The sequence below is a fragment of the Psychrobacter sp. FME13 genome, assembly GCF_014861395.1.
Classification (GTDB): domain Bacteria; phylum Pseudomonadota; class Gammaproteobacteria; order Pseudomonadales; family Moraxellaceae; genus Psychrobacter.
The window spans coordinates 1-57,106 of record NZ_RRYV01000007.1 but is presented as its reverse complement, the minus strand read 5'-3'; the positions used below and the strand labels follow the sequence as shown (position 1 = coordinate 57,106).

The following is a 57,106-nucleotide window of genomic DNA, read 5'->3' as shown; positions in this document are numbered from 1 at the left end:
CAAACCCTAATCCCAAGTCTTAAAACCAAATGCGTGATTGTGATGGATAACGCCAAATTTCATAAGAGCAAACGCATTCAAAAGCTACTAAACAGGCACGGGCATCGTATTCTTTGGTTGCCGCCGTACAGCCCAGACCTAAACCCTATCGAAAAGAAATGGGCTCAGGTGAAGTTTCTACGCCAAGGCTGGATGGAAAACGACTTATCCAAATTGTTTTATGATGTTTGCCCTAACCATAACAATTTTATTTTGAGCTGACTATATATACGAAATATTACTGCCTTTGATTCAATATTAGAATATATCGAGTATATATAGTTTTTTTCAAACTTTCTTATTTGAAGAACTGAGGTATTTCGTATTTTCAACTCATATTTATTTAACCTATTTTGTCCAGTGAGAGTTCTTGAGTAATTATTAGGAATAATATTTATATCATCAGAAGAATAAGAATATAGAGAGCTGTTATTACGAAAAATATTGGTCAGGTTAATATTGTCAATGATTAAACTAATGATAATTTTTCTAGAATTTAGTTTTAACCCGCTGATAGTTAGAATCCTGCTAGAAATCCAAACTCGATCTTTTTTATCAGTGAATTCCAATTTAGAAAATTGAAACTGCTTATACATCTTACCACTTTGTAGACTAGATGCTATTTGCTCTTGTTGTTCATATAAAACTTTCTGCTCAGAATAGCTAATTTCCTTCTCAACATAGAACTCTAACTGCTTGTTCTCGTTAAATTTTAGCTCGCCACATAAATTATCATAGCAGATACTATCTTTATCATTATTTAATTGATAGATTTTGCCATTAGTTATCGGCCACACAAAATTATAATTTAAAATATCTCTTATTTCTCTTACAGTCAGCATGTTTTACCCTACCTATAAGCGCGCAGGGTGAGCTAGCGGATGCGTAACTCACCAAGTCTAAAATTAACACAATCAAAAAAGATGGGTTACCCTCTCAAATGCTTCTTAAACAAGTGATCAAATATAAACGGGCCAAATGGCAAGAAAGATCCAACTACACCTGCAGGCAGTGCCCGTAGGGGCATTTTTATTTTGCTCGCTGTGATGATCAGCACTATGATATAAGCAACGAATAGTATCCCATACAATGGGCCGACATAACTCACTGCTTCAGGCATACCCAGCATATATTTTAATGGCATGGCGATACCCAGCAACAGTAGAAAAGACGTGCCTTCTAAATAACACATAATGGTTAATTTCTTGAGAGCAAAATTTTGCTTTTCAGTTAGAGTATGCAAGGGAGGTGTCTGAGCTTGCGACACTTTGTAATCCTTTTGACGATCATTAATAAATATTAAACTTCAATGCTAACCTCGCGGATGATGCTCCGCATGCAATTTCTGCAATCTCGCTGTCGCCACGTGGGTATAGATTTGCGTGGTTGATAAATCACTGTGCCCAAGTAATAACTGTACGCTACGAAGATCAGCGCCATGATTTAGCAAATGCGTGGCAAAAGCGTGGCGTAGCGTATGCGGTGACAATTCTTTATCGATACTGGCGACTTTGGCGTATTTTTTAAGCAAATACCAAAAGTTTTGCCGCGTCATATAGCCACCTTGCGCCGTTAAAAACACCGCTTGGCAATTTCCTGATTTCAAATGAGCAATCAAGTCTCCACGAGCATGAGACAGATAATCTTCCAATGCATCCGCTGCATATTCGCCGAGGGGCACCAGTCGCGTTTTATTGCCTTTACCCGTGATTTGTAGCCAACCTGAGTTTAGATTCACTTGTTCTAATGAGAGATTAATCAATTCACTCACACGCAGACCGCAGGCATATAGCACCTCTAGCATGGCTTTATCACGGAGTCCTAGCGCAGTGCTAGTATCAGGCGAGGCAAGTAGATTATCGACATCCGCCTCAGCCAAATCTTTCGGTAGTGGTCGTCCGAGCTTTGGGCTTTTGACACGTTCGCAAGGGTTGTCTTCACGCAGATTACTGGCAATCATCCATAGATAAAACTGACGCAAGCTTGAGAGCATGCGTGCTTGGGTACGTGGGGTTTTGCCTTCTTGAGTAAGGCTTGATAAGCAGTGCAGCACGTCATCAGGCTGCCAGCGAGTCAAGGCAACAGGATTGGTCAGCTCGCAGGCACGCAGGTCGCGGACATATGCATTACGAGTACGTGTGGCAAGCCCTCGCGCCAGCATGGCTTGACGAAACTCTGTCATATAACTGGGTTCGTCATCTACTGCCAGCGCCTTAGGTTGGCGCTGTTGCACGGCACGATCACGGCTCATAATTCAATACTCGACGGTTGACTGTTAGATAAGCGTTAAACACCATAACGAGGTGACTTCAGCACTGCGCGCGACATGCAGAGGGTCGCTATCATCTTGACTACGACCATGCTTAGGTTGGGTGTCCAGACGATATTTTACTGACAATCCAGCATCGGCAAACAAGCTCAATAATTCATCACGAGTGCGCAGTTGCAGGTGCTCAGCTAAGTCCGACATGATCAACCATAGCTGTCCATGCTCAGCTAAGTGCTGTTTAGCACCTTGTAACACGCCGCGTAGCATCGCGCTCTTGGCATCATAGACAGCATACTCAAGAGATGAGCTTGGCTTAGCAGGTAACCAAGGCGGATTACAGACAATCAGATTGGCGAGTGGTGCGTCAGTCGGATACAGATCCGCTTGCTGTAACTGTACGGCAGTTAGTTCTAAGCGTGTAAAGTTCTCGTTGGCACAGGCCAAAGCACGTGGATTTAAATCTGTTGCGATTACTTGTGGAACACCGCGCTGCGCTAAGATGATCGCCAGTAAGCCCGTTCCAGTACCGATATCATAGGCGACATCACAGGTGTCTGGTAGCGCCGCATCGAGTAATAGCTGTACATACTCATGACGAGTTGGTGCAAAGACACCATAATGCGGAAAAATGGATAACCCTAAGCTGTCTATCGGGACGCCTTTTTCGCGCCATCCTGCTGCGCCAAGTGCGCCTTGCAAGTCACGAAACGACAGTACACAAGATGTGTCCATCGCTGTATCTAATGGGCCAAAAGCGGCTGTACAGGCGGCGCTGACATCAGGTGCGCGGCGTAGTTGGCTGACATAATTGGCATCGAGCTCTAGTAGCAGGCGGCTCAATATACGTGAGCGCTGGGCTTGCAGTTGGCGCTGCTGATGAAATAAGTTGGGAATGCCTTGAACACTTGCCGCATTAGGTTTATTTGCAGCTTTTTTCATTTTACGTAGCTCAGAGCGTTCGTTCGTACGATCTATACGGCGACCGAGCGCCTGTAATAACTGGCGTGCATTATGAAAGTCACCGCGCCATAGCAGTGATGTACCCTCGCAAGCTAAGCGGTAAGCATCATCTGCGGTCGTTGTATCATCGACCAACACAATGCGCGCAGGTGGCATATGATTGCTTTCAGACAACCAAACAGCATTATGTAGAGTCTCGTTTTCTTGCCACTGTACATACTGCTTTTCTGTTTGTAACACGTAATAGCCTACCTTTTGTGAAAGATACTTTGCTTAGAGTGCAAAGATATCTTTATATTGTTTATTGCGCTGTCAATGTTCTGCTGTGATCAATGCTTTACTGTGGTCAATCGAGTACATTTAAGCACTTTTTTTCTTAACCAGATAGCGATAAAGCGTCACACTCATAGGTGCGGTATTATCGCTATCAATGGTTATTTCATCAGGATCGACATTTAAATTCACATTTTCCGCGAGCGTTTCTTGAGTCAACAGTTCATGACCTAGATGACGACAGAAATTAGGGATATCGCGTGTCGTAGCAGGGTCGGTGGCTAGTATTTCGATCACCTCGCCACTGTCTGCTTTGCGTATGACTCGATGTAGCATCATCACAGGCTCAGGGCAAATAAGCCCTTGCGTGTCTAGATGATGGTTAATAGAGGTATCTGTTGTTGAAGTTGTCATAATTATACTTAATTAATCTAAAAATTTAATAATGGATAATTTGTTTACGCGCCTGTCAGGAGTCAGGACGTACTTTCTGAGTTTTCTACACTATCTGTCTCTAGCACTTCGTCTGTCTCTAGCGCTTCATCAGTATCAGGCAAGTCAGCCACTTCTAAAAAGTTAAAAAACCGCTTGAAACTCACTTTGAATAAAAAAGCCACACCCAACCAACAGGACAACCCCAACCATGCAGTGTCAGCGAATAATAACCCACCAATCAATATGATGGTCGATACACCGATACTCATAGCAATCATCGACGGCTGGTTTAAGCGATAGCGATAAACGACTAGAGCATCATACAGGGTAATAGGAATCGTGAGCGCAACCAAAGCATAGGGCAGGTTATAAAATAACTGATAAAGCAATTGATTGTCATGAAAGGCTTTAATACTAGCAATGGTGCCAAAGACCATAAACGCAAAGATAGCAGCATAAATGAGATAAATCGCTATTTGGTTTGCTCGTTGTGCGCCTTTGATGCGAGCGATGGCAAGCGGAGCAAAACCATGTTGCGATTTATTTTGCGTGGATTGGTCTGAAACAATAGTCATAATAATCAGTCATTTATCCGTTTAGATGATATAGTCAATCCACTATAAAAGAGTTACAGCGTTAACCTCACTTGAAGTATTATATATACATCTACGCTCGGTTTCCTTGTAACGCTTTCAAATTGGATTAACTATATAGCAGAAATGGGCAGTATTCGAGTAGCAAGCTGATTGCTTAGCCAAACTGATTGCTTAGCTAAACTGATAATTGTTAAGCTAATCGGCTTTGATTGCATCAATGGCGATACTGCTAGTTGGATCAGCAAAATACGTCGACATTAGGATACAGGCAGAGATATCATCAATCGGGTCGCGCTCATGTTGAATCCAGCCATTTTCCCACGCTATTTCACGCGCGGCAACTGAGGTTAAGCGCTCATCACAGAGTGTGACGACTACTGGCAGGTGCTGTTCCATGACTCTGTGCGCTAGACGACGGGCGAATTTGTGCGCGCGCTTAGACAACATTGAGCTGCTACCATCCATATTAAGTGGTAGACCGACGACCACTTTTGAGACCCCCCACACTTTGACAATACCCAGTAGATTGTCCCAATCTGGTTGACCATTATTCATCGCTAAAATATCAAAGGCACGCGCTGTCTCGGTAATGGTATTGCCAAGTGCCATGCCCATTTTTTTGACGCCATAGTCTAAGGCTAAAACAAGGTGCGGCTTAACGGTCGCTTCAGCAATGCCCGTCTCAGTCTCTATTGAATTGATGCTATCTGTTATAAGGGTGCTATCTGCCATAGTAACGGATGTATCCTATTTGGGTTTTTTATTTCTACGTTTATAGAATATATGAGGTTAAGCGTGACCGATATCACTGCTTAGGTAGTCAAAATTGATCCCGATTTTATCAGCGGCTATTTGCCAGCGCTCTTCAAATGGCGTATTGAATAATAAATTTAAGTCAGCAGGGCAAACCAACCAATCGCCATTATTCAATTCTTGCTCTAACTGCTTCTTACCCCAACTGGCATGACCCAAGCACAGCTGATAGTGACCGACGCCTTGACCTGCGGCGATACGTTTCAGAATATCTTGACTGGTAGTAATGCAGACGTTTTCTGATATCGCAAAAGAAGACGCCCATTCTGGCTGACCTGTATGCAAAACAAAGCCAACTTCCGGGTACATAGGTCCACCTTCTAACGCCACATCTTCCATCACTTGAGGGTTAGTGACTTCAATACTGAGGTCTTCCAACAGCTTACCCACTCGTGATTGTTCCAACGGACGATTGACCATCAGACCGAGTGCACCATGCTTATCATGACGACAAATATAGATTAGCGCCTGCTCAAACCTTGGGTCTGACAACTCTGGCGCTGCGATTAAGAAATGGTGAGTCAAATTGGCTTTAGACATAGAAACAAATGAAACCTAACGATAAAGGTGAAAGACCACTATATGGCGATAGCGAGCAAAAAATCAACTAAAGCAAATATTTAGCCATTATGAGACGTTAGTGAGTGATACTAATAATATTAGTGACGAGCCACCACCTGTTACTTCACATCTGTTAATAAGCTGCGGGCATGGTCACGGGTAACATCAGTGATGGTCACACCGCCCGACATACGTGCCAGCTCATCGACTTGGGCGTTGTCTGTCAAAATCAGCAGCTCACTTTGGGTTTGTTCATTATGATGCTTTTGTACCAATATATGTTGATGTGCTTGCGCGGCTACTTGTGCTTGATGGGTGATGGCCAATAACTGTTGCGTACGGCCCAGCTCGCGTAACAGCTCGCCAACCACTTGCGCGGTGCCACCACTGATACCGACATCGACTTCATCAAATACCAGCATTGGCTTGGCCGCGTTATTGTCCGCATTGGTGGCTTGTAGTACTTGCATGACCAGTGCCATCCGCGACAGCTCGCCACCTGACGCAATTTTGTGTAGCGGCTGCATCGGCATACCGACATTGGCGCTAAATAACAAGTCAATATCAAAGCAGCCTTGGGCATTATATTGGCTAGGATCTGATTTTTCGGTAAAGACAAACTCGCAGCGAGCATTGGGTAGCGCAAGCGGTTGTAGTTGTTTTATTAGCTGTTTAGTGATGACGGGCGCTGCTTTTGAGCGTTCTTTATTTAGCTTAGTGGCTAGCGTTAAATATTCTTGCCAAGCTTGCTCAATTTGGATAGCCATGACATCGCTGCTAGGTTCATTTTCTAACTGCTCCAATTGCGCTTGCCAGTCTTTTGCTTCATCGATTAAATCGCTAGCTGGGAGGCTATGCTTACGGGATAGGCGATGACCCAAGCTGATAAGACTGTCTAATGTCTGTAAGCGTTCAGGATCAGGTAGCTGCTGCTCAGCGTAGTCTGATAGTAATCCTGTCACTTCAGTGATTTGCTGTTGTGCTAAATGCAGCTGTTCAGACGCTTGTTCAAAGGTCTGGCTCACGCCCACTTGATTGTCGCAGAGTTTGATTGCTTGTCCTAATAAGGTCATGACATCCGGCTCATCGGTATCATTATCGAGTAGATGTAAGCCATGACTGGCCTCTTGCATCAACGATTCTATATTAGACAGTTCTTCGTGCTCTGCTTCAATTTCCGCGTAATCAACTTCTAATAACGGTGCGATATCGGCGAGTTGGCTTTGTAACAGCTCAATGCGATCTTGGCGCTGGGCTTCACGACTGGCTATGTCATCAGCACGGCGCTTGAGCGTTTGATAATGCTGATAGCTACTGGTAGTTTGTGCTGCTAATGGAGTGACTTGCGCCATTTCATCGAGCCATTGCACGACGAATTGTGGTTTGAGTAAGGCTTGCTGAGCATGTTGACTATGGATATTGACGAGTAACGCACCCAATGTCTTTAGCTCAGCCAGGCTGACTGGCGACCCATTTAACCATGCTTTTGAGCGACCGTTATTACTAAGCTGACGGCGAATCAATACTTCTGGCTCTTCTAGCGCTCTATCATTTTTAGCGAACCAATCAGCAATGACGGTATTGTTTACTACATCAAATTGCGCATAAATATCTGCATGTGCAGCACCATGTCTGACCATTGCGCTGTCGGCCCGCTCGCCTACGCATAACGATAATGCATCCAATAATAGCGACTTGCCCGCACCTGTCTCACCAGTGATGACATTGAAGCCCTCAGCCATACTTAGCTCGTGCTGAGCAATCAACGCAAACTGATGTAAAGTTAATGATACTAGCATCAACGCCTCTCATGATAGACAATAAAACTGACCTATAAAGCTGGACAGTTATATCTAAAATCGGATGAATAAGAAAAAACTATTTGGTTAATATTACCAAGGTGGTCGGCAAATATTATGGTGTTAAATGCAGCTAAATACAAATCTTAATGGTAGTGAATACAATAAATTTAGAAAGAGATATCATCATAAAATTTATAAAAACTAGTGGTTAATCTTCATCATAGCATGGCTAATATTAACCATAAATTGAATAAGTTAGCCAAATAGAAACCAGCCATTATCATCAAAAAATTAGCAGTCAAGAAGTTTAAAACTAGCTATCAGCCAAAATTTTCCTAATCGCTTTAACAAACTTTATAGATATAATGTGGTAGCATAATCTCACATAATGATAAACTCTTACTATTAAGTTTTATGCTTTATGTTACCTGACAATGAGTCACAATACCTTCAAATGAAGCAAGTATAGTGCTAGCGTCAGGCAGGTCGGTCATTAGGCCAATTCGTCTTTGTAAAGTCTGTTCCTATAGTTAGAGTATAGGTTCGAACTTCAAAAAGGTAGAAACTAGAGTGCATACTTCCAAGGATATACATTTTAGTTATACTTAACTCAGTTACTTATTTTTTAGTTTTGCAATAATTATTTGATAAGGAAGCCACTATGACAGCGGCGCAATTTACTAACGTAACAGTTAATGCCCAAGCAACGGTATCGTATGATGGTCGTTGTTCTAGCCATACTATTATGTTCGAAGATGGTCGACATAAGACATTGGGTGTGATTTTACCTTGTGATAATTTGGTCGAGCACTATCACTTTAGCACTAATACCTCCGAACGTATCGAAATCACTAGCGGCGAATGCGAAGTCAAAACCAATGGTGAAGAAGAGTTCAGCTACTACCGTGCAGGTCAATCATTTGTCGTTGAGGGTAATAGTGGTTTTAATTTACGAACAGAAGAAATTGTGCAATATGTTTGTCACTTAGAAGGCTAATTTGGTTGGTAAGACAGTTGGTTGAGCTTAGTGCTCTTAACACGCTATTTGCTAATCACCCAAAAGAAATAAACGATATCTGATGGGTATTGTTTATTTCTTTTTTTAATGCTTTAACCCTTTTAACCCCAATGCCTTGCTACAATTATATCTCTAATTGATTTTTTTTGTTTTATCGCATCAGGCGTTAACTATCTTATAAACAACCACTTAATAATCAGTAGGCCTATTATGGCAAAACCTATTTATTTCTATGGTATTCATGCGATTGATGCTTTGCTCGAATATCGCCCGCTCGATGGACTTAGCTTATTTGTACAGCAAGGGCGAGAGACTGACAGTCATGTACAAGCGATAATGGCAGCGGCAAAAGATAATGGTATCAGCATCCAACCGACGCAAAAAGACAAGCTGACGCAATTGTGTGGTAGTCCACAACACCAAGGCGTGGTACTAAATGCTCGTCCACTAGGCTTCGCTAGCGAAGGTTTGCTTGATACTATTGTTGGACGTGAGCAGTGCTTGTTATTAGTCTTAGATCAAATTACAGACGCACATAATTTTGGTGCTTGCTTGCGTACTGCCGTAGCGATGGGTGTGGATGCAGTGGTATGTCCAAAGCATCATGCTGCTAGCTTGACACCGACCGTGGCCAAAGTATCAGTAGGTGCTGCGGAGATGATGCCTATCATTAATGTCACCAATCTGGCACGCACGCTGTCACAAATCAAAAGCGCAGGTGTGTTCGTGTTTGGCACGGCTTTAAATGCAGATGCGAAACCGATACATGCTGCAGACCTAACTGGTAAGACGGCAGTCATTATGGGTTCAGAAGGAGAAGGGATGCGCCGCCTGACAATGGAGAGCTGTGATGAGCTGGTTTATATTCCAATGTCTGGCAACGAGCATGGCAACTTGCAAAGCCTAAATGTGAGTGTTGCTACTGGTATGGCGTTATACGAAGTCAATCGGCAGCGAACTTTAGCTGCTGGGCCAGTATAAGATACTCTTGATGTAAGGGCTCTAGCTGTGAATATAGAGCCGCAAGGTCACTTTCGTTTAACACCACATCATCAGCATGACGATTACGCTCTTCGCGGCTCAGTTGGTTAACCATAATGGCTTTAATTTTTTGTACACTTTGCTCATCACGCTGACTGGCACGTAACAGCTGTGTGTCTTCGGTAGCATCCATCACTAAAATGCGTTGGCATAGATTAGCGAGCCCTGCCTCGGCAGCTTCGATGAGTAGGGGTGCTGATAAAACCACATAAGGTGAGGTGCTAGCTGCCAACTGGGCTTTGGCTGTTTCACGTATCGCTGGATGAGTGATTGACTCTAACTCAATCAATGCTTCAGGATAGGTGAATACGTGCGTTCTTACGGCAGCTCGATCCATCGTTCCATCACCATTCAACACCCAGTCCCCGAACTTCTTTTGGATTTTTTGTAGGGTTGAGCTGCCTTTGGCAACAATGTCATGGGCAATTACATCGGCATCAATAATATCAATACCTTGTTCAGAAAACCAAGCGCTAGCAGCAGACTTGCCACTTCCGATACCACCCGTCAAACCAACTACTAAGGCCTTTCTGTTGGTTTTTTGGCTTTGTGGTAGGTGTGAATAAGATGAAGAGGCAATCGTGTGTGTGGACATAATAATGACTTATTTGGTTAATATAATAAAGATGGTTATAAATAGAAAACTGACGGTTTGTAGCAATAACTTAGTTAAGAGTACATGGTTAAGGATACATGCCTAGGTACCAGTTGACGATTTCTGAGCCATACAACAAAGCAATGATACCCGCAATCGCAATGTAAGGGCCAAAGGCGAAAGGCTTACTCTCACCCTGCTGTCTCATTAGGATAATCCCAACCACTGACCCTAGCAATGATGACAATAGAATAATCAATGGCAGCATCATGGGTCCAAGCCAAGCACCCAGTACAGCTAACAACTTAAAATCTCCCTGCCCCATACCGTGTTTCTTCGTAATAAGATAAAACACCTTCACCACTATCCATAATGATAAAAACCCAAGCAGCAGTCCCCAAATTGACTGTGTTGGCGAGACAAACCAGCTTTGTGAGTTCACTGCTAACCCCAAACCTGCTAGTGGAAACGTTAGGCGGTCGGGTAGTAGCTGAGTATCAAAATCAATGCCTGTTAACGCAATAAGCGTCCATACTAAAATCAACGCTGACAACCCAGCGGCATTAACTCCAAATTGATAAATGACGAGTATTGATAGTAGCGCAGTGACCAGTTCAACGATAGGATAACGTAGGCCAATAGCTGCTTTACAGTCTGAGCAACGTCCACGTAATACTAACCAACTTATTAGGGGTATGTTTTCATACCACTTTATTTTATGAGCACAATGAGGACAACGTGAGGCAGGTCGACTCAAAGTGATAGGCTGGTCAGCAGCGACGATAGTGGTTAAGGGCTGAGTATGTTCTTGCGGCATGTCTACTTGTTCAGACATAAACTGGCTACATTCTTGTCGCCAACTATAGATCATCATGAGTGGTGTACGGTGAATCACCACGTTTAAAAAGCTGCCAACACAAAGACCTAATAGCCCAAATACGACTAAAGCCATAGTCGTATTGTCTTGCAGTAACTGTATAAATTGCATGAAATAGCAGTCCTTGAATTCGCTTTTAACCTACCACAGCGCCCATTTGGAAAATTGGTAAGTACATGGCAATGACTAAACCACCAATTAATACTCCTAATACTGACATGATTAAGGGCTCCATTAAACTGGTCAGTCCATCTACAGCATTATCCACTTCGTTTTCATAATAAACAGCCACTTTGTCCAGCATATCTTCTAAGCTACCAGACTCTTCACCGATACCGACCATTTGAATGGCTAGACTTGGGAAAAGGTTGGTTGAGCGTATGGAGAATTGCAATTGCTGACCAGTGGAGACGTCATTTTTAATTTGTTGAGTGGCGTTATAAAACACAACATTGTTGGTAGCGCCAGCAGTAGAGTCAAGCGCATCAATAAGGGGTACACCAGCGGCAAAAGTAGTCGATAACGTACGAGCAAAACGAGCGATAATCGCTTGATAAGCAATATTGCCAAATATTGGTGCTTTCAATGTGGCGCGATCTAAAAAATCACGGAATTTTTTAGATTTTTTCTTAGCTTCTGAGAAACCAATGATGGCACCGCCAATAAGAATGATAAGTATAAACCACCATTCCTGCATCCATTCTGACATACCTACCACCATTTGGGTAAAGGCTGGTAGTTCTGCGCCAAAAGATTCAAATAATCCGGAAAACACAGGTACAACTTTAACCAAAAGAATAATGGTAACAATAATAGCGACTACAATTACCGCAATCGGATACTTCATGGCTTTTTTAATCTTAGCCTTTAACAGCTCACTTTTTTCTTTGTAAGTTGCCACCCTTTCAAGCATGGTTTCAAGAGAACCTGATTGCTCACCAGAATCGACAAGGGAGCAAAAAAGATCATCAAAGTAGCGTGGATGGTTGCGTAAGGCAGAAGCAAAGGTGCCACCTGCTTCGATATCTGATTTTATTTGCAAGACCAAGTCTTTCATACTAGGATTGTCAAGTGAATCGGCGACAATCTCAAAAGATTGTGTCAGCGGCACACCTGCTTTCATCATCGTTGCTAGCTGCCGAGCAAAAATAGCAATATCGATGGGTTTAATAGGTTTTTTGAAGGTGTAGAGGGGCTTGGGCTTTTTCTTAATGCCTTTGACAGAAATACCTTGTTTACGCAAAGTCGCTTTTGCTAGCTCTAAACTGCGACTGGTGGTTTCTCCTTTTACTTTTTGTCCGCGTCGGTTTACCCCGTCGTAGACAAAGTCTAACAGCATGTCGGTCTTCGCTTTTGCCATGTTACTACCCTCAAATATTGTCTAATATAGATCTTGCAAAGATGTATAACGATGCCTGACTCATTATTGCAAAGCGGCATACTTTATTTTAACGTAAAAAGCCAGTATATATCTGTTTTATATTTAAGTATATCTAGTACGAAATATTGCTGGTTTATAAAAATATAAATATTTAGTGAATAGCTATGAAAAATAACGGTGTTGGTACTCTTTTAAGAATGGTTACTCAGAGGTCACACGCATCATTTCTTGAATACTAGTGACGCCTTGTAACACCTTTAAAATACCAGAGCGGCGTAAGTCTCGGAAGCCATTCTTGATGGCTGCATCCTTGATATCTATCGCATTACCATCTTCCATAATAATTCGTGAAATATCTGGACTCACTTTCATTACTTCATAGACACCCACACGACCTTTGTAACCTTCACGGCATTCATTACAACCTACGGGCTCATAAATAACGTTGTCTGGATCATCTAAATCGACTTCAGTAAAGCCAAGTTCAAGTAGGCTTTGTCGAGGAATATTAATAGGTTTTTTACAGTTTTTACACAAACGACGTGCCAAACGTTGGGCAATGACTAAATTGACTGAGGTTGCGATGTTAAAAGAAGCCACACCCATATTACGTAAACGTGTCAGCGTTTCAGGGGCTGAATTGGTGTGTAAGGTTGACAGTACCATATGGCCTGTTTGTGCTGCCTTAATCGCAATTTCAGCAGTTTCAAGATCTCGAATCTCACCAACCATCACAATATCGGGATCTTGACGTAAAAAAGACTTAAGGGCATTGGCAAAGGTGAGGCCTACCTTGGGGTTAACATTGACCTGATTGATGCCTTCTAGGTTAATTTCGACCGGGTCTTCAGCGGTTGAAATATTGGTTTCTCCAGTATTTAAGATATTAATACCTGTATAGAGTGATACTGTTTTACCAGAACCAGTCGGTCCAGTAATCAGTAACATTCCTTGAGGTTTATGCAATGCTTCCAAGAACATTTCTTTCTGATCCGGTTCATAACCCAATGCTTCAATGCCAAGCATGGCTGATGAAGGATCCAAAATACGTAGGACGATTTTTTCACCAAATAAGGTTGGTAATGAGTTTACCCGAAAATCAATCGCTTTGTTTTTAGAGAGCTTAAGTTTAATACGTCCATCCTGCGGTATACGGCGTTCTGAAATGTCCATTTGTGACATGACTTTTAAGCGCGCAGCAATTTTCCCCGCTAGCTGTACTGGAGGACTGGCCATTTTTTGCATCACACCATCGACACGAAACCTTACTCGATACGTTTTTTCATACGGTTCAAAATGTAAGTCAGAAGCCCCCATGCGAATAGCATCAACCAACATTTTATTAACAAACTTTACAACGGGTGCTTCGTCAACGTTATCGGTTAGTTTGGTTTCACCATCACTGTCCTCATCTTCTTCACCCTCTTCAAACCCAATGTTCAAGTCGCCATCTGAGAAACTGTCAAAATCTTGCATCGCATCGGCATATAGGCTTTCAATACGTTTTTTTAGCTTATCTTCTTCGACGACGATGGTTTCAATAGATAGACGAGAATTAAAGGCAATGGCATCAATTGCATCGACACGAGTGGGGTCGCTGAGTGCAACAAATAAACGTTGCCCTCGTTTAAATAATGGCAAGGCATTAAATTTACGAACAATTTTTTCATCCACCAAGTCTTTTGGAACGACATCAGTATTTAAAACATCAAGATCAAAGAGAGGATCACCAAAAGCTTGTGACAGCATCTTAGCAAGATGATAGGCATCAGCCAATTTATTATCTACTAGGTAAGGTACTAAGCCTATTTGCTGCTGCTGTGACTCAGTCTGCGCGACTTTCATGTTCGCTTCGCTAACGATACCATCACTGATGAGCTGATGGGCTAAACCGCCATATTTGTTAGATGTGATAGACATTACGACCTCTCCTTAATACTAAGTATGCTTTATTTTTTTGAAAACTATATACTATTTATAGTCTTTAATAGACATATTTTATCAATCATCGATAGTCTTTGTGCTGTTACTAATGAAAGTATAGTCAGAGCACTGCTACAGCGATATCCATCCCTATCACTAAACGTACTACTTATAGGAATTATAGTCGGCGGCCTTGCACCCTTTTGGGGACGAGCCTTAGATTTCCTTTAACTATAAATAAAAAATGCCTTTACAGGAGGTTTAATAAATAGTTGCTTCTAATAGCCTATGTTACCGTTGATTTAGTGTGCTAGATTACTGACAATGTTTTAGGTGAAGACCTTATTATAGAGCTTTAGTTTAGGACATGTTGAACATTTGACCAGTAATACTGATAATGACTATCTATGAATGTTTAACACACTAGTTGCAAAAAGTTATATAGACCATTAAGTAGCCAACAGGTAAACAGTTACAGCTTATAATAATGTCAGTTGCCCTTGTATTTTAAAAGTCTATTTTTTGGTGGCGTTAGGATACTATAGCACTTGAGAATTATTTGTTATACTGCCACGCACATTAGCCGAATTGGCAGGAATACATGAGACAAGGTAGATGAGTATGCAAGCTTGGGTAATAGGTAATTGGAAACAGAATCCAGCAACAAGTCGCGATGTCGATACATTATTAGAGGATTTGTTGACGACGATATATGCTGATACAAAATTTTCAAGCAATTGCTGCAACTTAATGGTGGCACCAAGCGATATTCATTTGGCAGCAGTTAGTGCTCGTTTGAAAGATACGTCTGTGCTGTGTAGCGCACAAGATATTAGTGCTCATAGTGCAACTACCGGTGCATATACTGGTGATTGCTCCGCACAACAAGTGTTTGACGCTGGTGCAACATGGACGATACTTGGTCACTCTGAGCGCCGTCAGTATCATCAAGAATCTCAAGAATGCTTATTGCAAAAAATGACTCACGCATTCACACAAAACTTGGGTGTAGTATTTTGTATTGGTGAAACTCAGACACAGTATGATGCGAAACAAACGCTTGACGTCATTGATACTCAGCTATCAGTCATTAAAGATTTACTGGATCAACAACCAGATATTGCCGTTTCATTAGCAGAGCGTCTAATCATTGCTTATGAGCCCGTTTGGGCGATTGGTACTGGTAAAGTACCTACTGTGGATGAGGTTAGTAAAACCCATCAACATATAAAACAAACGGTTGCAGGCTTTGCTGACAACTTGGAAGAAATGACGGTTTTATATGGCGGTAGTGTCAATGCTGATAATGCGGATAGTTTTGCTTTAGACTCAATGATTGATGGTGCATTAGTTGGTGGCGCCTCATTAAAAGCAGAGAGTTTTATAGCGATTGCCAAAGCTTTTAGCTAAGCTAATACTGAGTTAAAAAAGTAGGTTTAACAGTACCCTTGCAATCGTGTACAATGCGCCTTATTTATATAATCGATTTAGCGTCATGACACGCTGATTGTTATTTTTATTAAACTTAAGATTTATTTTTCCGTTATCCGTCGTCATTACGCGGCAAAAGAGGCCACCATGTTTACGTTTATATTAGCCCTGCATATTATCGTGGCGATTGCTATGATCGGCTTGATTTTGATACAGCATGGCAAAGGGGCAGATGCTGGAGCTTCTTTTGGTGCTGGCTCATCAGGTACGGTGTTTGGTGCGGCAGGAACTGCCAACTTTTTAACGCGTGCGACCGCTGTTTTAACAGTGATATTTTTTATCACTAGTATGACGTTAGCTGTGCATGCACGTAAGCAAGCCGAAGATCAGTTTCGTTTAGATGCGCCAGTTTCAGCACCACAGACACCGCGCCCATTGACTCAAGATTCTCATTAAATATCTTTTGAGCGTGTAGCTCTTGCTATTTTGATACGTTAGATTTACAATGCTTTTCTGTTTTTACGAGTCTTTATCTATCGGTGCCTACCTTAAGCATCTATTACAGTAGATGAGATATTGAAAACACAGTAGTAAAAATGCGATTGTGGTGGAATTGGTAGACACGCCATCTTGAGGGGGTGGTGGCGCAAGCTGTGGGGGTTCAAGTCCCCCCAATCGCACCAATTTTTAATACGCAGCACAGCGTAAGGTTTTGTTTTATAGTTATCGATTGCTTTATTTGAATTTATTTTAAAATAAACATTGACACTTATATGAAACCTCTATAGAATGTGCGTTCTAGATTGATGCGGGGTGGAGCAGTCTGGTAGCTCGTCGGGCTCATAACCCGAAGGTCGTTGGTTCAAATCCAGCCCCCGCTACCACTTTTTATACTGATGTTTTGTACACTAAATTTGTCAGTAACTATTAGCCCACCATTATGCTTGTGGGTTTTTTTGTATCTGACTATCAGTGTTATCGCGCGCGCTATCCTACTTATGTTAAGCTCTAGTTCTATAGAGTACGCTGCCATTTATTGTAGCTTGTCGTTACTCAGCATTCATAGAGTGATGTTTCCTAAGCATACTATCTCTTATTCCTTATTCTTTTATTGATAGTACTGCTTTATGAATAATAAAAGCATTATCCGGCTGAGCTTGATATTTTTAAACTTATATAAATAAATGAGATACATAATAGTACACTTGTGATATTAAACAATATTATGATGGTGTCATCCACTACATGACGGTTTACACCAAATACAAATAAGAGATAACAGACAAATTCAATACGGTTTATTAAGTACGATAGATACGTGAATAGGAAGATATAAATAGATTATGAAGCTTTCGACCAAAGTTGCAGAACTGACTAATATTATTGCCCCTGCAGTCGCCGCTTGTGATGTGGCGCTATGGGGTATAGAATTTGCGCCACAGGGACGCCGTTCTTTGCTACGCATTTATATTGAAGCGTTGCCAGAAGAGCAAGCTCAAGATAAGCAGGTAACCATTGAAGACTGTGCTGCAGTAAATCATCAAGTAAGTGGCATTCTTGAAGTACATGATCCAATTGCTGGTGAGTATATTTTAGAAGTGTCTTCACCAGGGTTTGATCGTGCTTTCTTCTCAGATGAGCAGATGCATGGGTATGTCGGTCAGACAGTTAGCTTACGTTTGATACAAGCTATTGGTAATGGTGACCAAAAACGTCGTAAAGTGACAGGTACTCTAGACAGTATTAATGAAACTTCTTTACAGTTGACGGCCGCTGATAGTGAGCAGTTTGAGATTGCATTGAGTAACATAGATAAAGCTAATTTAATTTATGAAGATGCTTAACAGATTAGAACGTTTACTTTATAAATATGTTTAGTTTGATGTCACCGGCAGCTTATAACAAATCGAGATTTAAATATCCATACAGCGTAAATCTTACGGTGGACATATAATATTAATACTCAAATTATAAAATTTAAGTCAATTAAAAAATGATAGGACAGGTATAGCATGAGTCGTGAAATCTTAACGGTAGTAGAAACTGTCAGTAATGAAAAGGGCTTAAATCCTGAAGATATCTTTGAAGCCATAGAAGACGCTCTAGTGGTATCTACCAAGAAAAAAGTATACACCGAACAGCCAGAAGTGGCCGTACGGGTAGCTATTGATCGTGCAACTGGCGATTACGATACTTATCGTTACTGGACCGTGGTTGCAGATGAAGACCATGAGATGCCTGCTTGCCAGCTAGCGATTACTGATCTGGACCAAGAAGAGTGGTCAATTGGTGATGTAAAAGAAGAGCAGATCGAATCGATTGAGTTCGGTCGTATTGCTGCCACGCAAGCCAAACAGGTCATTATCCAAAAGATTCGTGAAGCTGAGCGAGCGCTTGTTGCTGATGCTTTTGAGCCACGCATTGGTGAAATGATGTATGGCGAAGTCAAAAAACAAACACGTGATGGTTATATTATCGATTTGGGTGACAATGCCGAAGGTTACTTGTCACGTGATCAAATGCTTCCGCGTGAGCAGCTACGTGCAAAGTCACGTATTAATGCCATCCTATATCATGTAAACCGTGAAAACCGCGGCGCCCAGTTACTACTCTCTCGTACTCATCCTGAAATGCTATCGGCATTGATGCAAAAAGAAGTACCTGAGATCGCTGAACAAATTATTGAGATTCGCAATGTCGCGCGCTTACCAGGTACTCGTGCTAAAATAGCAGTTAAGACCAATGATCATCGTATTGATCCAGTCGGTGCTTGTATCGGCATGCGTGGTACTCGTATCCAGGCAGTACAACAAGAGCTTGATGGTGAGCGTATCGATGTCGTGGTTTGGTCAGACGATCCAGCCCAATTTATCATCAGTTCTCTAGAGCCAGCTGACGTTAGTAGTATTATTTTAGATGAAGATACTCAGACTGCTGATATCATCTTTAGTACCAATGACCAATTAGCACGTGCTATTGGCTCACAAGGCCAGAACGTACGTTTAGCCTCTGAACTAACAGGCTACAAGCTTAATATGATGCTAGAAGAAGAGTATCAGCAGCGTCAACAAAACGAATCTAAAGCGTTTATTGAACTATTCTATGAACGTTTAGAGGTGGATAAAGACTTAGCTCAAGCGCTTGTCGATATTGGTTTCACCAGTATCGAAGAAGTGGCTTACGTACCAGTTGAAACTTTTTATGACATCGAAGGTCTAGACGATGAAGCGATTGAGATGATTCAAGAGCGTGCTAAAGAAGTAGTCATTGCTGATGAGCTAGTCAAACAACAGAACATGAAAGAGCCAAGTCAAGAGCTACAAGATCTTGAAGGTATGACAGTCAGCTGGGCTTATAAAATGGCACAGAAAGATATTATTACCGTTGATGATTTGGCAGAACAAGCAGTCTTCGATCTAGAAGATATCGAAGGTTTAGACTCTGAAACCGCAGGAAAACTCATCATGAAAGCTCGGGAATCTTGGTTCAATGAATAAGCGGTAACTGCATATCGCTGTCTTTTGGTGATATGCTATCGATATAAAGTGCTGGTATGAATGTAATACAAATACCAGCCTTAACCCAATCATTTGTAGCCAACAACTGAATTGAACATATAGCAAATAATAGACAGTAGGTGATAATAAATGGCAGATAAGACCGTCAAAGAACTGGCAGATATGGTAGGCAAAACTACAAGTGCTGTAAAACAGCAACTGGTAGATGCTGGACTACCTGCTCGTGCAGAGGATGACCTAGTCTCAGAAGTTGAGCAAGAGAAGTTGGTGACGTATTTAAAGCAAAGTCATGGTCAGCAAGAAAAGCGTCGTATTAGTCTTAAGTCTAAAACGACTAGCACTGCTCGTGTGACTGGCTCTTCAGGTAAATCTAAGAGCGTTAATGTTGAAGTACGTAAAAAGAAGGTCTTTGAAAAGCCTGATCCTGAAAAAATGGCTGAAGAATTGGCTGCGCGTGAGCAAGCGATGATTGAGTCGCAGGAACGTGCTGCTAAAGACGCTGAAGAGCGTGCTGCTACTAAGAAAAAGGCAGAAGAACGTCAAGCGGCGACCTTAGCTGCGATGCGTGCAAGTTTGGGTTCTGGCAAAAAATCAGACGATAGAAATGACGATATCTCAACGTCAGTCGTTGTGAAAAAAGGTGGCAAGGCAGCTGTTGAAGTCAAGCCTAAAGACCAACCGAAGAAAAAAGTCGCTGCAACCAAACCAAAAGTTGAAACGGCAACTGAGCGTAAAGCTCGTGAGGCTCGTGAAAAAGAAGAAGCTCGTCTACGCGAAATCGAGACTGAAACACGTCGTGTGCAGGCTGAAGAAGCACAGAAGCGTACACTTGAGCAAATGCGTAAAATGGCTGGTAAATATACAGATCGTGAGCCTGTTACTGAAGTTCGCAAAGATGAACCGTTGGCAGAAGGTTTGGTCGGTGATGCACTAGAAGAGTCATTCGAAAAAGAGCGTCGTGAAATCAAGCGTGGTGCAAACAGCACTGGTGCACGTGGTCGTCGTCGCAAGAACCAAGATGAGCGTGAATTTAAAAACCGTAAAAATGGATTGCGTTCAAGTCAATCAGGGCAGCATAAATTTGAAAAACCGGTTGAGAAAATCGTTTATGACGTTGAGATTAGTGAGCATATCACTGTAGCAGATCTTGCTCAGCGTATGGCAGTCAAAGCCCGAGAAGTGACTAAATTACTGATGAAAATGGGTGAGATAGCACGCGAGTCAGACACCATTGATCAAGCGACAGCAAGTTTGCTGGTTGAAGAAATGGGTCACAACCCAGTACCTGTCAGTGATACAAAAGTTGAAGATGACTTGCAAGATGCGGTCGATGAGCGCAGCAGCAATGTGCAAACACGTCCACCAGTCGTGACTATTATGGGTCACGTCGATCATGGTAAAACATCATTACTGGATAAAATTCGTGAAACAAAAGTAGCAACTGGTGAAGCGGGTGGTATTACTCAGCATATTGGTGCTTACCATGTTAAAACGGAACGTGGTGTCATTACATTCCTAGATACTCCAGGTCACGCAGCATTTAGCGCGATGCGTTCACGTGGCGCTCAGGCAACGGATATCGTTGTACTAGTAGTGGCAGCTGATGATGGTATGATGCCACAAACAGCAGAAGCGATTGATCATGCTCGCGCTGCTGGTACGCCAATTATCGTCGCTATCAACAAAATGGATAAGCCAAGTGCTGATCCTGACCGTGTTCTTAATGAGTTGACCACAAAAGAAGTGGTATCAGAAGAATGGGGTGGTGATACACCAATGGCACGTATCTCAGCCAAAACAGGCGAAGGTATTGATGAACTATTGGATTTTATTAGCTTACAAGCTGAGCTGATGGAATTAGAAGCACCATTAGACGGTGCTGCACAAGGTGTTGTCATTGAATCTAGACTAGAAAAAGGTCGTGGTCCAGTTGTCAGTGTCTTAGTGAAAAAAGGTACATTGAAGCAAGGTGATTTGATCTTAGCCGGTGAACATTATGGTAAGGTCCGTGCACTGACAGATGAGAATGGTCAGCGTATCAAATCAGCGGGTCCTTCTATCCCTGTAGAAATCTTAGGTTTACCTGAAACACCTGCCGCTGGTAGTGAGTTCTTAGTCGTAACTGATGAGAAAAAAGCACGTGAAGTGGCTGACTTTAGAGCCAACCGTGAGCGTGAGCGTCAACTTGAACGTCAAAATGCTATGCGTTTAGAGAGTATGTTCGATCAGATGGAACAAGGTGATGTGTCATTCTTGAACATCGTATTGAAAACGGATGTACGTGGTTCGCTTGAAGCATTACTTGCTGCTCTAAACGAGCTATCAACTGATGAAGTTAAAGTCAGAGTGATTAGTTCAGGTGTTGGTCCTATCTCTGAGTCTGATGTCACGCTTGCAGAGTCTAGTGAGGCAGTACTATTAGGCTTCAACGTTCGTGCAGATGCGACCGCACGCCGTAAAGCAGATACGGCTAACATGGATATTCGCTACTATAGTGTTATCTATGGCCTAATCGATGATGTGAAATCAGCCATGAGTGGTATGTTAGCTCCTGAACATCGTGAGAAAATCCTTGGCGTTGCAGAGGTTCGTGAAGTATTCCGCTCTAGTAAGTTTGGTGCAGCTGCTGGTTGTATGGTGGTTGAAGGTACAATTTATCGCAACAAACCTATCCGCGTATTGCGTGAGGATCAGGTTATCTTTACAGGTCAGTTGCAATCATTACGTCGCTACAAAGAAGACGTTAATGAAGTACGTACTGGTATGGAATGTGGCCTAGCGGTACGTGGTTACGATGTCGAAGCTGGTGATAAGATCGAAGTCTTTGAAATTCAAGAATTCGCACGTACTATTTAACGTTCAGGTACTATCTAACGTTATTGTCTGATAGTGAGGTATATAACCATGCAACGTGCTTAACGGGCTGTGCATCTTAATACCTCTTCACTATCAAGCTTTACTTAGGCCTAACAGGTACACCCTGCTAGGCCTTTTTTGACAAGTATTAATCTCTAAGTTTTTTAAAAGATATGTATTAAGGTCTGTTGAATATTCAAATATTAAGACTGCTAATCAATAAAAATAAGCCATATCAAATTAAGGTAATAAAATGAACCAACGTTTACAACGCTTAGCCGATCAAATACAGCGTGAGCTTGCTGTTCTTATCCGCGATGCAGTTAATGATCCTCGCCTGACTGGTTTTGTCACTATCTCTAGTGTCAAAGTTAGCCCGGATTTAGGATATGCCGACGTCTATGTCACCATTATGGAGCCTGAGCTCAATGATGCCATGACCAAGACGAATCATGAAGAAAGTATTAAAGTGCTTAACAAAGCTGCGGGTTTCTTACGTACTGAACTAAGCCATAGTTTAAAAACACGTACGACACCGCGCTTGCGTTTTCATTATGATGAAGTGACAGCTCGCGGTAATTATATGATGGATTTGATTAATCAGGCCGTCACTAAGACCGAAAAAAATGAGAATGATGAGTAAGTACCTACTATGCCCATATCAGCCAAACCTGCCGATAAAACACAAGCTAAAGTGAAAGTATCTGGTGTTATCTTAGTAGATAAGCCTAAAGGTATGACTTCACAGCAAGTGGTGTCAAAAGTAAAATATCTGTTCAAATCACCGATGCATGACAGCAAAAAAGCTGGGCATACTGGCACGCTTGATCCTATGGCCACAGGTCTATTACCTATTTGTATGGGTGAGGCGACGAAATTTAGTCATTATCAGCTTGATGCTGATAAGTCTTATCAGGCGACTATATTGCTAGGTAGCCAAACTGACACTGGTGATGCCGAAGGGCAAGTTGTGGCACAAGAGCCCATTCCTCAACTTAACGAAGATTTTTTAGCGACTGTGGCGCAGCAGTTCTCAGGGGCTCAGCAGCAAATACCACCCATGTACTCAGCACTAAAAAAAGACGGCAAAAAACTCTATGAATACGCTCGAGCTGGCATCGAAGTAGAGCGGGCACCGAGAGATATTGTGATCAAAGCGCTTGACTTAAAAGCGCTTGATCATGAGCAAATCCAATTGACAGTGACTTGTACCAAAGGTACTTATGTACGAGTGCTCGGTGAAGATCTTGCCAAAGCGCTAGGTACATTGGGACATCTGACTGCATTGCGACGTACGCAAGTTGGTGATTTTGACATTGACAATGCGATTGTTTTGTCAGAATTAGAAGCACTATCGCTAGATAGCAGACAAGAGCAGCTAATGCCAGTGGATGCCTGCATCAATATTGACGCTGAAATGATACTAACGACCGAACAATGTACTCGTATACATATGGGTCAACGTTTAAATGTGTTTGAACAACTGACAGACCATATTAGGGATTATATCACCAATAATGTTGATATCCTGTCATCAAACAATGATGACGTGGCTGTTGGTCAGGAAGTTGTTTCTGAGACAGATGATGGCGATCAGTCTACCGATACGAAGCCGTTGATACATGAAATACCGGTAGATATTCGCTTGATAAATGAAAAGGGTCAGTTCTTAGGTTTAGGTGCAGTCAGTCTAAATGGTCGGTTACAGCCTAAAAAACTTATCCAGCGTTAGTTTTATTCTTGATTAAAATTAAAGGCTTGTGCAAAAAGGACGCATATCAATAAAAATAAAATAGGTCAAAGGATGATTGACTACCAAATAATAATAAAATTAATTTATAAAAATATACTGGTCCATAAAAACTAACTAGATAACAAAAGGAAAACTATGAAAACCATTGCTTTTTTACTGCATAATTACTTTGAGCAAGCAGAGTACGAAGATGTTAATAATCAATTAAAAGATAAAGGCTACAAAACACTTCTTATAACAACAAACGATAAAAAGGAAGTGCAAGCCATGAATCAGGATGTCGATAAAGGTGATGTTTTCACTGCTGATATCTTTGTAAGCGAATCTAATACCAATGATTATGATGCACTGGTACTACCAGGCGGTACTGTGAATGCTGATACTATTCGAGGTAATAAACAAGCTCATGAAATAATTGATGCCATCAATGACTCGAATAAACCATTGGCTGTTATTTGTCATGCTCCTTGGGTGCTGATCAACACAGGTATTGCTAAAGGTAAAACACTAACTGCCTATCCTACGCTTCAGACGGATTTAGAAAATGCTGGTGCAAAATATGTAGATAAAACAGTGCAAGTTGATAATAATCTTATTACTTCGCGTAACCCAGACGATATTCCCAACTTTGTTGATGCTATAGATAAAGCACTATCTTAGAGTCTCTGTCTCATAATTATTCAGTATCACTATATTTAAATCATTTATAACCATAACTGAGGACGATACTATGTCAAATACTAATCCAAATGATACTAAACTTGAACAACAACGTTCTGATTCAGCGGAAGCAGCGCTTGAAAGTCAGACTGAAGACAACCATAATGAAAGTAGTGAAGCAGCTGCAGATCGTATTGCAGCTAATTTAGAAAGTGCGAAAGAAGACAAGTAGGTTTCTAATATGTTACTTATAATAAAGTGATATCGATACTTTTATAGTTTGCACGCCGTGTTATTGATGAGTGCAAATACAATTAGTCCAAAAAATAATTCAGGAGCTAATATGAGTAATTCACCGAACAATATGGACGCGCAAGAAAAAGAGATTGATGAGCTATATAAAGAGCTAGATCCTCAAGATGAAGCTCCAGTTAGTTTAGCAGAGGCAACCACTGCGCCTTTAGATAATGACGCAATTGGTCGACATACGACACAAGCAGACTCACATGGTGGCAATTAGTAAGTGTTTACGCTTTTAGTATATGTTGTCATCAAAAACTGCTGTTAGTTCAGCAGTTTTTTGTTATAATCTTCCTCACATTTAAACTAGGTTTTAGATAGTGCACTGTATTTAACCCATTACTTTAGTTAAGTAGTGCTATAGCTAAATGCGGGGTAGGATTCAAAACATATTAAGTGGTTGTTATCTGAGCTTGTCGTACACTAGGTCTACTCTAGTAATGCAGGGTTGTCCTGAATGACGCACAGGTTATTTTATTTATTCTATTACTTTAAAGTTGGCTACATATCGTAGCTTGTCTTAAAGTTCTTAGCATTGCCGGAGATATTTATGCTAACTAATACTGATCGCGAACAAATCATTGCTCAATACCAACGTGGCGAAAACGACACTGGTTCTCCAGAAGTTCAAGTCGCTTTACTGAGTGCTCGTATTAACGATTTGCAGAATCACTTTAAAGCACACAAAGCAGATCATCATAGCCGCCGCGGTCTTATCCGTATGGTTAACACGCGTCGTAAACTGCTTGATTATTTAAAAGGTAAAGACCTTGGTCGTTACACTACTCTAATCAGCCAGTTAGGTCTACGTCGTTAATTTGGCGATAACAGTACGAGTGGTTGAGATATTCAGGAATACCATGATTTGGTATGACCTTAGCTTTTTTGTTAAGCCGCTTAGAAACTGTTTGCTGGTATCGATAAAATAGATTTTTCTAAAAACGGTGTGGAATAGTTTCACGCCGTTTTTTTATGCTTATTCATTTTAAAATTAGTACTCAGATAATGTAAATGATATCTACTTCCAGAGAGTGTCTAAGAGAAATGCAGGAGTAAGCTATACTAACCAAGCAGCTTAAATAGTATTTTCTGACGATAATGGCACTACCTTGTAATTAATTGGTCAATAGCTATAAATCACTGTAAAATAATGCCTTGTGAGTTTGATAGTATATCTGCTATAGATATGGCGATTTTTGATAAAATACTTATGGCTTAGTTTAGTGAGTAGCGTAAATAGCTGACACTTATCAGATCAGACCAGAACAGCCTGTAGGGTTTTTAGCATCAAAGTCTTTAGACCTAGAGTCTTTGTGATAGTATTCATGGTAAAGCTAAAATTGTACGACCGAATATATATAATAGTACGATGTCCAACTTAGACAAATATATGAGATAACCAAGTAACGTTATTGGCATTGGTTGATATGCTTTTTAATAGTAATTATGTCAGCTGATAGCCATATACACAGAATTTTAATGACAGATATCAGCTTGTTATAGCGCTGATATTATTTTGTCAGTCAACATTAGGAAGATTATATGACAATGTTCAACACTATTAAGCGTGAATTCCAATATGGCAACCAGCAGGTTGTTATTGAAACGGGTCGCGTTGCACGTCAAGCAAACTCTATCTTAGTTCATATGGGCGGCGTTACCGTCCTAGTCGCAGCAGTCGTAAAATCAGAAGCCAAAGAGGGTCAAAACTTCTTTCCGCTAACCGTAAACTACCAAGAGAAAATGTATGCAGCGGGTAAAATCCCAGGTGCTTACGGCAAACGCGAAGGTCGTGCGAGCGAATTTGAAACCCTAACCTCACGCCTGATTGACCGTCCGATTCGTCCGCTATTCCCTGAAGGTTACGTTAATGAAATCCAAATTACGGCGACCGTTGTATCATCAGATAAAACCCAGTCAGCAGATATCGCCGCACTAATCGGTGCATCAGCAGCGCTAGCTATCTCTGACGCACCATTTAATGGTCCTGTTGCGGCTGCTCGTGTTGGTTTTATTAACGGCGAATATGTACTAAACCCAACGACTGAGCAGCTCGAAACCAGTGATCTTGATTTGGTTGTAGCTGGTACTAAGTCTGCTGTATTGATGGTTGAGTCAGAAGCGGCTGAGTTGTCAGAAGATCAAATGTTGGGCGCAGTACTATACGGTCATCAGCAACAGCAAATCGTTATTGATAACATTGTATCAATGGCAGAAGAAGTTGGTACTGCTAAGCAGCAATATTCTGCTCCTGAGCGTGATCAAGCGCTTACCAGTAGCATGAAAGAGCAGTTTGGCGCGCAAGTTGCTGATGCATATACGATTACTGACAAGCAAGCACGTTATACTAAGCTAGATGAAATTAAACAGTCAATTATCGATGCGCTTGCTGGTGATGCTGAGTCAGAAACTTATGCTGATACGGTATCTGAGCTAAAAGAAATCTATAATGATCTTAAGTATCGTACGGTTCGTGACAATATTTTGTCAGGTAAGCCACGTATCGATGGTCGTGATCTTGAAACCGTTCGTGCGCTTGACGTACAAGTTGGTGTATTGCCATATACGCATGGTTCAGCATTGTTTACACGTGGTGAGACGCAAGCATTGGTTACTACTACATTGGGCAACAGCCGTGACGTTAATATGATTGACTCATTGGGTGGCACGATTCGTGACCATTTCATGTTGCATTACAACTTCCCGCATTTCTCAGTAGGTGAAACGGGTCGTGAAGGTATTCCAAAACGTCGTGAAATCGGTCATGGTCGTCTAGCACGTCGCGGTGTACAAGCAATGCTGCCAGATAGCGAACGCTTCCCGTACGTTATCCGTGTGGTATCAGAGATTACCGAATCAAACGGTTCATCTTCTATGGCATCTGTTTGTGGTGCAAGCTTGGCATTGATGGATGCAGGCGTACCATTAAAAGCACCAGTCGCGGGTATCGCGATGGGTCTAGTAAAAGAAGGCGAGCGTTTCGCTGTATTGTCAGATATCTTAGGTGATGAAGATCATCTTGGTGATATGGACTTTAAAGTGGCTGGTTCTAAAGACGGTATCACTGCGTTACAGATGGACATCAAAATCGAAGGTATTACTCCAGACATCATGGAGCAAGCACTTAAGCAAGCCCATGCTGGTCGTATCCATATCCTAGACGCGATGAATCAAGTATTGCCAGAGAGCCGTACTGAAATCAATGCTCATGCGCCTAACTATGCGGTTATCGAAATCAATCCGGACAAAATCCGTGATGTAATCGGTAAAGGCGGCGCGATGATTCGTCAGTTAACTGAAGAAACTGGTGCAGTGATCGATATCGATGATGGTGGCACGATTCGTATCTTTGGTGAAAACAAAGCCGCAACCAAAGCCGCTATTGGCAAAATTGAAGCATTGACTGCTGAAGTTGAAGTCGGTAAAACTTACGAAGGTACGGTCGCTCGCATTGTTGACTTCGGTGCTTTCGTTAACGTCTTGCCAAACACGGACGGTCTAGTACATATCTCACAAATCGCAGAAGAGCGCGTTGAAAATGTATCAGACTACTTAAAAGAAGGTCAGGTCGTGAAAGTATTCGTTCAAGACGTTGATAACCGTGGTCGCATTAAGCTGACTATGAAAGGTATCGAACAAAACTAATCGTTAGTCATTGGTTTCGTTAGTCTTTACCAAGTAAAAAACCGCTTTGAGATACTTGTTATAAGTGCTCAAGGCGGTTTTTTTATGGCTATTATTTATGTGAATAAATAAATGACTAAAAATAAGTGGCTAGGGCGTGTCTTCATTTCAAAAATGGTGATAAAAATGAGATAAATTGCCGTCAAACAAGGAAAATAGCGCAGATAATATCAGGATATTAACCAGCTATTTGACGATGTTTGGCAAGACTCAGCCATTTTTAGCCCATTGAGATGACTATCGAGTGAATTGAAGACACGCACTAGTCTTGCACTTAGCGCTTAGGGGTGTCGTTGATAAATGCAATCAGCAGCTCAGCCAGCTTTTCACCTTGGTCCTCTTGTAGGAAGTGACCACCATTCGCAATGATTGTGTGTGCTTGACCTTGAGTACCGGGAATCAGCTTTTGCATGATTTGATCTCCACCACCAGTGACAGGATCAGAGTCGCTAAACAGCGTAATAAAAGGCTTCGTCCATTTGGTGAGCTGCCCCCAAGCCGCACGGTTATTTTCTGAAGCGGGATCATCAGGTGTGGTAGGGACTAATATGGGAAACTGCCTTGCTCCCTCTTTATAAGATTCATCAGGGAACGGTGCATTGTAAGCAGCAATGACTGCTTGTGATAGTTCGGTTGTGGTACCACTATTAATGATACTACCGACATGAAACGTCGGAGTGTCCTGTGAGAACTGCTGCCATTTTCGGAAGCTTTCTCCTGGATCGTGATCACCAGTGGGGAGCATGGTATTGCCAGCTGCTACTCGAGTAAATTTGTCTGGGTTTTCTGCCACGAGACGTAAGCCAATCAAGCCACCCCAATCTTGACAAAATAATGTGATATTCGTCAGCTCTAATTGATCAAGTACTGATTGCATCCAGTCAACATGACGCTGGTAAGTGTAGTCAGTACGGTCAGTAGGTTTGTCTGAGCGCCCAAATCCAGGGAGATCTGGCGCAATGACACGATGTCCTGCTGCTGTCAGTATTGGTATCACTTTACGATATAGATAGCACCAAGAAGGCTCGCCATGTAAGAGTAAAACTGGATCGGCATCTTTTGGACCTTCATCCAGATAATGTACACGAAGCTCGCCACCTTCACCGTCATCTACCATTGTATAGTGCGGCGCAAAGTTGTAATCGGGCAAGTTTGCAAAGCGTTCATCAGGGGTTCTAAGAACTTTCATAGGGTATCCTTATCCTTTATGATAAATAATCATGCACTCTCAGGCAGAGAATGTAGGATTCAGCATAGCATTGAAGTCATTATTAGAGTAATGTTTTTTGAATATCAAAGGCTGTACTCTGCCTTGTCATTATTTTATTTGGTCTTAGATTTCAACGCTTTTGGGTAGATGTATATCGATTCGCAGCTTGGGCAATGCTTGTAGTCGTTCAGTCAGTAATGGCAAAATATCAGTAACCCAATCTAAAGGGACTGAGTTTTCTGCATTGAGTTTGTCAGTCATATTGTCCCTTGCATTATTATATATAAGCGGACGTGCAAGGAGAGCAATCCGACGGATACCTTGGTAGCGTATCAATGGGATAAGCTGTTGCTGACAATCAGTCAATGCTTCTTCTAGCCAACGTGCGCGTGCTGGATGATAAGGGTGATCCGATATAATAAGATTGGCAATATAACTGGGTTGATTACCATTACTGCTGATACCCAGTCCTGCTTGCTCACGAGAGCGTTTGTGAAGCAGGCAACTACCGACGCTTAGATTACCATCACGGCACGCACGATAGTAACGTTGATAATTATCAGGAAATAACGTTTTAGCTCTTGTGAGTACAGGATCTAGCAGGATGCCCGCTGTATTAACGGGCAGGATAAGTAGCTGTGCGCTGCTATTTAGAATAGGGGCGTGGGTCAGTTGTAGAGTTGCCATTGCCATCACTTTTACATAGCTATGATTTTATTCTGTTGCGGTTTTAACGGTATCACCCGCCTCTAATTGTGCTAACTGTTGTTCAACCAGTGCAATCTGCTCTTCCTTCATTTCAGCCAACTGTTTGTTCATAGCCAGTTGTTCAGCGGCAAGTTTTTCTTGTTCAGTCAGACGCTTAAGCTCGTCATCTAAACGATCTATCTCTTCTTTAGCCAAGCTATCACTTTCTGGTAATGGCGCATTTAAGATGGTTTCAGGGGTAAGCACATCACCATTTAAAGAAGAAGCCTCGCTACTGTCCTCTACTTCTGGAGTTTCATTACCCGAGTCACTCGCTGCACTATCGAGTGGCGTAGAAACAGGCTGCGTTGCTTCAATCTGTTTCGTGACAGGAAAAGGTTGGTTGGTATTAGACAAAGCTACTTTCCAAATCAAATAACCAATAAGTATGGTTGCCAATACTAAAACTAACAACCATTTTTTCCATGGTTTGCTAGCATTTTCTTTTAGTGATTTTGTGGGCAAAGGACGCATATTTGGATTTTTCATACTGTTGTCGATTTATGTCAGAAATGTAATTGTATATACTATAGCAAACTCAAAATAAAAAGCCTATCTATTGATAGATAGGCTTTTAGCTATTTTAACTTGACGTTGAAAATCAGCACATGTTTAGGATTTAAATTTGACGGTGCCGCTAGTGCCTGTGCTCATCGCATCGTGAATCAGCTGACCTTCGAGATGATTCTTAGCACTGATAGCGTCAGGGTCAGGGCGATGCTCTGTATGTCCACATTGTGTACATTCAATATATTCGTCAGGCTCTGGATCAACGATATTCACTTGCACCACCGCATCCATCGCCTGGCATTTTGGACAGCGAACACCTGCTAAAAAACGCCGTTTTGGCCTTGATGACTGATAACGCATTTATATGACCTCGCTAGTCATTTGGGGATTGGTCGTATCGGTATTTTTAGCCACATCAAAACCACTGTGGCGTAGCAGGGCCTCGATGCTAGCACTGCGACCACGGAAGTTTTCAAAATTAGTCTTGGCTGGGAAGCTACCGCCAACGGATAAGATAGTCTCGCGAAAAGCTTTGCCTGTGGCTGGGTTAAAAATACCTTCTTCTTCAAACTTACTAAAAGCGTCTGCAGATAGTAGCTCTGCCCATTTATAAGAGTAATAACCAGCAGCGTAACCACCTGCAAAGATGTGGCTAAAACCATTGGCAAAGCGGTTATAGTCAGGCGTTTGCATAATGGCAATATCGCTACGCACGGTATTTAAGGTTGCTAAAATACCCTCATAATCGGGCGCTGGTGTCTGTGCATGCATCAGCAGATCAAAAAGAGCAAATTCGATTTGACGTAATGTTTGCATACCGCTTTGAAAGTTTTTGGCAGCCAATAGGGCATCGAGTTTGTCTTTAGGTAGTGGTTCACCTGTTTCGACATGACTACTAATCAGCGCGATACCTTCTGCATCCCACGCCCAGTTTTCCATAAACTGGCTTGGTAGCTCGACGGCATCCCATTCGACGCCATTGACACCAGCGACATCACCGACAGTTACTTGTGTTAATAAATGATGTAGACCGTGACCGAACTCATGGAATAAGGTCAATACTTCGTTATGCGTCAATAAGCTTGGTTTGCCCGCAAGTGCAGGAGTGAAGTTACCTACCATAAAGCAAACAGGTAGCTGTTGGTGGTCTTGTTCGTCATAAGTATAACGCGACTGAAAACCACTCATCCATGCGCCGCCGCGCTTGCCGCTACGGGCAAATAGGTCAAAGTAAAAACCACCAATTAAGCGGTCGTCAGCATCAAATAGTTGATAGAAACGAACGTCATCATGCCAGCGTGACACAGATTCTTGTTTACTACTGTGTTCGTTACTGTAATTGATTTGCTCCTGTACTTTGATACCGTACAGGCGTTCTACGATAGCAAACAAGCCACTAATGACTTTCGGTAATGGGAAGTAAGGGCGAATTTCTTCTTGTGATAAGCTGAATTCGCTTTGTTTTACTTTTTCAGCGATATAAGCACTATCCCATGGTTGCAAATCATTAATATTATAATCCTTCGCATACTGTTGCAGTTGTGCTAAGTCTTGCTTAGCAGTAGGTGTCGCTTGTGTGGCCAAATCCCGTAAAAACGTCTCAACTTCCGTGACGCTATCAGCCATCTTGGTCGATAGTGATACCTCGGCATAATTATTAAAGCCGAGTAGTTTAGCTTTCTGCTCACGTAATTGTAGAATCTGACTCATAATATCAGCGTTATTGAGCGACTCACCTTTGGCATTGGTATGCTGGTCAAACTCTGAAGCACGAGTGACATAAGCCTGATATAGCGTCTCACGCAGACTGCGATCATCAGCATGGGTCATGATAGCGAGATAGACAGGTATATTTAAGCTTGCGACATAATAAGGCGTCGGTAGTTTGTCGATATCTGCTTGTGTGAGTTCACCGCTCGCAAGCTGACGAGCCTTGTACTGCTCACCTGCATCCGCTAAAAGTGCCAGACCACTCTCGGTCAAACCGGCCAATTGGCTCTCTGTCAAAGGCAGTGCAAACGCTTGTGTGGCGTCCAAAATATGATCTGAAAATGTCGCTGATAACGTGGATAGTTTACTTTGAATGGCGGCAAAGTCTTTTTGTTCAGCCTTCGGTAGAGCGACCCCCGATAGCTGAAAGCTACGCAGCGCAAGTTCGATCGCACGGGCCCGTGCAGGCTCAAGTGCCACAAAAAAATCTGTATCATTCACGATGGTTTGGTAGCGGCTAAACAATGACTGATGCTGTCCTACACGAGTGCCATACGCCGATAGTTTAGGCAGCAATTCATGATGTACATGACGGATTTCATCATTACTTGTCACGCTATTGAGATGCGATAAAACACCCCAACTGCGATCTAGAGCCAGATTGATATGATCAAAAACCATTACATCTGCCAGTGCTTGCTCAGCACTTAGATCAGTAGCATCATCATTGCTATTGTTCGGTGTGGCTATTGTATCTAGAAAGGCATTTGCATCGTCGATAGCTGCAATAACTTGCTCTTGCAAACTGTTTGGTGTGGCAGTCGCAAAATCGACAAGATGTAAATCTGCTGTAATAGGTGACATAGAATGATCCGGTATGGTGTCTTAGTGAATGAATTATTATTGGGTAAGTATGATGTTGTATAAGCCTTATATAAAAGATGGGTTCATTTGATAAAAATACAACCTAGGTACTCAACATACAGATTGCAAAGAAGTGATACCACCAAAATGAGGTCGTCTATTAATTTTTTATTATGTTAAGAATAACTCTACTTACAAAGGAACATCATTTGTTTGCAAGTTGGCTCTGTCGATAGCAGGTTTTTGTTGTTAGTATCAAATGAGTTATATAAGAAATGTAGATGTAATATATTTAGATATCAATATGTTAAGTACTTATATGATGTTGAATACCTATATAAAATAACATTTTTTAAAAGCACTTTTTAAAAGCATGTACTGTTAAATATGCACTACTATAAAAACGCAATAGCGATAAGATTGTCGAAAAGGAAGTGACGTACGGCTATTGCTGATTATTAACTGGTACATGAACCATTGATAAGGTTAAACGTAAGTCATAACAAAACAAGGAGCAATATATGAAAGCAACTCTCAAAAGTCTGCGTGATAGTAATGCCAACCCAGCAGTCAGTATCTTTGTAAAGACTCATCGTGAGCATCCCGCTAATGAAAAAGATTCGATTGCCCTAAAAAACCAATTAAAAATAGTCGAAGAGCGTCTAACGAATGAGTACGATAAGCATACTGCGACCTCGATTTTAGACAACATTTATACAAAAACCAAAGAGCTGAATCATAATCACAATCTCGATACTTTGGCTATCTTTGCTAGTACTGACGATGTGCAAGTGATCCGTATGCCTATCGATACGACTGAGCGCGTTATGATTTCACATCGTTTCGCGACTCGCGACTTGGTACGTGATATGGCAAGTGCCGTTCACTATTATGTAGTGGTGTTGACCCGTGAGGGTGCGCGTTTGATTGAAGCGTCCAATGATCGCGTCGTCAGAGAATTCGATAAAGAAGATGACGCACAAAGCAATATGGAGAATATTCGCTTCCCTGTTGAAAATAATGGCTTGTATACCACTGGAGATGGTGGAACAGATCGCTCATCAAATAACGAAAGCAGTTATCTAAAAGAGTTTTTTAACCAAGTAGATAAGAGTGTGCAAGAGCTGTGGGGCGAGCATAAAATGCCGCTCGTGGTAGTCGGCGATGCCAAAAATATTGGCTACTATAAAGAAGTATGCGACCGTCCAGACAACATCATTGCGACGGTATCAAATGCGACTAAGTTAGAAGATGGTAGTGCTCAGCATATTATCGACAGTGTGCAAGAGGCAGTAGAAAACTATCGACAGTCGCTACATCAGGCAGCCATGGGAGAGATTGACAAAGCTCGCGGTGCCAATATGTTGCAGACAGACTTACAAGAGGTCTATCGCAGCGCATTTCAAGGTGTGGGTGAGACACTTTACGTCCGCCGTGGTTATATACAATCCGCTAAGATCGATGAAAACGCGCAGACATTGAGTATCACAGACGATGCTACCGCCGAAGGTATCACGGACGATGCAGTGGGTGAAATCATTGAGCATGTCATTCATAATGGTGGTAAGGCTGTATTTTTACCAGAAGCTATTATGGGTAAAGATCAGCCAATTGCATTGGTGACTCGTTACTAATTTGCTAGGGTATGTTTTAAAACTAACTATGATTAATAGCGGTGTTCGAATTAGCCATTGATGGCATATAGGTATAGTATGGGAGCATTGGTTCAATAAGAATCAATGCTTTTTTACATTGATGCGTGTTTGATTCAACATACTTTTAAGATATTCCTCTTAACTTATACATTAGGCACTTATTATGATGAACCAGCGTACAAGCAAGGCTATCAAAGTACTAAGTGTCACACTAATGCTCGCGCTTAACTCTAGCTATAGTTATAGTGCTTCCAATATTAATACTATCTCTATAAATCATTTGGCGTGGAGTCAGTTACCTGCTACTGTGCAAAAATATTACCAAACAAGCTCCACGCTGAATAAATTGAAGCTGAATAATAAGGATATTGTGGCTATTAGTTCATGGGTCGATGCTACAGGTACCAATTATCTGGTTCAGTTACAGCGTCTTGATTACGCTGCCACTTTTGACAGTCCCGCAGGAGAAGTAATCAGTCATTTGTACAACGTAGATCAAGCAACACGTCGAGTATGGCAAATATATGACTATGTACCCTGCGATTTAGATGTGATTGCCCGTTATACTAAGGAAACTGCCGTAGTGACTGACATTAATAATAACGGTGTGGCTGAGGTGAGCGTTCCTTATTATATCGGTTGTCGCGGTGATGTCAGTTACGACGAAATGAAAATCATCATGTATGAAGGTAAACAAAAATTTGCTATCCGTGGTAACTCGGCAATATGTGATTCCAAAACGGGTTTACCAGTCAAGCCAAATAATTATGGTGGTGAATACACAATTGACGAAAAACTGTTACAGCAATCTGAATTATCGGAGCACAATAAAGTAATGTTTAGGCGTCATTTGAAATCAGTGTGGCGAGATAATCAATGTTCCATTTATTTTAAGTATGATGACTAAATCTATGACAACCACAAATTCTTTTATTTTAACCAGCTATAACATTCATAAAGGCATGTCGCCATTAAACCGCCAAGTCAAAATGCAAGGCATCGCCCAAGCTCTGGATATCGTGGGTTCTGACGTGTTGTGTCTGCAAGAAGTGCAAGGTCAGAACCTCAAGCGCAATCTACAATACAATGAATATCCGGATCAGTCCCAACATGAGTGGTTCGGTGAGTATCTGAAGCTGCAAAACAGCTATGGCAAAAACTGCGAATATGAAAATGGCCATCATGGGAATGCAGTATTGAGCCGTTTTCCCTTAGATCCAAAACACAATGTCAATATCACCGTCAATAAGCTTGAGCAGCGTGGCGTGTTGCATTGTGAAGTACAGCCAATAGGCTGGGAGAGGCCAGTGGTTGTGTTGTGTGCGCATTTGAATTTATTTGAGCGCGATCGTATTAAGCAGTACGAGGCCATTGCTAATTATATATGTCATGAGATTGCTGATGATCAGCCCTTGATTTTGGCGGGTGACTTTAACGACTGGAAAAAAATGTCCTGTGATAAACTGGCGCATGATTTGGGTATGATAGAAGCTTTCAAACACTGTCATGGCAAACTGTTACCAACCTTCCCAGCCAAGTTGCCAGTACTAAGCTTAGATCGCATTTATGTACGTAATCTAAGAATAAAAGATGCTTGGGTGCATACAGGAAAACCATGGTCGACGCTGTCGGATCATCTGCCAATCAGTGCGGAGTTGGCGCTATTGTAAAATATAGTCAAATCCATATAAATCCGCTACATCTTCATCCTCGCTGTCCATATTAGGGTTTGTTGAATGTTCAATAGACCCTAATATATCGCTGTATTTGTTTTATAGTAAACTGACTACAGAACAAAGCGTCAAATAAAATAAAACTCATCAAAAAATTGGGGTAACAAAGCACCCGATAACATATAAGGATATATAACGATGTCTAATAGCCAACGACCAAACGCTCAACATGCTGTGCTGATCAATGAGTTTGGTGCGCCTGAAGTGATGCAATATCAAGATGGTGTAGCGATGCCAGAATTGGCTGACGATCAAGTATTGGTGAAAATTGCTTATGCAGGTATTAACCCTGTCGACTACAAGACACGCCAAGGTAAAGGCTGGGGCGCGGCAGCTATCCAAAAAGATAAGTTCGATAACCATGAGTCTGCAATACTGGGCTTCGATGTGTCAGGCATTGTGGTTGATAGCAATAGCGAGCATTTCAGTACTGGTGATCAAGTTGCTGCTCTGACCTTCAGTGGCGGTGGTTATGCTGAGTATGTGGCAGTCGATGCTACTCTGCTAGCAAAAGTACCAGAACCAGTGACACTAGAGCAAGCAGGTGCATTGCCTTGTATCGGACAAACGGCGATACAGTTTGTAGAGTTTGCTAATATTAAAGACGGCGAGCATGTGGTGATCAATGCACCAGCCGGTGGTGTCGGTCATTTATTGATTCAGTTATTAATGGGTAAAGTGGCTAACAATAATATCAAGGTAACCGTTATTTGCTCACCAGAAAAATATGCCAAGCTGGATGAATTAATAGAAATATCTAAGCTGGCAGGTTGGATCGATTATACCAAAGACGATGCTTTTCCTGAGCTGAAGGCGGATGTGCTGCTAGATTTGGTTGGCGGTGATGCAGGCATACGAGCGCTTGATGTTGTGAAGTCTGAAGGTAGTGTTTATGTGTTACCAACGATTTGGGTCGACAAACTCAAAGAAGCGGGTAGTCAAAAAAATCTGAAAGTTGCAGGTTATAAATCGCAGCGTAATGGTGAAGATATGGCTAGAGTGCTACAACTGGTGGCAGATGGTGCGCTGACGTTACGTATTCAGCAAGTTTATCCATTATCAGAGGTGGTGGCGGCGCATCATGAGCTACAAAAAGGCAATGCGTTTGGCAAGATTGTTTTAAAAGCAAGCTAAGACACGCTCTAGACTATATTAAATCTAAGGCAAATTAAATCTAAGGCGAATTAAATCTAAGGCGAATTAAATCTAAGGCGAATTAAATCTAAGGCGAATTAAATCTAAGGCGAATTAAATCTAAGGCGAATTAAATCTAAGGCGAATTGAATCTAAGGCGAATTGAATCTAAGGCGAATTGAATCTAAGGCGAATTGAATCTAAAGCTACAGTATTTGTCGAAACGTTAGGCTAATACGCACTGTTGAGACCGCTTTAGTTTTGGTAATGGTATGTTTCCAATACTTTTGAGTATCACCATGCATGACAATTAACTGACCTGACTCAAGATGAAGCTCAACTTTGTCTTGAGTTTCTTTGTGTTTCAAAACAAATTTTCGTGTGGCACCAAGCGATAGAGATGCGATGATTGGCTGAGCACCCAGCTCTTTTTCATCATCGGCATGATAGCCCATACCATCATTACCAGAAGGATAATAGTTAAGCAGGCAGCAATTAAAATCAACGTTGATACCAATATTTGATAGTTGCTGCTCAACGTATTGTTTCATGTGAAACACAGTGGCGGACCATGCAATAGCCTGATGTGATTGTCCAGAGTATTGATAAGTGGTATTACTTTCGCCCATCCAAACGATTTGGCGAGTGGTGATGTGGGTCTTTCCAAACAGTGTCACGACATCAGACTGCCACGGTAGCTCAGTCAATAAAGCCTGATACACCTCATCGGTATTTTCGATAACCATGCCTAAGTCATTTACCTTGCCATCATAAGGCAGTAGGTTGTCAGTCGGTGCAGGAGAAAAAAGATCAGGCATGTACCAGCTTATTTGTTGATTTGATAATAATCATGGATGATCTGAGCGCATAGGTCAGGTGCTTCCATCGGTAATAAGTGTCCGTATTCTAGTAGAGAAACGATGCGGCTGTCAGGTACAAACTTGCGCCATTGTTTACGCACTTTATCATTGATAAATAAGGTTGGCTTGCCAGTAATGAGGGTATAAGGGCATTTAAGTTGTTTGAGTGCGCTATCAATATAAGGCGCGCCAAAATAGTTGGCAAGCTCTTGCTCTGGCGCAAATATTAGTATGTAAGTACCATCAGTATTCTTGACCAAGCTTTGCTCGGCAAACACTCGCAAGTGTGTGTCGCTAATACGCCTATAAGCAGGCTGTGCGCGCAAGTATTCATAATAATCTTCGATGCTTGACCAAATAGCTTGCTTGGTCAGTGTGCTTTTAAAAGGCTCGCGATTGAGCAGAACCTTACGTGGCAATAGGTTATATAGCCGAGCTTGTCTTTTGGTAAATGTCACAGGCTCTATTAAATATAACTGTGAAAACAGATCTGGGCGCATGGCTGCGGCGATGGCAGTGGCAGTTGCACCCTGTGAATGGCCTATACCTACCACTGGTTTGTTTTGTGTTTTTTCTAAAAATTCAATCAGCATTTCGGCATCTTGTTCGCGTGTCAGGCGACGGCGTTGCGGCTTGTCATACCAGTAGCCACGTAGGGCGAGTGAGCTGATATCAAAGTTAGTTGATAGTGCCTGTAATAAAGGTTTGTAGGTGCCAACGGTAAAACTATTACCACCATAAAAATGCGCGGGCACACGTGAGGCAGCGTTTGACTGTATCGAGGAATTAAGTTGGCTCAGGTTGTAGTAGCGTGCTTGTTTGCCGCTGATATTAATACGGTGTGTAAATGCTTCCATAAGATAAACACTTCCTTGTGTGTCGTTTTTAAACAGAGTAAACGGTTTTTTCTTAGCTGTCTTCGCCTAAGAAGCCACCACTTTGACGATGCCATAGTCGTGCATAGACGCCTTGCCGCGCCAATAGCTCATCATGGCTACCTTGCTCAATAATTTTACCTTTGTCCATGACCACCAATCTATCGAGAGCAGCAATGGTAGAGAGACGATGAGCAATCGCGATGACCGTTTTACCTGTCATAATGTCATTCAGACTTTCGGTAATCGCAAATTCAATCTCAGAATCAAGGGCGCTGGTTGCTTCATCTAACAGTAATATCGGTGCGTTTTTTAGCATAACACGTGAAATGGCGATACGCTGACGCTGACCACCAGAAAGTTTGACGCCACGTTCACCCACTTGAGTGTTCAGACCAGTATTGCCTTTATCATCATATAAGTCTTTAATAAAATCCCATGCTTGGGCTTGCTTGGCAGCCGTAATAATTTCGTCATCGCTAGCATCAGGACGACCGTAAGCAATGTTTTCACGTACAGTACGGTGCAATAAGGATGTGTCTTGGGTGACCATACCGATTTGTTGGCGTAAGGACTCTTGGGTAACGGCATCAACGGCTTGCCCGTCGATAAGGATTTTACCGCTATCAACATCAAAGAAGCGTAATAATAAATTAACCAAGGTTGATTTACCTGCTCCTGAGCGCCCAACCAAGCCTATTTTTTCACCTGGCTCGATATCTAGGTAGAAATCATCAAGAAGCTTCACGGTCGAGGTTGTCGTCTCTTTTACTTCGCCTAAATTATGAGCGTCAGCAGTGTCACCATTGGTCTCGCTTTCATAACCAAAATCCACATGGTCAAAGACAATCTGACCCTTGGTAACGTTTAAGTCAGGCGCATTAGGCTGGTCTATAATGGTTTGTGGTGCTGATAATGTGCGCATACCATCCTGTACCGTACCGATACTTTCAAACAAACTGGCCGTTTGCCACATAATCCATCGCGTCAGACCGTTTAAGCGCAGTGCCATCGCTGTTGCAGCGGCAATGGCACCCACACCGACCGCACCGTGTTGCCATAAATATAGGCCAATACCAACTGTGCTACTGACTAAAATAACACTGATCAGATGAGTCGAGACTTCTAGATAGCTGACCCAGCGCATCTGTGCATGGACAGTACCCAAAAACTGCCCCATGGCGTTCTTGGCATAGCCTAGCTCACGGCGTGAGTGGCTAAATAGTTTGACGGTCATGATATTGGCATAAGCATCGGTAATGCGGCCAACCATCAACGCACGAGCATCTGCTTGTACGATGGCGGTGTTTTTTAACTTCGGAATAAAGTACCAAATACTGAGGGCAACCAAGATGAGCCAAATAATAAAAGGAATCAATAGTAACTTGTCTAAGTTAAATAAAATAACGCCTGAGGTGATAAAGTAGACAGAGACATACATGAACATGTCGGTGACCGTCATGACGGTATCACGCACAGCCAATGCCGTTTGCATCACTTTTGCTGAGACACGTCCTGAAAACTCATCTTGATAAAACTGCATCGACTGCCCAAGCATGCGCTGATGAAAACGCCAGCGCATTTGCATGGGGAAGACGCCTTGCAAAGTCTGAAAATGAACAAACGATGATAAGGCAATCCATATTGGACTCAGTATCATGACCGCCAGCATCAAGAGTAGCATGTCGCCTTTTTCTACCCATAGCGTCTGCGGTGTATAAATACCGAGCCAATCGACGATATTGCCAATCCAAGCAAACAGCATGGCTTCATAGATGCCAATACCTGCTGACAAAATCATAAATAGTACTAGCCAGCCACGTAAGCCATTGGTACATACCCACAAAAACTTGAGCATGCCATCACGAGGTGAGGGTAGTGGCATTGGGGTGTCAGGAAAGGCGAGTAGACGGTTTTCAAAAAAACGAAATAGAGCATTCATAGGCAGTCATAAAACATCGATAGCAGTACGCCAAAATTAACGACGTCACTCGTTACTTTGAATCTTTACTTTTGTTATTAGGATTGCTCGCTATTTTAGCAAAATTCGCCATTAGAGCTGCATGCGAATTGTAATTTGAACGAGGCAGTCCAACTTGTATTCAGCGAGATAAAAGCTAATAAATAGATTGCTGCTATGGAAATATTTTGTTACATTCTACTGATTTAAATTCGTTCAGTGGTTTATCTTGTCTACTTAACGATTTATTTTCAAGGTGACTTAGGGCGTGTCATCAATGTGCTAATTGATGACACGCCCTAACAAAAACGTATTAACAACAATCATGCAAAGATGGCTGTCTAAAAAGGTAAACGTTCATGATGTATTTAACGATAGCGGTGCTCTGTAGTGTTGCTGTGTCGGTGTTATTAAAAATATTACGGCAAAAAAACATAGACATACGCCAGACTATCGTTGCGGGTTATCCTGTGGCGTCACTATTGACTTGGTTTTTGCTAAAACCAGAGGTAGGCGGGTTAGCTAAATTTGGTAGCGCGTGGGGCATTATTGTTGCTCTTGGTATCATGCTACCAGCCGTATTCATTATCCTTGGGCGTGCTATTGAATCAGTCGGTATGGTTGCAACTGATGCCGCTCAGCGTCTATCGCTCATTATTCCTATCACAGCTTCTTTTCTGTTGTTTGGTGAGATGATTACTGGTACGCATGTGTTTGGATTACTGTTAGGGTTTTTGGCATTAGCAGCATTGGTCTATCGTCCACAATATGCTGATATTAGTCAACAAGCCAAGCGCACGCCATTATGGTTATTTGGGGTGTGGGCAGGCTATGGTCTTATTGATATCTTGTTTAAACAGGTCGCCAAACAAGGCACAGCCTTTGCACTCACGTTGTTTGTCAGTTTTGGCTTGGCTGGGTTACTGCTATTTATCTATTTGCTTATCACCCGTGTGCGCTGGCAAGGAAATGCGCTTGCAGCAGGACTGCTATTAGGTACACTAAATATGGGCAATATTTATGCTTATGTACGGGCCCATCAAGTAATGCATGACTCTCCTAGTACCGTCTTTACGGCTATGAATGTTGGTGTTATTGCGGTAGCGACTTTGATTGGTGTTGGCATATTTAAGGAACATCTCAATCGTATTAATATATTGGGCTTGTTCTTAGCGGTTTGCTGTGTGGTCTTACTGTTTTTAGCTTAACCGTTTTAGCTTAACCGTTTTAGCTTAACCGTTTTAGCTTAACAATTTTAGCCTAAAGGCTTGAATGTGGTCATGATTTTACGAAGGTTTTAACTGAGAAAATATAGGCAGACAGACTGTCCTATGATAAGGTTAGCTACGATACATAAGTCTGGCAAAAAGCATTTGTTTAACAGTGCCTAACTTCAATAAATAACTTCAATAAATAAGAACAGGATGCACACTCAATGGAATACGACAAGCAATTACAACGTATAAAAAACAGCTCAGGTTTCATCGCAGCGCTGGATCAAAGTGGCGGCAGCACACCAAAGGCGTTAGAAAATTATGGTGTCACTGGTGCAGACTACAGTGACGACTCGGCTATGTTTGATTTGGTACATGAGATGCGTGCTCGTATCATCACTTGTGATTCATTTGATAATGAGCGTGTCCTTGGCGCAATCTTATTCGAAGATACCATGGATCGTAAAATTAATAGCAAGCCGACGGCAAACTATTTATGGGAAGATAAAAACATCGTACCATTTTTAAAAGTAGATAAAGGACTGGCTGAGCAAATGAATGGCGTACAAGTCATGCGCCCGATGCCAGACCTAGATGTATTATTAGACAAGGCAAAAAACTATCCTGTGTTCGGTACCAAAATGCGCTCAGTCGTCTATGAGCCAAACGTCGATGGTATCGAGCTGGTGGTACAGCAGCAATTTGATGTCGCAAAGCAGATTCTCTCAAAAGATTTGATGCCTATCGTCGAGCCAGAAGTGGATATCAATGGTGCACAAAAGCATGAATGCGAAGTTATATTGAAAGCCAGTATTCTACAAAATCTGGATCGTTTGAATGACGAGCAGCAGGTCATGCTAAAGCTAACATTGCCTGAAGAGGCAGGATTTTACCAAGAGCTGATTGATCACCCAAAAGTGTTAAAAGTCGTGGCCTTGTCAGGTGGTTATAGCCGTAGCGATGCCTGTGCTAAGCTGAAGCAAAACCCAGGTATGATAGCGAGCTTCTCGCGAGCTTTTACTGAAGGTTTGAGTAAGCAGCAAAGTGATGAAGCATTTTCTGCAACTATCAATAATTCGATCGAAGAGATCTATGAGGCGTCGAAGGTTTAAAGTTAAATATTGAAATCGAATTCGCAATCCCAGTAAATACTATGTTTACTGGGATTTTTTTATAGTTTTTATTATGAATAAATATTAAACTTGTGTTTGTTTTCGCTAAAGTTTGGAGAGATTGTGTACCGCTTTATCATCACAGGGTTGTTGTTACTAAGTTGGAGCGTTTCTAGCCAAGCTATTGAACCCGTCAGCTATTCAGGAACTTGGGCGAATGCTGCTTATTTCAATAAGAGTATTGATGTCATATCAGAGTCAGTCGACATTGATATTATAGAAGACACTAATGATAGTTATACGGTAACCTACGAGCTATATAATAATCGTGAAGGTCTACAATTCCCCTTAGTACTCGAGGTGTTTGATGGTTTGGATAGTTTTGAGCAAAGTGATGATTTCAAAATCTCTATAGACGGTCAATCAGTGCCTGTTGAGGTGCTTGCCGAGGGTGATACTGTGCTTGATACGGCTGACTTTTATTACCCAACTACAGATACAGGTGATAAAACGTTTAGAGCAGAGTCTAAATATATCAACGTCAACTTACCACAAGGGCTACACACTGTTATAGCTACTTATGAGGTCCATCCACACTATTATGGTAGTGATTGGACGGCAAGACATACCTACTCATATAGTTTAAAGCCTATGCAGCAAAGTGATGTACAGAGCCAGCGATTTCAAGGTTCAACTGTCACTCTAAATTTCGATGGTGATACTGACCATGTCACTGTCGATATCGATAATGAAGAAACGGCATTACCTGTGAATCAGCCATTACATTTCAACGATAATCTTGCAAAAGAGATTGATTTTGTTATTCAAAAACCACTGAACCCATTGGCTAGGGTATTAACGGCTGCCTCACCATTTGTAGCTTTCATTGCGCTGCTCGTGATAGGTATACGACATTTACGCATGATGAGTCGACGCGCACAAGCTCAGCCTGAGAGTCTTTGGGTGGTTATGCTGACTGGCGGATTTCTAGTCCCTTTTCTGAGCTTGATGGTCTATTATATTTTTTTACTATTGACGGATATGGTGATTGGTAAAGGGGCAACGGGAGAGAGTCGCGACCTGTTCTTTGTTTGGGTTTTGCCGTTAATGTATATAATATTAACACCTATCTATCTGGTGATTAGCTTTGTGGCTTTTATCTCGATTAAAAGGAAAAATATAAAAAAGCTTGAGCCTAGTGACTAGGTTCAAGCTTGTTAAGTTAGCCAGTTTTTAGCAAATAGAGCATTACACCTCTGTATACAACTGACGTCCTTCGCTATTGTATTTCTCGGTCATCTCAGCCATACCTTTGCTAACTTCATCAGCACTGGCCTCACCAACTTGACGAACCAGCTCGGTATCAACTTCTTTAATCAAATGACCTGCATCAGTTAAGTCACCGGTTTGCGGCGTGACTTTATTGGTAGCAGCTTTATCCAAACCCGCCGCATATTCACGCACGTTTTGGGTGATTTTCATTGAGCAGAATTTTGGCCCACACATCGAGCAGAAATGTGCTGATTTGTGAGCGTCTTTTGGCAACGTTTCGTCATGGAACTCACGCGCCGTGTCAGGGTCGAGTGCCAGATTGAACTGATCATCCCAGCGGAATTCAAAACGTGCTTTAGACAACGCATTATCACGAGACTGCGCCCCTGGATGCCCTTTGGCCAGATCAGCGGCATGAGCGGCAATCTTATAAGTAATGATGCCGTCTTTGACATCCTTTTTATTGGGCAGTCCTAAGTGCTCTTTTGGCGTGACATAGCACAGCATAGCGGTACCAAACCAGCCAATCATCGCCGCACCAATAGCACTCGTAATATGGTCATAACCAGGAGCGATATCAGTCGTCAAAGGCCCTAATGTATAAAATGGTGCATCTTCACATATCTCAAGTTGCAAATCCATATTCTCTTTAATGCGGTTCATGGCCACGTGACCTGGACCTTCAATCATCACCTGTACATCATGTTTCCATGCGATTTTGGTCAGCTCACCAAGGGTGCGCAGCTCGCCAAACTGTGCTTCATCATTAGCATCTTGCAAACAACCTGGACGCAAGCCGTCACCCAAGCTAAAGGCCACATCGTACTGCTTCATGATTTCACAGATGTCTTCAAAATGGGTATATAAAAAGCTTTCTTGATGATGGGCGAGACACCACTGTGCCATGATAGAGCCACCACGCGAGACGATACCCGTTAAGCGATTGGCGGTGAGTGGCACATAGCGTAGGAGTACGCCTGCATGAATGGTGAAGTAATCGACGCCTTGTTCTGCTTGCTCAATGAGCGTATCACGGAAGATTTCCCACGTGAGGTCCTCTGCCACACCATCGACTTTTTCGAGCGCTTGATAAATCGGTACCGTACCAATCGGCACTGGCGAGTTACGAATCAACCATTCACGAGTTTCGTGAATATGGTTACCAGTCGACAAATCCATAATGTTATCCGCACCCCAACGCGTGGCCCACGTCATTTTAGACACTTCTTCATCGATAGAAGAGCCCAGCGCTGAATTACCGATATTGGCATTGATTTTCACTAAGAAATTGCGTCCGATAATCATCGGCTCAGATTCTGGGTGGTTGATGTTGTTTGGGATAATCGCGCGACCTGCTGCTACTTCGCTACGCACAAATTCAGGGGTAATAGCTGTAGGGGTATTGGCGCCAAAGTTTTCACCATCGTGTTGACGCATATCAGTCAGTTCATGCTGTTTTTGCGTTTCGCGAATGGCGATATATTCCATTTCTGGAGTAATAATACCGCGACGTGCGTAGTACATTTGTGTGACGTTGCCAGCTTTTCCATCGACATTTTTGGCGCGGCGCGGTTTGTCGATGTGAGCGAATCTAAGGTTAGCAGTGGTGATGTCACGGGCACGCGCTTGTCCGTAAGAGCTAGACAGTCCGCTTAATTGTTCGGTATCGCCACGTTCGTTTATCCAGTTTTCACGTAGTTTTGGTAAGCCTTTAGTCAAATCAATTTCGACGTTAGGATCGGTATATACGCCCGAAGTGTCATATACATAAAACGGTGGGTTTTGTTCCCAATCGGCTTCGTCGACACCTTGTATAGGTGTAGGGTCGAGAGTGATTTCGCGCATTGGGACTTGAATATCAGGGCGTGAGCCTTCGATATAAACTTTGCGAGAGGCGGGGAGTATACGATGCAAGTCGCGCGCGTCTTCTTCGAATCGCGCATCACTTGCTGTGCGGTGAGCAGGTGTTTTTAGCGCATCCGCTTTTTTATCCGCTTTACTGGTAGTTGCTTGAGCTGGTTCCGTAGTAGGAAGCGCGTCGTCAGCTGGGATATGGAGTTTGGCTGTCTGTGTATCAGAAAGGGCTGCTTGTACATTAGAGGTATTCATATGCTGTCCTAGCGTGTTGGTTTTTGAATAAAAGCAACACCGCCAGTAGCTGCGGGGGTGGCATTTGTAATCTAGACAATTTCAGTTTATGAACATAAACCAACGACCAAACAGTATCGTCGCGGATGATGTTGATAAAACCTCAGACGCAGCTTTATATCGATACTCACGACTTTAGTAACGTCAAACGTATACTAAAACAGTCATGATAATAAAAAGGCATTTCTGCACGTCCTTTGCCATACATAACAAAGTGCTTAAGACTTCCCTGCGTCGGTACTAACCGCATCAGGTTTGGCGGGTGATCTCTCAGCGAATGTATCAAGGCGACTGGTTTAATAAAGTAATTTTAACAAAGCAATTTTAATAAATCAGGCCAATCATACACCGCACCCCGAGTCTGTCAGTGTTGTGAATCAATTGAATATTAACAAAATTCTGCTCAGACGGCTAATGATATTTAGGGGCAGGTATTATGCGATGTATTGGTATTGATAAAACTGAATAAGTTATCTTTATTAAGACGAGATATTAAGTTGTTGAAAAAATTAAGATTATCGTTTATTTATGGTTTGAATGCTGCTGATAGATATAGGTGTAATAAGGTTGTCATTTAACTGTCATTAAACTGTCATAAAAACTTGGCAAGATAACTCGCATATCACAAACAATGCTTTTTTGTATGTTGTTAAACTTTAGGAGTCTTAAATGCGTTATTCGTTATTAGCAGTAGCCGTTAGTTGTACCTTAGTACTTACGGCATGTAATCAATCAACTGAAACGACAGAGTCTGCTGCTGATAGTGCTGTCGCGACTGAGACAGCCACTACCCAAACAGCAGGGTCTTCATCTGCCACAGATTTTAAATCTGCTGAAAATATCGCAATGAATATTACTGGTGCTGGTGCTTCTTTTCCGCAGCCTATCTATGCTAAATGGTCTTACGACTACAACGCTGCGACTGGTGGTCAAGTGAATTATCAGTCAATCGGCTCTTCTGGCGGTATCAAGCAAATCCAATCAAAAACAGTTGATTTTGGCGCTTCTGATGCACCTATGACACCTGAAGAGTTAGATAAAGCTGGTTTGATTCAGTTTCCAACGGTTATCGGTGGCGTCGTACCTATCGTAAATATTGATGGTGTTGAGCCTGGCCAATTGCAGTTAGACGGTGAGACTTTAGCAAATATCTATCTAGGTAAGATTAACAACTGGAATGATCCTGCGATTAAAGCGACGAACCCTGATCTAACGCTACCTGATGCTGCGATTACTACTGTATTCCGCTCAGACGGTTCAGGTACTACCTTCAACTTCACTGATTATCTAGCAAAAGTGTCAACAGACTGGAAAGACAGTGTCGGCGTTGATAAGACAGTGAAGTGGCCAACTTCTGCCACTGGTGCAGGCGGTAAAGGTAACGAAGGCGTATCAAGCTACGTCAATCGTATGAAAAACTCAATCGGCTATGTTGAGTATGCTTATGCCAAGCAAAACAATATGTCACATACAGCCCTACGAAATGCAGCAGGTAACTTCGTGCAACCTTCTGCAGAAACGTTTGCAGCAGCTGGTGATATCGATTGGTCACAACAAGAAGGCTTTTATAAAGTTATCACCAACTCTGAGACCGAGCAAGCATGGCCAATCGCCGCTGCGACTTTCATCTTAGTACATAAGCAACCAGAAAACCCTCAGCAAGTGGCTGGCGTATTGAACTTCTTTGATTGGGCTTATACCCAAGGTGATGATGATGCCATGGCACTAGATTACGTTCCTTTCTCTGATACAGCCGTTGCGTTATTCAAAGATAAATGGAATGAAGTGAAGGGCAGTGATGGACAGCCAGCTTATACAGCAGCCCAGTAACTGATTTCTGTTAAATATTATTTAGCGTTTTTGCAGTTACCCTCTCGAATAACTATTCTCCGGTAGTTATTTGAGAGGTTTTATCACAGTAAATTTGCTCCTAAGCTTGCTGTGATAAAGCCCAATAAAGATTTCTAATATTTTGACTCAACCCTATTCAATGCTGAGACACTTATGAATGATTTAAGGTCCCAACTGGCCAAACAAAAACGCTACGATTTTTTGTTTGTCAATGCAACCAAAGCTTTTGCCATTCTTGTCCTAATGTCTTTAGGTGGTATTTTAGTCTCATTGATAGTCGGTGCATGGCCGAGTATTCAAGAGTTTGGTTTGGGCTTTTATACCAGCAATAACTGGGATACAGTTGCCAACGAGTACGGTGCATTGGCGCCTATTTACGGCACATTGATCACATCTTTTATTGCCATTTTAATTGCGGTTCCCGTCAGTTTTGGTATTGCCATATTTTTGACTGAGATGTGTCCAAAATTCTTAAAAAAACCGCTCGGTATTGCGATTGAGTTATTAGCAGGTATTCCCTCTATCATTTATGGTATGTGGGGATTGTTTGTATTTGCTCCTTTCTTTGGCGACCATATTCAGCCATGGTTCATCGAACACATTGGTCCACTGCCTATCATTGGCAAGCTATTTACAGGTGCGCCAATGGGGCTAGGTATGTTCACAGCATCTCTAGTACTTGCCATCATGATCATTCCTTTTATCGCAGCCACTATGCGTGATGTCTTTTCGGTCGTGCCAGACCTGCTTAAAGAGTCAGCTTATGGAATGGGCGCGACCACTTGGGAAGTCATGTTCAAGATTATCCTTCCTTATACCAAAGCTGGTGTGGTTGGTGGTGTCATTTTAGGGTTAGGTCGCGCATTGGGCGAGACCATGGCAGTGACATTCCTTATCGGTAATGCCTTTAATATCAGTCCAAGCTTATTTACCTCTGGTGTCACGATTACGTCAGCCTTGGCAAATGAGTTTGCGGAAGCATCGAGTGAGTTACATTTAGCCTCCTTGCTACATTTAGGCCTAATCTTGTTTGTGATTACCTTTATCGTGCTATCACTCGCTAAACTCATGCTGATGCGCATGGATCATAAAGCAGGCAATCGCTAATTGTTTGACTGCCACAGTTCGATTAAATCAATAAGTGTCGATGGTTATTGGTATTGATAAAAATACGGGAAACACGTTTTATGCCTTCTAACAATGCTACCCACGCTACTAATGCAATCAGTGCGCCGTTACCACTCAATGGTTTCCAAGGACGTTATGACAAAAGTCTTTATAACAAGCGTCGCTGGGCTAATAAGCTAGGTCTAGGCTTTGCAATGACAGCGATGGTTTTTGGTTTGTTTTGGTTATTTTGGATTCTGCTGACACTTCTGGTGGAAGGTTTTCAGGGTATGGTGCAACTGCCGATATTTACGGCTGATACACCACCGCCAATGAGTGCAGGCGGGCTACGTAACGCCATCGTTGGTTCGGTGATGTTGGCATTTTCAGGGCTGTTTATCGGAGCGCCTATTGGTCTTATGACAGGTATTTATTTATCTGAGTTCTCGCAAGGCAGTATGCTTGGCAAGGTAACGCGCTTTTTAAATGATATTTTATTATCAGCACCGTCGATTGTTATTGGTCTATTTATTTATGCACTGATGGTAAAAGGTCAAAGTTTCTCTGGTTGGGCAGGTGCGTTAGCATTGGCGCTCATCGTTATTCCTGTGGTGGTACGTACGACTGAAAACATGCTCAATCTGGTTCCTAACAGTATTCGCGAAGCCGCTTATGCACTTGGCACGCCTAAATGGAAAATGGTTACGCAAGTGACAATCAAGGCGGCTAAAGCAGGATTGACTACAGGGGTTTTATTGGCCTTTGCCAGAATCACAGGTGAGACAGCGCCACTGCTATTTACCGCGCTAAATAACCAATATTTCAGTACCGACATGGGTCAGCCTATTGCCAATTTACCCAATACCATCTATCAGTTTGCGATGAGCCCTTATGATAACTGGCATACATTAGCATGGGCCGCTGCGCTACTTATCACTGCTTCTGTCTTGATACTAAATATTTTAGCAAGATTCATTGGTGGTAGAGGTCAGACTAAGTAAGACCCAATGCTCAATGAAATGATACGACATTGAGCATTTACTTAAAACTATACGAAATTAATCGAGCTAGGTTGGACAATATTATGAATGATGTCATCAGCAAAACCCGTACAGATAAAACCACTGATCAATTCAAGACAACAACTGATAACCTGTTAAACAGATCAATGTCCACTAGCACAAATATGGAGCAACCAGATGTTGCGAACCTGACCAAGCAGACGCTTAATGACTTGCCTGAAAACATGCCACCGGCAAAAATGCAGATTCGAGATTTAAGTTTTTACTATGATGATTTTAAAGCACTAAAAAATATCAATATCGATATTCCTGATAAAAAAGTCACCGCCTTCATTGGTCCTTCAGGCTGCGGCAAGTCGACACTACTACGTACTTTCAATCGTATGTATGATCTTTACCCAGGTATGCGTGCCGAAGGTAGCATCAACCTAGATGGTAATAATATCTTGGGTAAAGATGTCGATGTGAACCTGCTGCGTGCCCAAGTCGGCATGGTCTTTCAAAAACCAACACCGTTCCCAATGTCAATTTATGACAATGTCGCCTTTGGCGTACGTCTCTACGAAAAACTGAGCAAAGCTGAGCTAGACAACCGCGTGGAATGGGCACTCAAAAAATCAGCATTATGGCCAGAAGTTAAAGACAAGCTGAAGGCATCTGGATTATCTTTGTCAGGTGGCCAGCAGCAACGATTATGTATCGCACGCAGCGTCGCGACTAAGCCAGAAGTATTGCTACTCGATGAGCCAACATCAGCACTAGATCCCATTTCGACAGGGGCTATCGAAGATTTGATTGAAGATTTAAAAAATGATTATACGATTGCTATCGTTACTCATAATATGCAACAAGCAGCGCGCGTGTCAGACTATACGGTTTATATGTATCTAGGCGATATGATTGAGATGGGCGAGACGGATCAAGTGTTTACGAACCCTATTCAAAAAGCGACAGAAGACTATATTACAGGTCGTTATGGTTGATGCTTAATTCAAAAATCTCACCGCGCTACTAAAATATGTATCTCAGGGAATACCTCTTATGCCAAATGATAAGCATATCTCTAAAAGTTTTGACCAAGATTTAGATGAAGCCATTCGATTGTTTTTACACATGGGTGATCAGGCGGCCAACCAGGTTGCTAAAGCAATCCATGCGCTTATCGATAAAGATGAGATACTAGCACAAGAAGTCATTGATATGGACTTCGAAATAAACCGAATGGAAGTAGAGTTGGACGAGCATATTTTGCTATTAGTCGCAAAACGCCAGCCCGCAGCCAGTGACTTACGTTTGGTTATGTCTATCAGTAAAGGTGTGGTGGATTTAGAACGTATCGGTGATGAAGCCGTAAAAATTGCTCAAATGGCCAGTAAGATCGCTGCACAAGGCAAACTGTCATATGGCTATGCAGAGGTGCAACATCTCAGTAATCAAGTGCGTCTGATGCTACACAATGCACTAGAGGCCTTTAGTCAGTCAAACGCTGAACAGGCATTTGAGGTTATGCGTAATGATAATATGGTCAACGATGAGTATCAGTCAGCGATTCGTGCGTTGATGACTTATATTATGGAAGACTCAAGGCATGTCTCAAAAGTCATGAATATTATGTGGGTATTGCGGGCATTGGAGCGTATTGGTGATCATGCACAGAATGTCGCTGAGCTGGTGATCAACTATAGTAGTGGTCAAGATGTCCGTCACTCAGATTACGCACAGGTCGAAAAAGCCGTACAAGAAGCCAATGATCGTATGGCAGCGCGCCAAGTTAATACGACATCAGTCACCATGTCAGTGACTGACTTTGAAGCATCAGATAGTGAAGAGCAGTAGAAAGTATCTGACGGGTATTCTGATCATAGGACACACCCTCATTATCAAAAAACGCGCTATATTGATATAGCGCGTTTTTTTGGTGATTAGGCAGTTAACAGCCCCTAACTTTCTGGTGTCCAACCCTGTGCACGCTCATAATCTTCGTTGTCCAAAAATTTATCACGTTGTTCAGTTAAAAACTTCTTGGCTGCAGGATCCAGCATACTCAAGTGGTTTTCATTAATCAGCATGGTCTGCTGCTCCAGCCATTCTTTCCATGCTTTGTCAGAGACCGTTTCTTGTAGCTCTTGACCTTTTTTGTTAGGAAAAGGAGGATGCGGCATTTTTGGTAATTCTTGTTTATATTTACGGCAAAACACGGTATTGGCTTGAGGATTAAAGGTCTCAGTCATAAAGCATTCCTTATCAGTTATATGTCGAATAATAGTATTAGCCTATGATAACGGTCTTAGACGATTTATCAAAGGGTATCTGTTATATCGTGTATAGGAGAGGTGATTGATACAAAAACACCCGCAAAAGTAGCGGGTGTTTTCAATCTTAAATAAATCAATTAGTCGACGTTTAAATAACCTTTAAGCAAAGGCTTTTAAACGATTGCGGCCATTGATTACGGCTTGTTTGACTTGGTTCGGCGCAGTGCCACCTAGATGGTCACGCGCTGCTAATGAGCCTTCTAGCGTTAGGTAATCAAATACATCATCGCCGATAGCATCACTGAACTGTTGGAGCTGTGCCAGTGACAAATCGCTCAAATCGACACCTTCGTTGATGCCCAAAGCCACAGCATTACCGACCACTTCATGAGCGTCACGGAAAGCCACGCCGTTGCGTACTAGATAATCAGCCAAATCAGTCGCGGTTGCGTAGCCCTTCATGGTGGCCGCACGCATGCTTTCTTTATTTGGCGTGATGTTTGGTAGCATATCAGCAAAGGCGAGAAGTGAGCCAGTCAATGTATCAACACAATCAAAAAGCGGCTCTTTGTCCTCTTGGTTGTCTTTGTTATAGGCCAGTGGCTGGCTCTTCATCAGGCTAAGCAGTGTCATAAGTTGACCGAAAACACGTGCCGCTTTACCGCGTACCAATTCAGGGACGTCGGGGTTTTTCTTTTGTGGCATGATTGATGAACCCGTACAGAAACGATCTGGAATCTGCACAAAGTTAAACTGGGCTGACATCCACAGAATAATCTCTTCACTCATGCGTGACATATGCATCATGAGAATAGACGCGGCAGAGGTAAATTCAATGGCAAAGTCACGATCTGATACGGCATCAAGTGAGTTTTGGCAAATACCATCGAAACCAAGCAACTCAGCAGTAATAGTACGGTCGATTGGGAACGTAGTACCAGCAAGAGCAGCGCTACCCAGTGGCATTTGATTGATACGGCGGCGTGCGTCGACCAGACGCTCGGTATCACGATATAACATCTCAAACCATGCCATGACGTGGTGACCAAAGCTTACAGGCTGAGCGGTTTGCAAATGGGTAAAACCTGGCATGATCGTATCAGTATGTTGCTCAGCCAGATCAAGTAGCCCGCTCTGTAGACGTACTAATAAGGCGATGATGTTATCTACCTCTTCACGTAACCAAAGACGAATATCGGTGGCCACCTGATCGTTGCGGCTTCGGCCTGTATGCAGTTTTTTACCAACTGCACCGATCACGTCAGTGAGGCGAGATTCAACGTTCATATGTACGTCTTCAAGTGCGATTGACCAGTTAAACTCACCGGCTTCGATCTCGCGTAATACTTGCTGTAGACCATCAATGATGGTGGCAACTTCATCAGACGTTAAGATTTCACACTTTTCAAGCATAGTCGCGTGTGCGATTGAGCCTTGAATGTCGTGACGTGCAAAGCGTTGATCAAAGCCGACAGAGGCGGTAAAGGCGGCAACGAAACTGTCCGTCGCTTCACTAAAGCGACCACCCCACATCTGTTGACCCTCACTGTTGGTAGGGGTTTTATTTGTTTTGGAAACATCTGTGTTAGAATTAGAGACAGATGCGGTTACATTTGATTCGGGATTACTAGGGTTTGAAGAATTGGCGTTCATATCGGTACAAGACAAGTCAAGAGAATAAGAGCTCAAGTATAGCAAAGGATGAGGTTGCCTTACTAGCGGAGCGCTTAGAGTTTTTTATACCTAAGCTCATGGAAACCATGAAACCTTGGCAATGGCTGCTATATATATTTTTTTGGTCACTGTTTCTTACGGTGGTGCGTCGTTATGATATTGCAACTTGGTCGGACTTTTTAATTCAATTTATGTGCGCGGCGCTTCAAAACATACTTAGTATTATGCCATCGTTATATATTATAGATTATCTGCGACCAGTCTTCAAAAGCATGAATATACCTAAAGTCAGTCTGTATGTCGTGGCCTTGCTTATGACGGCTAGTGCTATTTCAATAGCTTTGGTTCAGCTCATTACGATTAATATGGGTTGGTCTGAATATAATAGTCAAACATTTATTTTAGCCATCGTGTTTGATACCTTGATTGGCGGTGGCTTTACCCTAGTATTTTTACTGTATTTTTTACGTCGCTATCGTGAGGTGAATGCCCTAAAACAGTCATTCGAACAAAAATTAAGTGCCCAAAATGATGTGATTAAAGCGCGTCTGTCCCCGCATTTTTTCTTTAATACCATTAATACGCTTGTGTCACTTATCGAATCCAATCCTCCACGAGCTTCCGCTTTATTACAGAACGTTTCTGCACTATTTCGTGCTAGCTTTAATGGCGCAAGAGAGATTAGCTTCGAAGAAGAGATAGCTCTTTGTGAGCATTATTTGGCGATCGAGTCGAGCCGTTTGGCAGATAAGCTTGAAGTGAGCTGGCACCTGCCTGACGAAGATATTATGTATGATATGGTCGTCACGGCCCTAACCTTACAAAGCATATTGGAGCGCATGCTACTAAATGTGGTTGAGCTGACGACCGAAGTTGTTTATATCAAGATTAACGTAACGTGGGAGATGCATCGAGTAGCAATTGTGATAAGTGTTGACTTACCCAAAAAAACGCTGATTATTAACCATGATTTACGCCAAAACATGAATTTTTACATTCAAGCTGAGCGTTTACGTTCTTACTTTGGTCAAAGCGCTGATATTAAAAGTACCGTTACCAATACTCAAATTATTACTATCATTGACTATCCTCTCCAAGATGTCAGCTTATGATATTTTTTATGACTTGTTTTAGCTCTATATCTTTTAGTGAATAAGGCTTGGCATACTTATTGCATTATACTTAATGTCTATATTATTGTTTTAACTTGTATTTATATAAGGCAAAGATTCATTATGTTTAACCATTGGTGATTAAACATAACGAGTACGATGTAAAGTAATAACAGTAGACCAGATCTGTTATCATCCACATTTTATCGATTATTGTAGAGTTAATTTCTTTTATTTATAATAGGACTTACGCAACAATCAGTCTAGGCGAGCGTAACTGCTCGCAGAGATAGTCA

52 protein-coding genes, 2 tRNA genes and 1 riboswitch are annotated in these 57,106 nt (G+C 42.2%); of the genes, 30 read left to right on the top strand and 24 right to left on the bottom strand.

Annotation, left to right across the window (positions count from 1 at the left end; translation table 11 throughout):
* Positions 1–261 (top strand): transposase (locus tag EI164_RS02200; RefSeq protein WP_192518365.1); only part of this gene is annotated, 261 nt, incomplete at its 5' end.
* On the opposite strand, the gene EI164_RS02195 is transcribed toward EI164_RS02200, so the two are convergent.
* From EI164_RS02195 to recN, 9 genes are all read right to left on the bottom strand, one after another.
* On the bottom strand, positions 219–881 hold the full coding sequence (locus EI164_RS02195) for a hypothetical protein (protein ID WP_192518364.1): 663 nt from the start codon (positions 879–881) through the stop codon (positions 219–221). The genes EI164_RS02200 and EI164_RS02195 overlap by 43 nt on opposite strands.
* Before the next feature lie 86 nt (positions 882–967).
* A complete protein-coding gene (locus EI164_RS02190; RefSeq protein WP_318779506.1) occupies positions 968–1,306 on the bottom strand; it encodes a DUF3817 domain-containing protein in 339 nt (112 codons plus the stop codon).
* A 45-nt stretch (positions 1,307–1,351) separates the two neighbouring features.
* Positions 1,352–2,290 (bottom strand): site-specific tyrosine recombinase XerD, encoded by a 939-nt coding sequence (gene xerD / locus EI164_RS02185; RefSeq protein WP_192518363.1) that lies wholly within the window; start codon positions 2,288–2,290, stop codon positions 1,352–1,354.
* Between the two features lie 24 nt (positions 2,291–2,314).
* Positions 2,315–3,508 (bottom strand): methyltransferase, encoded by a 1,194-nt coding sequence (locus tag EI164_RS02180; protein ID WP_192518362.1) that lies wholly within the window; start codon positions 3,506–3,508, stop codon positions 2,315–2,317.
* Between the two features lie 120 nt (positions 3,509–3,628).
* On the bottom strand, positions 3,629–3,955 hold the full coding sequence (tusA, locus tag EI164_RS02175) for a sulfurtransferase TusA (RefSeq protein ID WP_192518361.1): 327 nt from the start codon (positions 3,953–3,955) through the stop codon (positions 3,629–3,631).
* A 62-nt stretch (positions 3,956–4,017) separates the two neighbouring features.
* Entirely contained in the window at positions 4,018–4,551 is a 534-nt protein-coding gene (locus EI164_RS02170; protein WP_192518360.1) for a hypothetical protein, read from the bottom strand.
* Positions 4,552–4,767: 216 nt separating this feature from the next.
* Positions 4,768–5,304, bottom strand: coding sequence for a Holliday junction resolvase RuvX (gene ruvX / locus EI164_RS02165; RefSeq protein ID WP_192518359.1), 537 nt, complete (start codon positions 5,302–5,304; stop codon positions 4,768–4,770).
* 57 nt (positions 5,305–5,361) lie between these two features.
* Positions 5,362–5,925: a YqgE/AlgH family protein gene (locus tag EI164_RS02160; protein WP_192518358.1), complete on the bottom strand. Its 564-nt coding sequence runs from the start codon at positions 5,923–5,925 to the stop codon at positions 5,362–5,364.
* Positions 5,926–6,065: 140 nt separating this feature from the next.
* On the bottom strand, positions 6,066–7,745 hold the full coding sequence (recN, locus tag EI164_RS02155; RefSeq protein ID WP_192518357.1) for a DNA repair protein RecN: 1,680 nt from the start codon (positions 7,743–7,745) through the stop codon (positions 6,066–6,068).
* A gap of 664 nt (positions 7,746–8,409) precedes the next feature.
* On the opposite strand from recN, the gene EI164_RS02150 reads away from it, so the two are divergent.
* Complete coding sequence (locus EI164_RS02150) at positions 8,410–8,745, top strand: pyrimidine/purine nucleoside phosphorylase (RefSeq protein WP_192518356.1); 336 nt, start codon at positions 8,410–8,412, stop codon at positions 8,743–8,745.
* A gap of 231 nt (positions 8,746–8,976) precedes the next feature.
* Complete coding sequence (rlmB, locus tag EI164_RS02145) at positions 8,977–9,747, top strand: 23S rRNA (guanosine(2251)-2'-O)-methyltransferase RlmB (RefSeq protein ID WP_192518355.1); 771 nt, start codon at positions 8,977–8,979, stop codon at positions 9,745–9,747.
* Here the strand turns inward: rlmB and coaE are convergent.
* The 4 genes from coaE to pilB all read right to left on the bottom strand — a co-directional run bounded on the left by coaE (position 9,710) and on the right by pilB (position 14,580).
* On the bottom strand, positions 9,710–10,402 hold the full coding sequence (coaE, locus tag EI164_RS02140; RefSeq protein WP_192518354.1) for a dephospho-CoA kinase: 693 nt from the start codon (positions 10,400–10,402) through the stop codon (positions 9,710–9,712). The two genes, rlmB and coaE, sit on opposite strands and share 38 nt — an antisense overlap.
* 88 nt (positions 10,403–10,490) lie before the next feature.
* Positions 10,491–11,390: a prepilin peptidase gene (locus EI164_RS02135; RefSeq protein WP_192518353.1), complete on the bottom strand. Its 900-nt coding sequence runs from the start codon at positions 11,388–11,390 to the stop codon at positions 10,491–10,493.
* A gap of 25 nt (positions 11,391–11,415) precedes the next feature.
* The gene (locus EI164_RS02130; protein ID WP_192518352.1) at positions 11,416–12,639 is read right to left on the bottom strand and encodes a type II secretion system F family protein; all 1,224 of its coding nucleotides are present in this window, start codon (positions 12,637–12,639) and stop codon (positions 11,416–11,418) included.
* Between the two features lie 222 nt (positions 12,640–12,861).
* Positions 12,862–14,580 (bottom strand): type IV-A pilus assembly ATPase PilB, encoded by a 1,719-nt coding sequence (gene pilB / locus EI164_RS02125; RefSeq protein WP_192518351.1) that lies wholly within the window; start codon positions 14,578–14,580, stop codon positions 12,862–12,864.
* Positions 14,581–15,204: 624 nt separating this feature from the next.
* Between pilB and tpiA the strand changes: the two genes are divergently transcribed.
* From tpiA to pnp, 14 genes are all read left to right on the top strand, one after another.
* The gene (gene tpiA / locus EI164_RS02120) at positions 15,205–15,993 is read left to right on the top strand and encodes a triose-phosphate isomerase (protein WP_192518350.1); all 789 of its coding nucleotides are present in this window, start codon (positions 15,205–15,207) and stop codon (positions 15,991–15,993) included.
* A gap of 168 nt (positions 15,994–16,161) precedes the next feature.
* A complete protein-coding gene (gene secG / locus EI164_RS02115) occupies positions 16,162–16,470 on the top strand; it encodes a preprotein translocase subunit SecG (protein ID WP_192518349.1) in 309 nt (102 codons plus the stop codon).
* Between the two features lie 142 nt (positions 16,471–16,612).
* Positions 16,613–16,697, top strand: a tRNA-Leu gene (locus EI164_RS02110).
* A gap of 124 nt (positions 16,698–16,821) precedes the next feature.
* A tRNA-Met gene (locus tag EI164_RS02105) sits at positions 16,822–16,898 on the top strand.
* Positions 16,899–17,357: 459 nt separating this feature from the next.
* On the top strand, positions 17,358–17,858 hold the full coding sequence (gene rimP / locus EI164_RS02100) for a ribosome maturation factor RimP (RefSeq protein ID WP_192518348.1): 501 nt from the start codon (positions 17,358–17,360) through the stop codon (positions 17,856–17,858).
* 168 nt (positions 17,859–18,026) lie between these two features.
* Positions 18,027–19,511, top strand: coding sequence for a transcription termination factor NusA (gene nusA / locus EI164_RS02095; protein ID WP_192518347.1), 1,485 nt, complete (start codon positions 18,027–18,029; stop codon positions 19,509–19,511).
* A gap of 150 nt (positions 19,512–19,661) precedes the next feature.
* A complete protein-coding gene (infB, locus tag EI164_RS02090; RefSeq protein WP_192518346.1) occupies positions 19,662–22,388 on the top strand; it encodes a translation initiation factor IF-2 in 2,727 nt (908 codons plus the stop codon).
* A 253-nt stretch (positions 22,389–22,641) separates the two neighbouring features.
* On the top strand, positions 22,642–23,031 hold the full coding sequence (locus EI164_RS02085; RefSeq protein WP_192518345.1) for a ribosome-binding factor A: 390 nt from the start codon (positions 22,642–22,644) through the stop codon (positions 23,029–23,031).
* A 9-nt stretch (positions 23,032–23,040) separates the two neighbouring features.
* Positions 23,041–24,120 (top strand): tRNA pseudouridine(55) synthase TruB, encoded by a 1,080-nt coding sequence (gene truB, locus EI164_RS02080; RefSeq protein WP_192518344.1) that lies wholly within the window; start codon positions 23,041–23,043, stop codon positions 24,118–24,120.
* A 156-nt stretch (positions 24,121–24,276) separates the two neighbouring features.
* Complete coding sequence (locus tag EI164_RS02075; protein WP_192518343.1) at positions 24,277–24,801, top strand: type 1 glutamine amidotransferase domain-containing protein; 525 nt, start codon at positions 24,277–24,279, stop codon at positions 24,799–24,801.
* A gap of 70 nt (positions 24,802–24,871) precedes the next feature.
* A complete protein-coding gene (locus EI164_RS02070) occupies positions 24,872–25,033 on the top strand; it encodes a hypothetical protein (protein WP_192518342.1) in 162 nt (53 codons plus the stop codon).
* A gap of 111 nt (positions 25,034–25,144) precedes the next feature.
* On the top strand, positions 25,145–25,321 hold the full coding sequence (locus EI164_RS02065) for a hypothetical protein (RefSeq protein ID WP_192518341.1): 177 nt from the start codon (positions 25,145–25,147) through the stop codon (positions 25,319–25,321).
* 330 nt (positions 25,322–25,651) lie between these two features.
* On the top strand, positions 25,652–25,918 hold the full coding sequence (rpsO, locus tag EI164_RS02060) for a 30S ribosomal protein S15 (protein WP_045443035.1): 267 nt from the start codon (positions 25,652–25,654) through the stop codon (positions 25,916–25,918).
* A 725-nt stretch (positions 25,919–26,643) separates the two neighbouring features.
* Positions 26,644–28,746, top strand: a complete 2,103-nt coding sequence (pnp, locus tag EI164_RS02055) for a polyribonucleotide nucleotidyltransferase (RefSeq protein WP_192518340.1) — start codon at positions 26,644–26,646, stop codon at positions 28,744–28,746.
* A gap of 313 nt (positions 28,747–29,059) precedes the next feature.
* Here the strand turns inward: pnp and EI164_RS02050 are convergent, their stop codons facing one another.
* The 5 genes from EI164_RS02050 to EI164_RS02030 form a co-directional block, all read right to left on the bottom strand.
* Positions 29,060–29,974: a haloalkane dehalogenase gene (locus EI164_RS02050; RefSeq protein WP_192518339.1), complete on the bottom strand. Its 915-nt coding sequence runs from the start codon at positions 29,972–29,974 to the stop codon at positions 29,060–29,062.
* Positions 29,975–30,118: 144 nt separating this feature from the next.
* Positions 30,119–30,682: a hypothetical protein gene (locus EI164_RS02045; protein WP_192518338.1), complete on the bottom strand. Its 564-nt coding sequence runs from the start codon at positions 30,680–30,682 to the stop codon at positions 30,119–30,121.
* A gap of 27 nt (positions 30,683–30,709) precedes the next feature.
* The gene (locus EI164_RS02040) at positions 30,710–31,231 is read right to left on the bottom strand and encodes a FlxA-like family protein (RefSeq protein ID WP_192518337.1); all 522 of its coding nucleotides are present in this window, start codon (positions 31,229–31,231) and stop codon (positions 30,710–30,712) included.
* A gap of 123 nt (positions 31,232–31,354) precedes the next feature.
* Positions 31,355–31,612: a YheV family putative metal-binding protein gene (locus EI164_RS02035; RefSeq protein WP_192518336.1), complete on the bottom strand. Its 258-nt coding sequence runs from the start codon at positions 31,610–31,612 to the stop codon at positions 31,355–31,357.
* Positions 31,613–33,826, bottom strand: coding sequence for a M3 family metallopeptidase (locus tag EI164_RS02030; RefSeq protein ID WP_192518335.1), 2,214 nt, complete (start codon positions 33,824–33,826; stop codon positions 31,613–31,615).
* 521 nt (positions 33,827–34,347) lie between these two features.
* Here EI164_RS02030 and EI164_RS02025 point away from each other — a divergent pair.
* From EI164_RS02025 to EI164_RS02010, 4 genes are all read left to right on the top strand, one after another.
* A complete protein-coding gene (locus EI164_RS02025) occupies positions 34,348–35,460 on the top strand; it encodes a hypothetical protein (RefSeq protein ID WP_192518334.1) in 1,113 nt (370 codons plus the stop codon).
* A gap of 184 nt (positions 35,461–35,644) precedes the next feature.
* A complete protein-coding gene (locus EI164_RS02020) occupies positions 35,645–36,388 on the top strand; it encodes a M949_RS01915 family surface polysaccharide biosynthesis protein (protein ID WP_192518333.1) in 744 nt (247 codons plus the stop codon).
* A gap of 4 nt (positions 36,389–36,392) precedes the next feature.
* Positions 36,393–37,151, top strand: coding sequence for an endonuclease/exonuclease/phosphatase family protein (locus tag EI164_RS02015; protein WP_192518332.1), 759 nt, complete (start codon positions 36,393–36,395; stop codon positions 37,149–37,151).
* Between the two features lie 201 nt (positions 37,152–37,352).
* Positions 37,353–38,348: an NADP-dependent oxidoreductase gene (locus tag EI164_RS02010; RefSeq protein WP_192518331.1), complete on the top strand. Its 996-nt coding sequence runs from the start codon at positions 37,353–37,355 to the stop codon at positions 38,346–38,348.
* 206 nt (positions 38,349–38,554) lie between these two features.
* Here the strand turns inward: EI164_RS02010 and EI164_RS02005 are convergent, their stop codons facing one another.
* From EI164_RS02005 to EI164_RS01995, 3 genes are read right to left on the bottom strand one after another with little or no spacing between them, the layout of a single operon-like run.
* Positions 38,555–39,166: an alpha-ketoglutarate-dependent dioxygenase AlkB family protein gene (locus EI164_RS02005; RefSeq protein WP_192518330.1), complete on the bottom strand. Its 612-nt coding sequence runs from the start codon at positions 39,164–39,166 to the stop codon at positions 38,555–38,557.
* Positions 39,167–39,174: 8 nt separating this feature from the next.
* Positions 39,175–40,065: an alpha/beta fold hydrolase gene (locus tag EI164_RS02000; protein ID WP_192518329.1), complete on the bottom strand. Its 891-nt coding sequence runs from the start codon at positions 40,063–40,065 to the stop codon at positions 39,175–39,177.
* A gap of 52 nt (positions 40,066–40,117) precedes the next feature.
* Positions 40,118–42,025: an ABC transporter ATP-binding protein gene (locus EI164_RS01995; protein WP_192518328.1), complete on the bottom strand. Its 1,908-nt coding sequence runs from the start codon at positions 42,023–42,025 to the stop codon at positions 40,118–40,120.
* 377 nt (positions 42,026–42,402) lie between these two features.
* Here EI164_RS01995 and EI164_RS01990 point away from each other — a divergent pair, with 377 nt between their 5' ends.
* The 3 genes from EI164_RS01990 (at position 42,403) to EI164_RS01980 (ending at position 45,575) form a co-directional block, all read left to right on the top strand.
* Complete coding sequence (locus EI164_RS01990; RefSeq protein WP_192518327.1) at positions 42,403–43,251, top strand: EamA family transporter; 849 nt, start codon at positions 42,403–42,405, stop codon at positions 43,249–43,251.
* 227 nt (positions 43,252–43,478) lie between these two features.
* Positions 43,479–44,369: a fructose bisphosphate aldolase gene (locus tag EI164_RS01985; RefSeq protein WP_192518326.1), complete on the top strand. Its 891-nt coding sequence runs from the start codon at positions 43,479–43,481 to the stop codon at positions 44,367–44,369.
* A 123-nt stretch (positions 44,370–44,492) separates the two neighbouring features.
* A complete protein-coding gene (locus tag EI164_RS01980) occupies positions 44,493–45,575 on the top strand; it encodes a hypothetical protein (RefSeq protein WP_192518325.1) in 1,083 nt (360 codons plus the stop codon).
* A gap of 42 nt (positions 45,576–45,617) precedes the next feature.
* Here EI164_RS01980 and thiC read toward each other — a convergent pair whose 3' ends face one another.
* Positions 45,618–47,750, bottom strand: a complete 2,133-nt coding sequence (gene thiC / locus EI164_RS01975) for a phosphomethylpyrimidine synthase ThiC (protein ID WP_225739067.1) — start codon at positions 47,748–47,750, stop codon at positions 45,618–45,620.
* A gap of 248 nt (positions 47,751–47,998) precedes the next feature.
* Positions 47,999–48,157, bottom strand: a riboswitch (TPP riboswitch).
* A 301-nt stretch (positions 48,158–48,458) separates the two neighbouring features.
* Between thiC and pstS the strand changes: the two genes are divergently transcribed.
* The 5 genes from pstS to phoU all read left to right on the top strand — a co-directional run bounded on the left by pstS (position 48,459) and on the right by phoU (position 53,605).
* The gene (pstS, locus tag EI164_RS01970; RefSeq protein ID WP_192518324.1) at positions 48,459–49,619 is read left to right on the top strand and encodes a phosphate ABC transporter substrate-binding protein PstS; all 1,161 of its coding nucleotides are present in this window, start codon (positions 48,459–48,461) and stop codon (positions 49,617–49,619) included.
* A gap of 174 nt (positions 49,620–49,793) precedes the next feature.
* Positions 49,794–50,747, top strand: coding sequence for a phosphate ABC transporter permease subunit PstC (pstC, locus tag EI164_RS01965; protein WP_192518323.1), 954 nt, complete (start codon positions 49,794–49,796; stop codon positions 50,745–50,747).
* An 80-nt stretch (positions 50,748–50,827) separates the two neighbouring features.
* Positions 50,828–51,748, top strand: a complete 921-nt coding sequence (gene pstA / locus EI164_RS01960; protein WP_192518322.1) for a phosphate ABC transporter permease PstA — start codon at positions 50,828–50,830, stop codon at positions 51,746–51,748.
* Positions 51,749–51,831: 83 nt separating this feature from the next.
* Positions 51,832–52,752 carry a phosphate ABC transporter ATP-binding protein PstB gene (gene pstB, locus EI164_RS01955; RefSeq protein WP_192518321.1) on the top strand — a complete coding sequence of 307 codons (921 nt, stop codon included), beginning with the start codon at positions 51,832–51,834 and terminating at the stop codon, positions 52,750–52,752.
* 58 nt (positions 52,753–52,810) lie between these two features.
* Complete coding sequence (gene phoU / locus EI164_RS01950) at positions 52,811–53,605, top strand: phosphate signaling complex protein PhoU (RefSeq protein WP_192518320.1); 795 nt, start codon at positions 52,811–52,813, stop codon at positions 53,603–53,605.
* Between the two features lie 104 nt (positions 53,606–53,709).
* Here the strand turns inward: phoU and EI164_RS01945 are convergent, their stop codons facing one another.
* Positions 53,710–54,000 carry an oxidative damage protection protein gene (locus EI164_RS01945; RefSeq protein WP_192518319.1) on the bottom strand — a complete coding sequence of 97 codons (291 nt, stop codon included), beginning with the start codon at positions 53,998–54,000 and terminating at the stop codon, positions 53,710–53,712.
* Between the two features lie 183 nt (positions 54,001–54,183).
* Positions 54,184–55,557 (bottom strand): argininosuccinate lyase, encoded by a 1,374-nt coding sequence (gene argH / locus EI164_RS01940; protein ID WP_192518366.1) that lies wholly within the window; start codon positions 55,555–55,557, stop codon positions 54,184–54,186.
* A gap of 413 nt (positions 55,558–55,970) precedes the next feature.
* Between argH and EI164_RS01935 the strand changes: the two genes are divergently transcribed.
* Positions 55,971–56,810 (top strand): histidine kinase, encoded by an 840-nt coding sequence (locus EI164_RS01935; protein WP_225739066.1) that lies wholly within the window; start codon positions 55,971–55,973, stop codon positions 56,808–56,810.
* Positions 56,811–57,106 lie beyond the last annotated feature (296 nt).

Coding starts and splice junctions, on each gene's coding strand:
- EI164_RS02195 (WP_192518364.1), bottom strand. CDS start 881: ATGCTGACTGTAAGAGAAATAAGAGATATTTTAAATTATAATTTTGTG.
- xerD (WP_192518363.1), bottom strand. CDS start 2,290: ATGAGCCGTGATCGTGCCGTGCAACAGCGCCAACCTAAGGCGCTGGCA.
- tusA (WP_192518361.1), bottom strand. CDS start 3,955: ATGACAACTTCAACAACAGATACCTCTATTAACCATCATCTAGACACG.
- EI164_RS02170 (WP_192518360.1), bottom strand. CDS start 4,551: ATGACTATTGTTTCAGACCAATCCACGCAAAATAAATCGCAACATGGT.
- ruvX (WP_192518359.1), bottom strand. CDS start 5,304: ATGGCAGATAGCACCCTTATAACAGATAGCATCAATTCAATAGAGACT.
- EI164_RS02160 (WP_192518358.1), bottom strand. CDS start 5,925: ATGTCTAAAGCCAATTTGACTCACCATTTCTTAATCGCAGCGCCAGAG.
- recN (WP_192518357.1), bottom strand. CDS start 7,745: ATGCTAGTATCATTAACTTTACATCAGTTTGCGTTGATTGCTCAGCAC.
- EI164_RS02150 (WP_192518356.1), top strand. CDS start 8,410: ATGACAGCGGCGCAATTTACTAACGTAACAGTTAATGCCCAAGCAACG.
- rlmB (WP_192518355.1), top strand. CDS start 8,977: ATGGCAAAACCTATTTATTTCTATGGTATTCATGCGATTGATGCTTTG.
- coaE (WP_192518354.1), bottom strand. CDS start 10,402: ATGTCCACACACACGATTGCCTCTTCATCTTATTCACACCTACCACAA.
- EI164_RS02135 (WP_192518353.1), bottom strand. CDS start 11,390: ATGCAATTTATACAGTTACTGCAAGACAATACGACTATGGCTTTAGTC.
- EI164_RS02130 (WP_192518352.1), bottom strand. CDS start 12,639: ATGGCAAAAGCGAAGACCGACATGCTGTTAGACTTTGTCTACGACGGG.
- pilB (WP_192518351.1), bottom strand. CDS start 14,580: ATGTCTATCACATCTAACAAATATGGCGGTTTAGCCCATCAGCTCATC.
- tpiA (WP_192518350.1), top strand. CDS start 15,205: ATGCAAGCTTGGGTAATAGGTAATTGGAAACAGAATCCAGCAACAAGT.
- secG (WP_192518349.1), top strand. CDS start 16,162: ATGTTTACGTTTATATTAGCCCTGCATATTATCGTGGCGATTGCTATG.
- rimP (WP_192518348.1), top strand. CDS start 17,358: ATGAAGCTTTCGACCAAAGTTGCAGAACTGACTAATATTATTGCCCCT.
- nusA (WP_192518347.1), top strand. CDS start 18,027: ATGAGTCGTGAAATCTTAACGGTAGTAGAAACTGTCAGTAATGAAAAG.
- infB (WP_192518346.1), top strand. CDS start 19,662: ATGGCAGATAAGACCGTCAAAGAACTGGCAGATATGGTAGGCAAAACT.
- EI164_RS02085 (WP_192518345.1), top strand. CDS start 22,642: ATGAACCAACGTTTACAACGCTTAGCCGATCAAATACAGCGTGAGCTT.
- truB (WP_192518344.1), top strand. CDS start 23,041: ATGCCCATATCAGCCAAACCTGCCGATAAAACACAAGCTAAAGTGAAA.
- EI164_RS02075 (WP_192518343.1), top strand. CDS start 24,277: ATGAAAACCATTGCTTTTTTACTGCATAATTACTTTGAGCAAGCAGAG.
- EI164_RS02070 (WP_192518342.1), top strand. CDS start 24,872: ATGTCAAATACTAATCCAAATGATACTAAACTTGAACAACAACGTTCT.
- EI164_RS02065 (WP_192518341.1), top strand. CDS start 25,145: ATGAGTAATTCACCGAACAATATGGACGCGCAAGAAAAAGAGATTGAT.
- rpsO (WP_045443035.1), top strand. CDS start 25,652: ATGCTAACTAATACTGATCGCGAACAAATCATTGCTCAATACCAACGT.
- pnp (WP_192518340.1), top strand. CDS start 26,644: ATGACAATGTTCAACACTATTAAGCGTGAATTCCAATATGGCAACCAG.
- EI164_RS02050 (WP_192518339.1), bottom strand. CDS start 29,974: ATGAAAGTTCTTAGAACCCCTGATGAACGCTTTGCAAACTTGCCCGAT.
- EI164_RS02045 (WP_192518338.1), bottom strand. CDS start 30,682: ATGGCAACTCTACAACTGACCCACGCCCCTATTCTAAATAGCAGCGCA.
- EI164_RS02040 (WP_192518337.1), bottom strand. CDS start 31,231: ATGAAAAATCCAAATATGCGTCCTTTGCCCACAAAATCACTAAAAGAA.
- EI164_RS02035 (WP_192518336.1), bottom strand. CDS start 31,612: ATGCGTTATCAGTCATCAAGGCCAAAACGGCGTTTTTTAGCAGGTGTT.
- EI164_RS02030 (WP_192518335.1), bottom strand. CDS start 33,826: ATGTCACCTATTACAGCAGATTTACATCTTGTCGATTTTGCGACTGCC.
- EI164_RS02025 (WP_192518334.1), top strand. CDS start 34,348: ATGAAAGCAACTCTCAAAAGTCTGCGTGATAGTAATGCCAACCCAGCA.
- EI164_RS02020 (WP_192518333.1), top strand. CDS start 35,645: ATGATGAACCAGCGTACAAGCAAGGCTATCAAAGTACTAAGTGTCACA.
- EI164_RS02015 (WP_192518332.1), top strand. CDS start 36,393: ATGACAACCACAAATTCTTTTATTTTAACCAGCTATAACATTCATAAA.
- EI164_RS02010 (WP_192518331.1), top strand. CDS start 37,353: ATGTCTAATAGCCAACGACCAAACGCTCAACATGCTGTGCTGATCAAT.
- EI164_RS02005 (WP_192518330.1), bottom strand. CDS start 39,166: ATGCCTGATCTTTTTTCTCCTGCACCGACTGACAACCTACTGCCTTAT.
- EI164_RS02000 (WP_192518329.1), bottom strand. CDS start 40,065: ATGGAAGCATTTACACACCGTATTAATATCAGCGGCAAACAAGCACGC.
- EI164_RS01995 (WP_192518328.1), bottom strand. CDS start 42,025: ATGAATGCTCTATTTCGTTTTTTTGAAAACCGTCTACTCGCCTTTCCT.
- EI164_RS01990 (WP_192518327.1), top strand. CDS start 42,403: ATGATGTATTTAACGATAGCGGTGCTCTGTAGTGTTGCTGTGTCGGTG.
- EI164_RS01985 (WP_192518326.1), top strand. CDS start 43,479: ATGGAATACGACAAGCAATTACAACGTATAAAAAACAGCTCAGGTTTC.
- thiC (WP_225739067.1), bottom strand. CDS start 47,750: ATGAATACCTCTAATGTACAAGCAGCCCTTTCTGATACACAGACAGCC.
- pstS (WP_192518324.1), top strand. CDS start 48,459: ATGCGTTATTCGTTATTAGCAGTAGCCGTTAGTTGTACCTTAGTACTT.
- pstC (WP_192518323.1), top strand. CDS start 49,794: ATGAATGATTTAAGGTCCCAACTGGCCAAACAAAAACGCTACGATTTT.
- pstA (WP_192518322.1), top strand. CDS start 50,828: ATGCCTTCTAACAATGCTACCCACGCTACTAATGCAATCAGTGCGCCG.
- pstB (WP_192518321.1), top strand. CDS start 51,832: ATGAATGATGTCATCAGCAAAACCCGTACAGATAAAACCACTGATCAA.
- phoU (WP_192518320.1), top strand. CDS start 52,811: ATGCCAAATGATAAGCATATCTCTAAAAGTTTTGACCAAGATTTAGAT.
- EI164_RS01945 (WP_192518319.1), bottom strand. CDS start 54,000: ATGACTGAGACCTTTAATCCTCAAGCCAATACCGTGTTTTGCCGTAAA.
- argH (WP_192518366.1), bottom strand. CDS start 55,557: ATGTGGGGTGGTCGCTTTAGTGAAGCGACGGACAGTTTCGTTGCCGCC.
- EI164_RS01935 (WP_225739066.1), top strand. CDS start 55,971: ATGAATATACCTAAAGTCAGTCTGTATGTCGTGGCCTTGCTTATGACG.